This is a genomic window from Pradoshia sp. Z4_20 (assembly GCF_058216035.1).
In genome coordinates, this window is the sequence record NZ_JBZAJD010000001.1 from 173,015 (window position 1) to 230,685 (window position 57,671).

Sequence of the window (57,671 nt, forward strand, 5' to 3'; positions counted from 1 at the left end):
TTATTGGAGAAGGAACCAAATGTCGAATCTCCAAAACTAGTCATCAACCGTATTCGAAATCATATGCTAAAAATGGGCGATATGCTAGATATTGATGAAATTACTACTCATCTATCCATTGATTTGATTGGGATTGTAGTTGATGATGATGACGTAATTAAGGGTTCAAACCAGGGAGAGCCGATTGTGTTTGACCCGAATAATCGAGCATCTGTTGCCTATCGAGACGTTGCGAGACGTATTTTAGGTGAATCCATTCCGCTAAAACCACTTGAAGATGAGAAAACAGGAATGTTTAAGCGGATAAAAAAATTATTTGGTGTTAAGTAATAGTAAGTGAGGACCTCTAATCAAACTGATTAGAGGTCCTTTTTTTGTATGTCTGCATGGCATAGCTTGGACCGACTATACATATCTTTTAGAAAAGAGCTGTATAAGAGAGGTGAAAGGATGGGCAGCCAAAGTAGCTCAGAAGTTCGTAAGCGCATTGCCGAGAGAAGAAAAAATCGGGAAAGAATGATGAATGCCAGTAAGAGGAATGAAAGACCGACATGGCCGGAAATGGAAGATGAGAAAGAATGGGGTTCTGAAAATGTTTTCGTATATGAAGAAGGGGTGAGTGAGCATAAAAAGCCGCCTATTATAAACAAAGATTGGATCTTATTTCGTATCCTTGCTTCTGTTTGTTTGGTTTTGTGCATGGCCATTATTTATCGAACTTCTGCTCCATGGACCCAGACAGCGAAAACTACCCTTGACCAAGTCTATCAGAAGGAATTTCAATTTGCGTCAGTATCTAGCTGGTTTGAGGATACAGTCGGAAAGCCATTTGCTTTTTTGCCTGAGGAATCGGTGAATGAATCTAAAAATAATAATGCTGCTGATAATCGTTTTGCCACGCCGGCAACAGGCACCATTATGAAAAGCTTTGTGAAGGATGGACAGGGGGTCTTAATCAAAACATCCAATAATACATCGGTTGACACGATTAAAGAGGGGGTCGTTATCTACGCAGGTGAGAAGGAGACACACGGAAAAACAGTTATTGTCCAGCATCCGGATAAGAGTGAATCATGGTACGCTCACCTGCAGGAGATAAACGTCAATTTGTATGAACAAATTAAGAAAGGAACGAAGGTAGGAATAGTATCGCCGTCGGATGAGCCGGACAAGGGGGAGTTTTACTTTGCATTGAAAGCCAATGGAAAGTTTATTGATCCTAATGAGGTGATCTCGTTTGAATAAAATATGGCCTGTGCTTACGAAAATACGCATTCATCCATTAACCTGGTTGTTACTTGCTCTTGGTGTGTTGACAGCCAGGTTTACTGAATTGCTTTTAATGTTTGCAATCGTATTATGTCATGAGCTGGGTCATGCTATTGCTGCGCAGTTATTTGGCTGGAGGATAAAATCAGTTACACTTTTGCCTTTTGGCGGAGAGCTGGAGACAGATGAGCATGGAAACCGGCCATGGCATGAGGAATTAATTGTGTTGGCATCCGGTCCTTTGCAGCATGTTTGGATTTTGCTGCTGACTTATCTTTTTTACACAATTGGCTTTATATCAGATTATATCTATACCAGTTTAATTCTATATAATTTTATTGTTTTATTTATAAATTTAGCCCCTATCTGGCCCCTGGATGGAGGAAAAGCGTTGTTTGTTTTATTAAGCAAGCGGATGCCCTTCCTGCATGCGCACCGTCTAATTATTATCATTTCCGGTGTCAGTCTGTTTCTTGCTTTAATCGGATTGGTCGCTGTTAATCCGCTAAATATGAATTGGTGGATGGTTGTTGGCTTTCTGATCTTTTCTTTATGGAAGGAGTGGAAACACCGTCAATTTGTATTTTTACGCTTTTTGATGGAAAGACATTATGGACATAATAAGGATATTAGAGCGATATCACGGCTGGAAGCGGAAAAGGATATAAAGATTTATAAAATACTTGAGGATTTCCGTAGAGACAATAAGCATATTATAATCGTGAAAAACAAGGATGAAGAATTAGGGAAGCTGGATGAAGCGGAGGTTTTACATGCCTGTTTTACATCAAAATTGGCATATCGGCCTATTGGAGAACTTTTGTATCCTTATTGACGCTCCTCTCCTGACTCGTTAAAGTAAGATTAATGAGCCAACGAGAGGATTTTTTTAATGAAAAAAATAGTGCTTGATTTTCAAGGAACGGAACGACGTCTCGGTTTATTGCAAGATGATAAGCTGATGAGGATACATATTGAAAGAGAAGGGCAGGGCCCATTTGCCGGCAATGTTTACATTGGAATTGTTCGGGAAATTGTACCGGGTATGAACGCAGCTTTTGTGGATATTGGGTTTGATAAAAATGCCTATTTGCCATTTGAAGAAACGCCGAACTACCATTTAGACCCTGAGGCAAAAACATATGTAAAGCAAGGTGAAAAGCTGCTTGTACGCATTCTGCGGGACCCAGAAGGAACGAAAGGCGCTAAAATAAGTGCGTTAATTGAAGTTTCTTCGCCTGAAATTGTTTATATAAAGGGTGAACATTTTGTCCGTACTTCTAAAAAAGCAGATAGGAAGACTGTTCAGAAGTGGAAACATATAACAGCCAAGAATCTGCAAAAAGATGAAGGTGTGATTGTTCGTACATCATTCTTGGATGCGGATGAAGAATCCTTTATCTCGAAGCTTAGCGAGTTGCGTGAACGTTATGAGCAATTACAAAGAAAAGCGTCAAAAAGTAAAGCTCCAGCGCTTATAAGCGATCAAAATCGCATTCTGAATCTGATAGAAAGCTGGACAACAGGGACAACTGGGGACCTTTGGACTAATTCTGCAGAAGGAATGCAATTACTCCGTTCTGTACTACCTGAAACATGGGAAGCAAAGCTTCAAAAGGATAAAGTGGGTCTGTATGATTCCCACGGCGTTACTGAAGAATTGGAGAAAGCAGTCAAAAAGGTAGTCTGGCTTTCGAACGGATCGTATTTACTTTTTGGAAAAACAGAAGCCATGCATGTGATAGATGTAAATACGGGTAAGTTTACTGGAAAGCACGACATAAATAAAACAATTTTGGATACAAATATACTCGCCGCAACAGAAGTAGGAAGACAGATGATTCTGCGCAATTTATCCGGGATTATTGTAATTGACTTTATTAATATGAAATCCCCTGAGCATCGTCATCAAGTACAGGCAGCAATGGAAACAGCCTTAAAAGATGATCCGCTGCGTTCTGTGGTCATTGGGTTTACCGAACTAGGACTCATGCAAATAACACGAAAAAAAGAAGGTCCGGATTTATATGAAATTCTTCAAGAAGACTGCTTGGAATGCAGCGGAACAGGATTAATAAAAAGCCGTCAGAGCGCGATATATGAATTGGAACGTCAGTTAGAGGCATTAAAATACAGCTTGGATGATTCTGTATGGGTTGTGGTTGATTCATCCTTTTACACGTATATCAAGGACAATATTCATGCGGTGAAAATACATATCCTGTCAGGCACTAAAAATATATTTGTGACGGAGGGAAGAATGACAGGGGCCAATCGTTTTGAAATTCGAGCCCTCGGAAATAAGAAGGATCTTGAAGAGCGTTTGAAGCGTACAGAGGAAGGAATAAAAAGCAAGCCTATTATCCGTATGTTAGTAAATCATGATTGACAATGTTTGTCTGATTATGATAGTATTTTTATGTTAAGTTTGTAGCACCCATGCTACAACCGCACACGTCAGGTAATAAGTCCATTATGGCGCCTGCCGTCGGCGAGTCTTAGACAATTAAGGAGGTGCAGGTATGTACGCAATTATTGAAACTGGTGGAAAGCAAGTGAAAGTAGAAGAAGGTCAATCTATCTACGTTGAGAAAGTGAACGTTGAAGAAGGTGGCATCGTTACTTTCGATAAAGTTCTTTTTGTAGGTGGAGAAGATGTGAAAGTTGGAAGCCCTGTTGTTGAAGGCGCTACTGTAACAGGTAAAGTTGAAAAACACGGCAAACAAAAGAAAATCATCGTTTTCAAATACAAAGCGAAAAAGAACAACCGTAAAAAACAAGGTCACCGTCAGCCTTACACAAAAGTAACAATCGAAAAGATTAGCTTCTAAGGCGACGCGTATGATTAAAGTAAAGGTAGTGCGAGCTGATGAGCGAATTTCTTCGTTCAGTATATCAGGACACGCCGATTTTGCACAAAAAGGTCAGGATATCGTTTGTGCAGGGGTATCTGCAGTAGCTTTTGGCTCTGTAAATGCCGTGATGAGTTTAACTACTGTTGAACCCATCATTAAACAGGCAGGTAAAGATGGCGGTTTTCTTGAAGTCCATTTTCCGGAAACGGATAGCGATGACAAGGTACAATTGTTACTCGAAGGCATGCTTGTTTCCTTACAAACGATTGAACGTGACTATGGTAGATACATGAAAATTATTCTTAGCTAACAGGAGGTGGAATACATGTTAAGATTGGATCTTCAGTTCTTCGCTTCCAAAAAGGGAGTAGGTTCTACAAAGAACGGTCGTGACTCCATTTCTAAACGTCTTGGCGCTAAACGTGCTGATGGACAATTCGTAAGTGGTGGTTCTATCCTTTACCGTCAACGTGGTACAAAAATCTATCCAGGTTTGAACGTTGGCCGTGGTGGAGACGACACTCTTTTCGCTAAAATTGACGGAGTTGTTAAATTTGAGCGCTTGGGTCGTGACAAGAAACAAGTCAGCGTTTACCCAGTAGCACAAGAAGCATAATAAGTAACAGTCAAAAGAAGCTCTAACCTTGTTGGTTGGAGTTTTCTTTTTTAGATATGAGTTTTTTTGGTTAAAACCATTATACTTCCGTATGTACCCCAAGTTATTTACTGCTGGCGAATATATTCCTCTCCTGAAACTCCGCTAAATTTGTTATACTGTAATAGATGATTTGCGATTTTTCCAGGACCTCATTATTCCAATCCGACAGGAGAATGTATTAAGATGGAAACAAAATGGACGACTGTAGAATTACTGAGGCATGCACGTCATGATTGGTTAAACAAAATACAGCTGATTAAAGGAAATATGGCATTAGGTAAAATGGATAGAGTATCTGGTCTTGTAGATGAAATCATTATTGAAGCACAACAGGAAGCGAAAATCTCAAATATGAATATGCCGATGCTTTCCGAACTTTTATTGACAGGTAAGTGGCTTCATTACAAATTCCATATTACATATGAAATTATGGATGATATAAAAGGCTATCCGGAATTGGATGAATTGATAACCAATTGGATGAAGAAGTTTTTCAATGAAGTGAATAGGCAAATAGAAGCATTAGATATCCTGCATTTAACCATCCTGCTCAGCAAAACAGATGAGGATTCATTAAAGATTGGTTTTGATTTTCAGGGACCAGTAAACAATAAAGAAGAATTAATAAAAATGTTTCAGGTAAAAGAGCCTTTAAAAATATCGGGCATTACAGAGGATATTAATTCTTTTTATTTTGAAATAACGGTAAGATAACAATCAAAGAGTTGCAAAAGCAGAAAGTAGGTGTTACCACCCATGTTTGTGGATCAAGTCAAGATTTACGTTAAAGGTGGAGATGGCGGCAATGGAATGGTCGCTTTCCGAAGAGAAAAGTATGTACCTAAGGGCGGTCCGGCCGGTGGAGACGGAGGCCATGGAGCAAATGTTGTATTTGAAGTAGAAGAAGGACTTCGCACACTAATGGATTTCCGATATAAAAGGCATTTTAAAGCACCCAGAGGGGAACATGGAATGTCTAAAAATCAGCATGGTAAGAATTCAGCTGACATGATTGTCAAAGTTCCTCCGGGCACAGTTGTTTCAGATGCCAATACTGGTGAAATTATTGCAGATTTAACCGAACACGGCCAGCGTGCCATTATTGCGAAGGGCGGACGAGGCGGACGTGGTAATACTCGTTTTGCTACACCTGCAAACCCAGCTCCTGAACTATCTGAGAAGGGTGAACCAGGGGTTGAACGTGATATAATTATGGAATTGAAATTACTGGCAGATGTAGGCTTGGTTGGATTTCCGAGTGTAGGTAAATCCACATTGCTATCGTCTGTTTCAGCTGCCAAGCCAAAGATTGCTGAGTACCATTTCACTACGATTGTCCCTAATCTAGGTGTGGTTGAAACCGGAGATGGACGCAGCTTCGTCATGGCAGATTTACCTGGACTGATTGAAGGGGCTCATGAAGGTGTTGGGCTGGGTCATCAATTCCTGCGCCATATTGAGCGTACGCGTGTAATCGTCCATGTCATTGATATGTCCGGTCAGGAAGGCCGTGATCCTTATGAAGATTATGTGACAATTAATAAGGAACTTGAAGAGTATAATTTACGCCTAACGGAAAGGCCGCAAATTATCGCAGCAAGTAAAATGGATATGCCTGATTCTGAAGAGAATTTAAAGGCTTTTAAAGAACAGCTAGAAGATGATGTACCAGTCTTCCCGATTTCATCGGTTACTCATGAAGGCTTGCGTGAATTACTGTTTGCTGTTGCCGATAAAATTGAGGAAACTCCGGAATTCCCGCTTGAGCATGAAGAAGAGACAAGCGGTGTTCATCGTGTTCTCTATAAACATGAGGCAGAAAAAGCAGAATTCGTTATTACACGAGAATCGGACGGTACCTTTGTTGTTACTGGCGATAAGCTTGAAAAACTATTCAAGATGACAGACTTCAGCCGTGATGAATCTATTAAACGCTTTGCCCGCCAGCTTAGAGCAATGGGTGTGGATGAAGCTCTTAGACAGCGCGGAGCAGTTGACGGAGATATTGTTCGTTTAATGGAATATGAATTTGAATTTGTAGATTAAGCACAAAGTTTTAGGATGGTTCCAAAGAGGGTGAACTTGCTTGCATAATAAAGCTGATAAGAAATTTTATTTAGTCAGGGAAGATGTATTGCCTGAGGCGATGCAAAAAACTTTGCAGGCTAAAGAAATGATTGAAAGAGGAAAGGCTGTTTCTGTTTGGGAGGCTGTTAGAAGCGTCGATTTAAGCAGAAGTGCTTTTTATAAGTACAGAGATACAGTTTTTCCTTTTCATTCAGTGGTAAAAGAAAAAATTATTACGCTATTTTTCCATTTGGAAGACAGGTCAGGCACGCTTTCTGAATTACTCGGTATCGTTGCATCCTCGGGATGCAACGTGCTGACCATCCATCAAACCATTCCGATTCAGGGACGTGCAAATGTAACCTTATCGTTAAATACAGGTGAGATGCATATGGAAATGAACGAATTTATAAACCGTTTAAAAAGGCTTGAATTCGTGGATAAGGTTGAAATATTAGGCTCAGGAGCTTGAAAAATAAATACATAGATAGAGAAACAGAGAGGTTTAGAGCAGGGGGAGAACACTTTGGACATACGTATTGCCTATCTAGGGCCAAAAGCTACATTTTGTGATTTGGCAGCATCAAAATTATTTCCCTATGGACAAAGGCAGGCATTTATGACAATTCCTGAATGTATGGATGCTGTGGAAGCTAAGCTGGTTGATTATGCGGTTATTCCATTAGAAAATGCTTTGGAGGGATCAGTCAATATCACACTGGATTATTTGATTCATGAAGTCCCGATTCCGATAGTTGCAGAGTTTTCCGCCCCTATTCGCCAGCATTTAATGGTTCATCCTTCTCATGTCAATGAGTTAACCAGGATTGATCGGATTATTTCGCACAGTCATGCGATAGCCCAATGTCATAAATTCCTGCATGGAGATATGAAAGGCGTACGATGTGAAAGTATTACCTCCACTGCTGCAGCCGCTCACTATATTCAAGAGCATCCGGATGAGATGACAGCAGCGATTGCAAATGAAATGGCTGCTGAAGAATATGGACTTTCGATTGTAAAATGGGATATACACGACTATTCTCATAACCATACACGATTTGTTATTCTGGGCCATAAGCCGTTATCGGAAAAAATGATTCCTATTCAACAAAAAGGAGAAAAAACAACGATTATGGTATTGCTTCCAGCTGACCATGCCGGAGCTCTCCATCAAGTGTTATCAGCCTTTTCGTGGAGGAAGCTTAACCTTTCCAAAATCGAGTCCAGACCATTAAAAACAGGACTTGGCAACTATTTCTTCATTATCGATATCGAACAAAAGATGGATGATATTCTGTTGCCTGGTGCCATTGCCGAAATGGAAGCCTTGGGTTGCCAAGTCACGGTTATGGGCAGTTATTATAGTTATTAATCATCACTCAAGATTAAACGAAGGACCCCTGCTATATTCAGCAGGGGTCCTATTTATTCTTTTACATAATTAAAATTGCGCAGCATATCTTTTTATTCTTTCAAAAAACCTGCATTTCTTAATGCCTGTACTGCTTGCTCGAGCTCCGCTTCACTTGCAGCTTCAATGGTATGAAGATGTAAACCATTTGTTAACTGGGACAAGAGAGAGGCATTTGTATTTTTTAGATTGGCGATAAACTGCCGGACATCTTGTCTGGTGCTGACCATAATGGATGCTGTTAAGTCACCGTACATGGGATGTTCCACTTTTACATCCTTCACCGTAACACCGCAGTCCACTAAAAGCAGTAGTTCCTCTTCTGCTTGTTCAGGTGCATGGAAACTCGCAATAATCCTTGTTTTCCGTTCCAATTTTGGATCGATTTGATGTATATAAATGTACCCACTTGGCGTGGCTATGATTGGTTCATTCCGTGCTTTAAGCAAGGTAATATCTCCAACTATGATTTGGCGGCTGACTGAGCAAATAATAGAGAGCTCACTTCCTGTAATCGGTTCATGACGTTCTTTTAAAATGGATAGGATATATTTACGCCGTTCTTCTGTTGTATATTTTTTCTGGGTCATCACTTATGCCCTCCTTGCTTAGGTGTTATTTTAAAATACTGGTTGTCTTTATTGTAACATAGAGGGATTTCCTTCATAAACCAGAATAATTCCGCATAAATTTTCTTAAATCAATAGCAATCTGCCCAATCAATCATAGTATATATGGACATATGCGTAGGGAGGGATTATGCGTGAAAATACACATCGTCCAAAAGGGCGACACATTATGGAAGATTGCTAAGAAATATGGAGTGAATTTTGAAACATTAAAGAAAATGAATTCACAGCTCAGCAATCCGGATATGCTGATGCCTGGCATGAAAATTAAAATACCCGATAATACGTCTCCATCTGTAAAAAAAGGAGGCAATACAAAGATTAATTTTGGAACCGTAAAGGAAGTTCCTATTTCAGGTGGGAGTTCAAATGTGAAGGAAAGTATAAAAGCAGAGACCGAGACAGTTCCGAGTAAACCGAAAGAGATGCCGATTGTGTCACCACCACCAGCAGTGAAGGAGATGCCAATACAACCGATGGATATTAAAAAAGAAAAGCCTGTTAAAGAAATGCCTAAAATGCCGTATGTCGCCCCACAGGCCATTGTAAAACCTGTTGTACCAGAAATTGATATCAACAACTATTATTTAATGAATATGGCCAAAATGGAAATGCAAACACCTCCTCCTATGCCTATTATTAAGGAGGTACCTAAAGTTAAAGAGAAGCCAGTCATAAAAGAAAAGCCAATCATAAAAGAAAAGCCGAAGAAAATGGAAAAACCAATGCCGAAGCCACAGCCCATGCCAATGCCGAAACCGCAGCCAATGCCGCAGTATATGCCGGAATATTGTCCGCCTATGATTCCATATTATGATCCATGCTGCCCGCCAGTTATGATGCATCCATGCATGGCCTATCCAACGCCTTATTTTAATCAGTCATATATGACTGGACCGTCTTATCACCAACCGTCTTTCCACCAGCCTTACTGGGGTCATGGAGACGGAATGGAAGACAGTTCAAGCTTTCACTATGGGCACCACGAATCAAGCCATAAGATGGGAGGCCACCATGGGGATTATTATCCGCAGCAGCAAGGGTATCATCAAGGCGGAACGATGTCCCCGTATGGCCAATTCCCTGTACAGGGAACACAAGGCTACTATCAACATCCAGGATTTGGGCATCATGGATATGAATCTTCCCATTATGGGATGGAATCGTCAAGCCATATGATGGATCATCATTATCAACAGCAACAGCAACAACAGCAATATATTCCGTTTGATGGGTATATACCGAAAGGCTGCGGCTGTTCTGATACAGGAGCACAGGGGTCTTTTTATCAGCCAATGAATCAATATGACCAACAAGGTATGAGTCATTCAATGGGCAAGTATGGCCAACAAGGTATGAGTCAGCCAATGGGTCAGTATGACCAGCAAGGTATGAGTCAATCGATGGGTCAGTATGACCAGCAAGGTATGAGTCATTCAATGGGCCAGTATGACCAACAAGGTATGAGTCAGCCAATGGGTCAGTATGACCAACAAGGTATGGGTCAGCCAATGGGTCAGTATGACCAACAAGGTATGAGTCAGCCAATGGGTCAGTATGACCAACAAGGTATGAGTCATTCAATGGGCCAGTATGACCAACAAGGAATGGGTCAACAAATGGGTCAGTATGAACAGCAAGGCATGAGTCACCCTATGTATCAGCATGCTGCTCAACAACCGTTTTTTCAGGATTCCCAATTTCATCAAAGGTATGGGGGTCAGCAGTTTGAAACAGGATCTCCTTCCTACAATCCCGATGGCCAGCATGTGATACCGCATATCGAGCCGGCAGCATTTGATATGCCAAGGACACAGGAAGAAAGCAGTGAGCAAGAAGGTCAATCATGATGAGGGAGCAGGAGGGAGGCAGTCTAAAAGACTGCCTCCTTGCTTATTTAAGTCAACAAAATATCGTAGTTTATGAGATGAAAGCTATCAAACCAAGATTGATTAAGGTTAGTACAAATAAGGGTATATTTATCGCCAAACAATTTGTAAATCAAAAAAGATTACTCATGCAACTCGAATTTTTAAAAAAGCTGCGAAAAGCAGGGTTCAATGGAGCTTATGTGTTTTCCGATGAAATTAAACCGTTTGGATGCAAAGGTAAATCAATCGGTTTTATAGAATATTTAACGAAGCATCCAAGAAGCTTTACGTATGAAAATTATTCGGAGCGATTAGAAGGTTTGACATTGTTAAATAAGATGCATGAGGCCTCTGCTACGATCATCAATGATTTGACAGTGGAAAAACACACTTTTTCACAAGTGTCAAAATGGAGAGAACGATTAGGAGAATTTACATCTAATAGGAATATGCTCAACAGAGTTATTCCCGACTCGATGCTGACCGAGTATTTAAGAATGGGAGAATGGGCATTGGATAAGCTGGGTTCATACGAGCTTGAGGAAGTGGATGAAGATCCTGTTATCATTCACGGCGACCTGGCACATCACAATTTTTTTAGAAAAGATGATGGTGAGCTTCTCCTTATTGATTTTGATTTGATGGCTGAAGCACCGCCTATGATAGATTATTTACAGTATGCCAACAGATTGCTAATTTTTAATAATTGCTCATTGAAAGAGATTCTTACTTTTCCTCAGTTTAAAAAATATCGGGATAATCCTTTCTTTTTGATTGGGCTTAGTTTTCCAACAGATATTTATAGAGAATGGAATCGCATCTGCCGTGATCAATTATGGAGTTCCAACCGTCGTCTCGACTCCCTTTGGGATATTACCGTGGAAGATTTACCAAAGAGAATCTATTTTTTTAGAGAATTGAAGTCGAAGATAGGGCTTTTGTAAAAATTAATCGTGCAAAAATGTAAGGAATAGTGAAATAACCAATAGATAATTGAAAGATGAGCGTCGTGGATGTTCATCTTTTTTGTCATGAGCTTGGAAAGAAGCGATATCTGTCTGAAGGCTAAGGATACTTACTAATGAATATGAGCAGAAAAGACCGCAGTAATCAGCTGAAATCAGTATAATAAACCAAATGATTAGAATAGATAGAGGAGAACGAATCAATATGAATATACTTTCGATCGCTGATATACACGGTAACAGAAACATCTATAAACATATCATAGAAGTCATAAGAGAAAAAGATGTTGATGTGTTAATTCTCCCGGGTGACTTATATCCAAAACCATTTAGTGTCACTTTTGAGATGTTTAAAGCAATCCAGGAGGAATCTGCCCAAGAAATCTCGAGTCTTTTTAAACATTTGGATATTCCAATATATTATGTGTTAGGAAACGATGACTGGGTAGACTCGGAAATAAAGAGCGGCATAAATTTACACGGTAAAGTCGTTGAGCATATGGGTATTCACTTTACGGGCTTTGAATATATCAAGGAAACACCTTTTTTCACAAATCGAGAGCTTTCTGAGGATCAACTGAAAATAGCATTTCGTAAGCAAATAAACACCTTACAACTAAAAAGTAAAGAACCGTTGGTTATCGTGGCTCATACTCCGCTATTCGAGAAACAGGACAGAATAACAGGAGGGGAGCGAGTGGGAAGCCAGTCGTTACGCATGGAGATAGAGAACCTGAACCCCCTCATTTATTTAGGTGGTCATATTCATGAAGATTTTGGAGCGGACAAATTAGGTGACACCTATGTATTTAATTGCGCTTGCTCTCATGAAATAGATTTGTTAAGAGGTTATGTAATTAGAATAAAAGAAGGTCAAGTAACTTACGAAGATGTCATTCGGTAACATATAAACAAAGAGCGGACCGCTCTCTAGAAAACAATAGTCACAAAGATTTTGCTGCAGGACGTGGCGTTCTTAGTCCTTGGTCCTTAGTGCAGTCGTCTCAGCTTTTCGTGAGATCCAGCTTCGGCTCCTAGGCCCTCGAGTCATAAGTATAGCCACTTCGGGGAAGGGACGTCCCCTGCGTGCCTCTTACTTATGCTTGTCGCTCCTGAACAGTCGCCTCAGCTTTTCGTATTAATTTCAATTTTTTGGGGATACTGGTGGAGAGTTGATTTACATCTTAGTGAGGTGGGTTAGATGAATGGACGGTACTTTTTCCTGGTGGCTTGTTTGTTTTGTTTAATAGTCATTCCAGGTATGAATGATCACGTAGGTGTTGCGGTTAGAAACGATGCCGGTCAGGATAGTCCGGTCCTTGGAATTGCTCCAATCCAGCGAACAGTCATTCTTCAGCGAGTATATTTGGATGGAGAGATGAGTGAAGAAAAAATCGAGGAAACGATTATTTCCATGGATGATTTTTGGAGAAAATATGATAAGTGGCTATTGGTGGACCAAAACGATCAGCAGCTTGTATTCCAAACGTATGTTGATGATATTTCTCCCTTATTAAAGGGAAATGGGTATTTTGGGATTAAATCTGATGGAACGATTACTATTTTTAACGGCAAGCCTGCCAGGGATCAAATCATTCAATCTTTCTATCAAATTGATTTAAAGAAGCTGGAATCCACTGAAAAATCGGAATTGCAGAATGGTGTTAGGATCGTAAATAAAGAAAGATATCTTAAGTTCTTGGAAGTTTATAAATCTTATTCAACACCGACGTCTAAAACGCTTCAATAATTTATAAAAGAGCTGATCGTTTGCCTGCGACAGCTCTTTTGGCTGTTTTCTTAAAAATCAAAAAATCAAACATTTGTGCTGGTAGTGTATAATGGTTAAATGTAGTATGGTACAATGGTTTACAGTCGAATTAGAGGAGAGGTAAACGTTGTACGATTTTATAAAAGGTCGGATAGACTATGTCTGTCCTGAATATATAGTAGTCGAGAATAACGGGATTGGTTATTTAATTCATGCGCCAAATCCATTTGTATTTTCCGGAACGAAAGAGGAAAAGAAAATATACGTACATCACTATGTACGTGAAGACTTACAGGCACTGTACGGTTTTAGTTCAAGAGAAGAAAAGAAACTGTTTATAAAATTATTAAATGTCACAGGTATCGGGCCAAAAGGTGCGCTTGCTGTACTCGCGAGTGGAAGAGTCGATCAGGTTGTGGAAGCCATTGAATCTGAGGATGAGAAGTTTCTTGTTAAATTTCCGGGCATTGGAAAGAAAACCGCAAGACAAATGATCCTTGACCTAAAAGGGAAGCTTGAAGATGTTTCTCCAGATGCATTCCCTGATTTATTCCAAACAGCAGATGGAAAAGAATTGAGCTACTCCACCAAGAATATTGCATTGGAAGAAGCATTGCTTGCTTTGCAGGCACTTGGTTACTCCGAGAAAGAAGTTAAGAAATTGGTGCCGAAGCTTGAAAAAGAGGAGAAAACAACGGAAGAATATATAAAAGGTGCATTACAGCTTATGTTGAAATAGGAGGTGGACAACTTGGAAGAGCGAATCATGGACCTGCATGCACAAAATCAGGATGAGACGTTTGAATATAGTCTGAGACCCCATTCACTTGAACAATATATTGGGCAGGATAAAGTAAAAGAGAATTTACGTGTATTTATTGAAGCAGCCAAAATGAGAGAAGAGGCGCTTGACCATGTGCTGCTGTATGGCCCACCGGGACTTGGTAAAACGACATTGGCCACAATCATTGCGAATGAAATGGGAGTGGAAATTCGGACTACATCTGGACCTGCTATTGAACGCCCTGGCGATTTAGCTGCTATCTTAAGTTCTCTTCAGCCTGGTGAGGTTTTATTTATTGATGAAATCCATCGACTGCCAAAATCTGTTGAGGAGGTATTGTATCCAGCGATGGAGGATTTTTGCCTCGATATCGTAATCGGTAAAGGACCGGGAGCGCGTTCTGTTCGATTGGATTTGCCTCCTTTCACCCTTGTGGGAGCCACAACAAGAGCAGGTGCTTTATCAGCACCATTACGTGACCGTTTCGGTGTCATATCCAGGTTGGAGTATTATACTGAGTCACAGCTGCGGGAAATTGTGACACGTACAGCCCAGGTACTGGATACGGCTATTGAGGAATCAGCGGCGAGCGAAATTGCCCGCAGGTCCAGGGGCACGCCAAGGATTGCAAATAGATTGCTTAGAAGAGTGCGTGACTTTGCACAGGTACGTGGCGACGGAGATATTCAGTTTGGTTTAGCTGATTATGCTTTGGAATTAATGCAGGTTGATAAGGTTGGACTTGACCAGATTGATAGAAAGTTATTGCTTGGAATTATAGAGAAGTTTAAGGGCGGACCTGTAGGGCTGGATACGATTGCAGCTACAATTGGGGAAGAATCCGGAACGATAGAGGATGTGTATGAGCCCTATTTGATGCAGATTGGATTTATGCAGCGTACCCCTCGCGGCCGGATTGTGACTGAACATGTGTATCGCCATTTCAATTTGGAAGTGCCAAATTCATGAATCATTTACCAAAAACGATTATGATGATAGGTGTGGCCATTTTTGTGGTTGGTTTTTTAATGCAATTCATTAAAATTGGACGGCTTCCGGGTGATATTTTATTAAAAAAAGGAAATACTACATTTTATTTTCCTATTATGACGTCTATTATTGTCAGTATCTTATTATCAGTATTTTTTTATATCATCAGCCGTTTTAAATGAATTAAATGTTGTCGTCATAGATAGAGATGTAAATTCCGCCATTTGAGTGTGCTGCATGATTACTAGTTAAAGAAATGGAAGTGTCACCATGAAAGTAGATTTATTTGATTTTCATCTGCCTGAGGAATTAATTGCGCAAACTCCGCTTGAAAAACGCGAAGAAAGCAGATTGATGGTCCTTGATAAAGAGACAGGTGATGTGAATCATACGCAATTTAAGCATATTAAAGAATTCTTGAAACCTGGAGATTGCCTCGTTCTAAACGATACAAAGGTATTGCCGGCCAGGTTGCACGGCGAGAAGAAGGATACAGGTGCTCATATAGAGCTTCTTCTTTTGAAGCAAATTAAAGGGGACGTATGGGAAACGCTTGCCAAACCAGCGAAACGTATTCGCGTTGGAACAGAGGTTGTGTTTGGTGACGGCCAGCTTACAGCTGTTTGTGTAAAAGAGATGGAGCATGGCGGCAGGGAATTTGAATTTAAATATGACGGAATCTTTTATGAAGTATTAGAGGAACTTGGCGAAATGCCTTTGCCTCCGTATATTAAAGAGCGGTTATCGGACAAAGACCGCTATCAAACTGTATATGCACGGGAAGAAGGTTCAGCAGCTGCCCCTACAGCCGGACTGCATTTTACGGAAGAACTGCTTGCAGAGATTAAAGAAATGGGTGTACATTTAGCTTTTATCACGCTTCATGTTGGACTTGGAACCTTCCGACCTGTCTCATCCGATACAATTGAAGGGCATGATATGCATTCTGAGTTTTATCAAATGAATGCTGAAACAGCTCAGCTATTAAATCGGGTTAGAGCAGAGGGTGGTAATATATTCTCGGTGGGAACTACCTCCACACGTACTCTTGAAACGATTGCCCGCGATCACAATGGAAGCTTTGCTGAGGCAAGTGGATGGACTAATATTTTTATCTATCCTGGATTTGAATTTAAAGCTATTGATGGAATGATTACGAATTTCCATCTTCCTAAGTCCACGTTGATTATGTTGATTAGCGCTCTTGCTGGGCGTGAACATGTATTAAATGCATATAATACTGCCGTTCGTGAAAAATATAGATTTTTCAGCTTTGGCGACGCAATGTTTATTAAGTAAGATTTTTGAGAGGAGTATCACGATTGACAGCAATCCGTTATGAATTAATTAAAACATGTAAACAGACAGGAGCCCGACTGGGACGGGTTCATACACCTCATGGAACTTTTGAAACACCCGCGTTTATGCCTGTAGGAACTTTGGCTACAGTTAAAACGATGTCACCAGAAGAATTGAAACAAATGGGTGCCAATATTATATTAGGCAATACGTATCATTTGTGGCTGCGACCAGGTACAGAGGTCATTAAGGCTGCAGGTGGGTTACACAAATTTATGAACTGGGATCGTGCAATTTTAACTGATTCCGGCGGTTTCCAGGTTTTCAGTCTGAGTCAATTCAGAAAAATTGAAGAAGAGGGCGTGCATTTCCGTAACCATTTAAACGGTGATAAATTATTTTTATCTCCTGAAAAGGCTATGGAAATCCAAAATATTTTAGGATCTGACATTATGATGGCATTTGATGAATGCCCTCCATATCCAGCAACACATGAATATATGAAAAAATCCGTTGAGAGAACATCCAGATGGGCAGAGCGCTGTCTGAATGCGCATGAAAGACCAAATGATCAAGGGCTATTTGGAATCGTACAGGGTGGAGAATATGAAGATCTTCGCCGCCAAAGTGCCAGCGATTTAGTATCTTTGGATTTTCCGGGATATGCTATTGGCGGATTAAGTGTAGGGGAGCCGAAGGATGTCATGAATCGTGCTCTTGAATTCACTACTCCGTTATTGCCGTCCAATAAACCACGTTATTTAATGGGTGTTGGTTCTCCGGACTCCCTAATTGATGGAGCAATCCGTGGAGTTGATATGTTTGACTGCGTATTGCCAACGAGAATTGCCCGTAACGGTACACTGATGACTTCTGAAGGAAGACTAGTCGTTAAGAATGCCAAATATTCTATGGATTTTGGTCCATTGGATCCGAATTGTGACTGTCATGTTTGTAAAACATATTCAAGAGCGTATATTCGCCACCTTATTAGATGTGACGAAACATTCGGAATTCGCTTAACCTCTTATCATAATCTATATTTTCTGCTAAACTTAATGGAGCAAGTTCGACAAGCCATCAGGGAAGACCGGCTTGGAGACTTTAGGGAAGAATTTTTTGAGAATTATGGGTTCAATAAACCAAATGCAAAAAACTTCTAACCATTCTTACTAATGTAATGAAAGGAGTGAAAATAATATGGTATTATCCCAATTTTTGCTACCGATTTTGCTGTTGGTGTTTTTCTACTTTATCTTAATCCGTCCTCAGCAAAAGAGACAAAAAGCAACTGAACAAATGCAAGCTGCCTTACAAAGAGGAGATAAAGTCGTGACGATCGGCGGTCTTCACGGAACTGTTGATTCTATTAATGAAGGTACAGTAATTATCAAGAGTCCAGACGGTTCTCGTCTAACATTTGATAGAAGATCTGTTTCTCAAGTAGTTGAGAAAAAAGAAAGTCCAGTAACAACAACAAAAGAAGATTAATATGAAAAAACCTAGCCGAATGGCTAGGTTTTTTTAGTTTCGTGATCCGCCATTCATATTTACCCCCAGTACTCCACCCATCATAGCCGTGATAATAAAACAGCCATTATAGATTAGCTGCGTGGATGTAAATACGGTCTCAAGCCCCAGATATTGATAGAGGAAAACAATTAAAGTATAGATTAGGCCTGTACTGCCTCCGAGCAGCCATCCTTGTTTTTTCCCCTTTCCACCGGATATAAATCCCCCAATAAACAAAGTTAAAAAAGAGAGAGCCATGATGATATACGTTAGAGAAGATTCAGAAATGCTGGTGAATCTAAGTAGCAAAGAAAATAATAAGCTGAACAAAGCAGCCATAATAAAGATGGTTACAACTCCGTACAAAATGGCAGAACCTATGTTTTTTGTTTCGATTATGGTCAACCTCCTTATCTTCTATTGGATCTCTATAAATAATTTATTCTGTTTATTTTTATTTAGAATGTATTTTTGTACAACCAGTCAATCAAATGACTATTTTTTTCTATTTAACAGCAAACTAACAGATGTATTTGATTGGAGGGAATATAGGTTGCTTGAATATTTGGAAATTATAGGGCGTACTAGCCTTTTATATGTTATTATTTTGTTGGTTTTTCGGATCATGGGGAAACGGGAAATAGGAGAGCTAAGTCTTCTAGATTTAGTCGTTTTTATGATGATGGCGGATATAGCTGTTATAGCTATTGAAAATCCTGATGATAGTATGTGGAAAGCGATTTTGCCGATAGCAGTCATATCCATTATTCAAATTATACTTGCCTTTATATCACTTAAAGTGCCATTCATCCGCAAACTGATTGATGGAAAGCCATCTATTATTATACATAATGGAAAAATTGACAAAAATGCAATGAGAATGCTGCGTTATAATTTTGATGATTTGCTTATACAGTTACGCGATGAAGAAGTAGAAAAAATGAGTGATGTTGAATTTGCCATTTTTGAGCCTTCCGGGAAATTATCGATTTACAAGAAAAAATCAATTAAAAAAAATAAACAGCCAGGTCCAATCTTTGCTCTCATTCAAGATGGAGTGATACAAAAGCAAAATCTTAGAGAGATTGGAAAATCAGAGAGCTGGCTAATTCAGGAATTAGCTAAAAAAGGTTATACAGACGTAAAACAAATTCTGTTTTGCAGTTTAGAAGATGACGACCTATATATTAATAACAGTGAGTAGTTCATTGTTATGGAAATAATGCAATCTTGGATAATAGAGGGCCAATAATAGGAACTCTCCTGATTTCCTTTTTTCGTATTAAGCCTGTCAATAAACAACCGATTGCGAAAACAATTACGATAACGGCTATCGAAATAATCAAACGCTGAATCATAGGGATTCCGATTAACCATTGTTCATAGAGCATGTGTCCGATTAATCCGGAGATGGACATGACGACAAGAGCCATGATGTATTCATGCAAGTAAATGGTTAAGTGGATTTTCTTCATAACAGTAGCGAAATGTAAAAGAGTAACAAGCACAGTAGATACACAGATGGCAATAGCAGCTCCCATAATCCCGATATTCGGCTGTGTTACGAGTGTGAGGATTAAGATGATTTTTGTTATTGATCCAATTAGACTGTTAAACATAGCCGCTCTGGCCATATTAAGAGCCTGCAACGTAGCCTGAAGAGGACCTTGAAAAAAGAAGAGCAGAAAAAAGGGTGCCATAAATCGTACATATATGCTGGCATGGTCATTATGATACATGACCTGCATGACTGGTTCAGCAAGTACATATAGAGTGACCACGGCTAGGGAGCCACTTAAAAAAGCAAATCGGAGCGACTGCTGCAGCCGGTGAATCACTTGTTTGATATTTCCTTTATAATAGGCTTCACTGACAGCAGGGACTAATGATGTACCCAGTGAATGGGTGATAAAGGAAGGAAGCATAAGTAATGGTACGGCATACCCTGCCAGTTCACCATATTGTGCAGTAGCGACGCCAGTCGCAACCCCTGCTGCCAAAAGACTCCTTGCCACAACAATCGGTTCAAAAAACCAAGTAATAGATCCGATCATCCTGCTTCCTGTAGTAGGAATGGCAATGGATAAAAGCTCCTTTAATGTATCTTTACCAGATGAAACATAGTTGAAAAATTGTTTTCTCATTCTGAAACTCTTTTTAAATTTAAACATCAACATTAAATATAGCAAAGAGGCAATTTCTCCAATGACTGAGGCTACCATGGCACCGGCAGCTGCATATTCAATTCCATAGGGCAAAAAGGCTTTCGTCAATGCGGCTATCATTGAAATACGTACAATTTGTTCAATAATATTTGAAATCGCATAGGGCTTCATATTTTGTTTCCCTTGAAAGTATCCGCGCAAGACAGCTGAAACAGCCGTTATTGGTACAATTGGTGCAATCGCCAATAAAGGCAGTAAAGTTCTGGAGTCTGTGAATACATGAGTTGATAAGTATGGAGCAAACATAAATAGTAATGGGGTGAAAATTAGAGAAAGACTTCCGGTCACACATAAGGACACAACCAGTATTTTCTTTGTTTTATGATGATCCCCTTTTGCTGCTGCCTCTGCCACAAATTTTGAGATTGCAATGGGCATTCCAAGCTGAACGATTGCAATCACTAGATATAATGATGGCAATGCCATCATATATAGACCGACGCCCTCTTCACCGATAAAGCGGGCAATCACAATTCGATTAATAAATCCTAAGATCTTCGTAATGAATCCTGCAATCAATAAGATAACAGTTCCCCTTATAAACTTGGACATTCAATTCCCCTCCTTCTCAAACAAGCAGCAATCATATACAATTATCTATATGCATGCAAATGGACTAACCATGACAAGCTTCACAGAAAAAGTGAATATCTATGAAAAATGAGGGTTGGAGGACGATTAAATTGGACAGACAGCATCCGTATGAGAAATTTCGTTCAGAAATGTTACCAGCTTTAAAAAGTAAACAAGAAGAATTTCAATTGTTAGGTTATCCGGAGGTTCAGGGAAACGATATTTGGATGTATTTAACGAATAAAAAATGGAAGAAACCTAATCCTGAAATAAGGGCATATGAAATTTTTCAAGATATTATGAGTGTCAAAGTGGCACATTATATGAATTATGCGACAATAGAGGCATTAAAAGAAGGTGAGGCTATGAAGAAAAATATGGCTTCAGGGCTTGAAGAATTCAAAGATTTATTTTCATGATTTTATAGAAATATAAGCGGTATATATCCATGCATTAATTTCCAATTCATATGAAATCAAATTGACACTTTGTATTCTATCTTTCATAATAAGAACGGTAAAATCAAATTTTAAAAGATTGAAACAACTGGAATAAAACATAGGAACCGAGTAAATCGGATAATCACGTTTTATTAAAGTAGCGTCCTTCCATGCTGCTTCAATCGGGATATTATGATTAGGGGGCTATTTACATAATGGTTAAGAGAAGTAGAATCCTGGCTTTCTTCCTTATTGTAATCGTATTAGGAGTTACCTTTGTTGGTACAACATCTAATATCATGCAAAACATTAAGCTGGGCCTTGATTTACAGGGCGGGTTTGAAGTTCTTTATAAAGTGGAGCCAGCAAAAGATGGACAAAAAATTGATGAAAAAGCAATGGCGGCTACTGCAAGCGCATTGGACCGAAGAATTAATGTTCTCGGTGTCAGTGAACCGAGCATTCAAGTTGAAGGCAATAATCGGATCCGTGTACAGCTAGCAGGCGTAGATGATCAGGAGAAAGCAAGGGAACTTCTATCAACGCAAGCCAATCTAACTTTCCGTGATGTGAACGATAAAGTAAGAATGGATGGCGGGGATTTAAAAGAAGGAGGAGCCAGCCAATCTTTTGATAGCCAAACCAATCAACCTATTGTACAGGTCCAATTAAAAGATGCAGATAAATTTGGACAAGTTACAAGGGATATTTTAGCCATGGCGCCAGAGAATCAACTAGCTATTTGGCTGGATTTTGAAGAAGGAAAAGATTCCTATAAAGAAGAAATCACAAAAGAAGATCCTAAATTTATTTCAGCACCAAACGTGAATCAAGTGATCAATTCAGATACAGCCGTTATTTCAGGTGACTTTACTGTAGAAGAGGCTAAAGACCTCGCTGAAATTTTAAATGCAGGTGCCCTGCCGGTTAAACTGAATGAGATCTATTCAACATCTGTAGGTGCTAAATTCGGTGAAGAAGCATTAAATAAAACGCTATTAGCTGGAATTGTTGGGATCCTGGCTATCTTTATCTTTATGGTTGCTTATTACCGATTCCCAGGCGCGATTGCAGTTGTCTCATTGTCTGCCTATATTTATTTAATCATTCTCGTATTTGATTGGATGAATGCTGTTCTTACATTGCCAGGTATAGCAGCCCTCATACTTGGGGTGGGGATGGCGGTCGATGCGAACATTATTACAAATGAACGGATCCGGGACGAAATTCGTAAAGGACGTTCCATTAAGGCAGCCTATAAAGAGGGGAATAAGCACTCCTTGTCTACAATAATGGATGCCAATATTACCACTTTACTTGCAGCAGCTGTTCTGTTTTATTTTGGAACCAGTTCAGTCAAAGGCTTTGCGACCAGTTTGATTGTCAGTATATTAGTCAGCTTTATAACGGCTGTGTATGGTACAAGATTGATTATGTCCTTATGGGTGAACAGTAACTTCCTTAACAATCGCCCAGGCTGGTTTGGGGTTAAGAAAAGCGACATTCATGATTTAAACGAATTTAAAAAGGATAAATATTTACCTACGAAGTTTGATAAATGGGATTTCATTAAGCCTGCAAAGAAATTCTTTATCTTTTCTATTATATTAACCATAATTGGAGTAGGATCCTTATTTGTAAATGGTTTAAATACAGGTATCGATTTTTCCAGTGGGTCCAGAATTCAAATCAATGCTGATAAAGAACTATCAGTAGATGAAATCCAAAAAGATCTTACTGAAAACGAAATTGATTCGCAAGATATCGTTATGGCAGGTGAGGGTAACAAGTCGGCTGTTGTGCGGACGAAAGATGTCTTTTCAAAAGATGAAATTGCAGAGCTAAACAATTACTTTGATTCCAAGTATGGGCATAATCCGAATATAAGTACGGTATCCCCGACAATAGGTAAGGAGTTAGCCAAAAATGCGCTGATTGCGGTAGCGATTGCTTCAATTGGTATTGTTATTTATGCGACCCTACGCTTTGAGTGGAGAATGGCTCTACCTTCTATATTGGCGCTCCTGCACGATGCGTTTATGATAATAACGATATTTAGTATTTTTAGAATCGAAGTGGATTTAACCTTTATAGCCGCTGTATTAACCATCATTGGGTATTCGATCAATGATACAATCGTTACGTTTGACCGTATTCGTGAGAATATGCAAATGAAAAAACGCATTAAGACTCAGGAAGAAATTAATGAGATTATCAATATCAGTGTTCGCCAAACAATGGTCAGGTCTATCAATACTGTTCTAACTGTGTTAGTTACTGTGTTGGCGATGATGTTCCTTGGAAGCGAATCAATCTTTAATTTTAACCTTGCTCTATTAATCGGTTTGGTAACTGGTATGTATTCTTCTATTCTGCTTGCAGCCCCTATTTATGGAATCCTAAAAGGCAAAGAGCTGAAGAAGAAAGGTGTTATCAAAACATATAAAGAAAAGCGCGTAAACAACGATCAACCACAAGTTTAATGATGTTTCATACAAAACAGCCCGGTTCTTTTTCTTGAGAAGCGGGCTGTTTTTATGGTAGCTTACACCAGTTCACAAAAAGACTTTATGTGTTATAACTGATTATTTTGTGTGCTTTTTTTGCTGTGTATGCAAGATCTAGTAAAGGTAAACAATAGACTAACAAACATGGAGTACGTTTTTTCTTTGTAAGATAAGGGGATTAAGACTATATACATGATTTATTAAAATTTTTCATAATACTTTATAAAGGAGTAGGAATATGAAAAAACTTCAGTGGTACGTGATTCTTGGGATAGTATTTGCTCTTATCGTTGCTATTTTTGCTGTTGTTAATGTGGATAAGGTGGATGTTAATTATGTATTTGGAACGGCTCATTGGCCCTTGATTTTGGTTATTTTAGGATCTGTTGCCATGGGTGGAATCATTGTTGGTTCTGTAATGGCAGTCCGTATTATCTCTCTGACTAAGCAGATAAAAGAACTAACAAATGAACGGATCGCTTATAATGAATTGGCTGACAATGATCTTAACACTCACCCAAAATCATAAATATTTAGAATCACTCATTGAACCTTTGATAGATATTTTTTATAATAGATAGGTCAGGGGTGACAATATGTTACAATCAAAAACACGTTGGCTTTTAAAAAAAGCTGATGAAACCATTATAAATCTATTCATGCAAGAACTTGAACAGCCTCGTATTGTGGCTACATTATTGGTCAACAGAGGAATAAAGACCGTAGAAGAAGCGCGGTCTTTTTTGTATGCAGCCCAGCAGGATTTCTATGATCCGTTTTTACTATCAGGTATGGAAGAAGCTGTGAGACGGATTGTGAAAGCTGTAAAAAACAACGAAAAGATTACTATATTCGGAGACTATGATGCCGATGGGGTCAGCAGTACGACCATCTTAATGCTCACGCTTAAAATAATGGGAGCAGAACATGTGTCATGGTATATTCCAAATCGCTTTACAGAAGGCTATGGCCCAAATGAAGAGGCTTTTCGATTCATAAAAGAACAGGGAACTACGTTACTTATCACAGTAGACTGTGGCATTTCGGCCATTCATGAGGCTCAAGTGGCGAAAGAATTGGGAATGGATTATATTGTGACGGACCATCATGAACCGGGTCCTGAGTTACCGCAGGCATTAGCTATCCTTCATCCCAAAAAGCCGGGTGAAACTTATCCGTTTTCAGAGTTGGCAGGTGCAGGTGTGGCAATGAAATTGGCCCATGCTTTACTTGGTGAGTTGCCTGATGAGTTGATTGGCATTGCTGCAATTGGAACAGTAGCTGACTTGGTTCCTCTTCATGATGAAAATAGATTAATTACGATTAAAGGGATTCAGGCATTAAAGAAATCAACGAGACCGGGAATCCTTGCCCTTTGTCAAAAAGCAGGTATTCAGCGCGATTCCTTAAATGAGGATTCCATTGGATTTGGATTGGCACCGAGAATAAATGCTGTAGGAAGATTGGAATCGGCAGATCCAGCTGTAGAGCTTTTACTTACAGAAAGTCAGGAAGAAGCTGATTCGATAGCCGACGAAATAGATTTATTGAATAAAGAGCGGCAATCAATCGTAAAAGAAATGACCCAGGAAGCGATTGAGGAAGTGGAGAATAACTATCCACCTGAAACCAATCCGGTCCTAATTATTGCCCGTGAAGGATGGAATACTGGTGTAGTAGGGATTGTAGCCAGTAAGCTTGTAGAAAAGTATTATCGTCCGACGATCGTATTAAGTATTGATCGTGAGAAAGGAACAGCAAAGGGATCTGCACGCAGTATTCCAGGATTTGATCTTTTTCAAAACTTATCTTTAAACAGAGAACTGCTGCCTCATTTTGGGGGCCATCCTATGGCTGCTGGTATGACATTGAAAATAGAAGATGTTGAGGAATTGAGACAACGATTGATCAATCAGGCTAATGAAATTCTAACAGAAGAAGATTTCCAGCCTGTTACTGAGATAGATAGCTTAGTTGCGATTGATGAAATTTCATTAACGCTTATTCAGCAAATGTCCCAGCTTGCACCGTACGGGATGCAAAACCCAAAACCGAGGATTTTGATTGAGGATGCCTCAATAACAACTTCCAGGAAAATTGGGGCAGATAAAACTCATCTTAAACTTCAGCTCGAACAAAATGACGCTGGGTTAGATAGCATTGGGTTTGGATTAGGAGAGTTCCTTGATCATTTATCTCCGCAGGCCAAGGTATCTGTAATTGGGGAATTGGCGATAAATGAATGGAATAATATAAAAAAGCCCCAATTGTTTTTACAGGATCTTTCTGTACCAGGGTGGCAGTTATTTGATTGTCGCAGCGATAAGGGGAAAATACATGTTCAGACAGTGCCGTCTCCACGCAAAATCATCTTATTTCAGGAAGAGAGTAGGGTGTGGCTGACGGAATTTACTAAAGAGAATGATCAAATTATCCATATTACCTCTTTAGAAGCAGCTCAACAGGAAACTTTAGACGGCTATCATGTAGTTTTAGCAGATTTACCTTCACAAAAAGATATATTTGAAGCACTTTTTATTGGAAAATTGCCTAAAAGAGTGTATGTTTACTTTCGTACCACTCAAAATGATTATTTCTCAGCGTTTCCAACAAGAGACCAATTTAAATGGTATTATGCCTTGTTGGCAAAAAAAGGACCTATTTCATATAAAGAACTGCGTTCCATGCTGAATATTCATAAAGGCTGGTCAAAAGAAAATATTGATTTTATGACAAAGGTGTTTTTTGAGCTCGAGTTTGTTACAATAAATAACGGACTCATTGATTTGGTAAGGACCAGTATGAAACGGGATCTCCAAGAATCTAAAACCTATCAAGAAAGACAAGCAAGAATGGCGTTGGAACAAGAGCTTCTATACGCTTCATTCAATCAGCTTTATGAATACCTTGGCAAGTTGATTCGATCCCACATGGAAAACAAGGAGGAAACTGAGCAATGGATTTAAAACAATATATAGCGATCGTAGAAGATTGGCCTAAGCCAGGGATTAAATTTAAAGATATTACCCCACTTATGGATAACGGGAAGGCATATAAATATGCAACAGATCAAATTGTAAAGTTTGCTAAAGAGAAAGAAATTGATATTATTGTAGGACCGGAAGCACGTGGATTCATTATCGGCTGCCCTGTAGCTTATGCAATGGAAGTTGGCTTTGCGCCAGTGCGTAAAGAAGGCAAGCTGCCTAGAGAAACCTTTAAAGTTGAATACGGTTTGGAATACGGTAAAGATGTGTTAACCATTCATAAAGATGCAATCAAACCAGGTCAGAGAGTATTGATTACTGATGACCTATTGGCTACAGGCGGAACAATGGAAGCGACTATTAAATTGGTTGAAGAGCTTGGCGGAGTTGTAGCAGGATTAGCTTTTTTAGTTGAGTTAACGTACCTTGAGGGCAGGAAAAAACTTGCCGGCTATGATATACTCACATTAATGGAATATTAAGCATATAGTAATGGCGTTCTAATTATTAGAGCGCTTTTTATATTATCAAATTGCGAATAATAGCGAAACAACAGATTAAATCTTGTTCGTTACTTTACAAGAAAACTTTTTTTGATGATAATAGAAACAATCCTCTTTTTAACGATTAACCTATATGGTTTAACATAGATAACGATAAGCAAAAAACGTGGAAATACGGAGTAAAAGGTGATTTCATGGCAAATGAGCAAATTTATACCGCTGAGCAGGTCTTTGATAAAGCAAGAAACTATATGAATGATAAAGATGTGGCATTCTTAGAAAAAGCGTATGAATTCGCCAAAGAAGCTCACAAGGAGCAATATCGTAAATCCGGTGAGCCGTATATTATCCATCCAATTCAAGTTGCTGCCATCCTGGCGGGCTTAGAGATGGATACATTTACAGTAGCGGGCGGATTTTTGCATGACGTTGTAGAAGATACTTCCGTAACACTGGAAGACATTAAGGAAACCTTTAACGAAGAAGTAGCCCTTTTGGTTGACGGTGTAACAAAGCTGGGAAAAATTAAATATAAGTCAAAGGAAGAGCAGCAAGCTGAGAATCACCGTAAAATGTTTATCGCAATGGCTAAGGATATTCGTGTAATCATGATTAAATTAGCTGACAGGCTGCATAATATGCGTACTCTGAAGCATTTACCTGTTGAAAAACAGCGTAGGATTGCGAATGAAACGCTCGAAATATTTGCACCGCTTGCGCATAGACTCGGTATTTCAACGATTAAATGGGAACTTGAAGATACAGCTCTCCGCTATTTAAATCCTCAGCAATATTATCGAATTGTAAATTTGATGAAAAAGAAGAGGGCGGAGCGAGAAGAGTATCTATCAGATGTCACCGACCGAATGAAGGAAAAGCTGAAGGAAGTTTCTATTCAGGCTGATATATTTGGACGACCAAAGCATATATACAGTATCTATCGGAAAATGGCTCTTCAAAATAAACAGTTTGAAGAGATTTATGATTTAACGGCAGTCCGTATTATTGTAAATAGTATTAAAGATTGCTATGCAGTTCTTGGTATCATTCATACATGCTGGAAGCCAATGCCTGGTCGTTTCAAGGATTATATAGCTATGCCGAAAGCAAATATGTATCAATCTCTTCATACGACCATTATTGGTCCAAAGGGTGAACCTTTGGAAGTACAGATTCGTACGACAGAAATGCACCGAACAGCTGAATTCGGGATTGCGGCACACTGGGCTTATAAAGAAGGCAAAGATCTAACATCGACACAACGAATGGATAAAAAGCTGGATTGGTTCAGAGAGATTGTTGAATTCCAGGATGCCTCTACCAATGCAGAGGAATTTATGGAATCTCTCAAACTGGATTTATTTGCGGATATGGTATTTGTTTTTTCACCAAAAGGTGATGTGTATGAGCTGCCAAAAGGATCTGTACCGATTGATTTTGCCTACCGCGTCCACTCAGAAATCGGCAATAAAACGATTGGCGCTAAAGTAAACGGCAAAATGGTTACGCTTGATTATGTGCTGAAAACCGGCGATATTATTGAAATATTAACATCTAAACATTCCTATGGCCCAAGTCAGGATTGGCTGAAGCTGGCAAAAACTTCACAAGCGCGAAATAAAATACGACAATTCTTTAAAAAGCAACGCAGAGAAGAAAATATAGAAAAAGGCAAAGAATTAGTTGATAAAGAAGTCAAGGCAATGGAATATGATGTGAAAGAAGTTTGTACTACTGAGAACCTGAGGAAAGTCGCTGAAAAATTCAATTTTGCCAATGAAGATGATATGTATGCAGCAGTGGGCTACAACGGAATAACAGCTGCTCAAATTGCGACAAGGTTAACAGATAAGCTTCGTAAAAAGAGAGAAAAAGATCAGGAAGTAAGCTTGCTTGATGCAGTCTCTGAGTTGCGTATGATTCCGAAAACGAAGAAGAAGGATTCCGGGGTCCGTGTAAAAGGGATTGACAATATGTTAATCAGATTATCACGCTGCTGTAATCCTGTTCCTGGTGATGAAATAGTTGGGTACATTACAAAAGGACGCGGTGTTTCGGTCCATCGGGCAGACTGTGTCAATGTATTGGATGAAGAAAGTAAAGAACGGATTATCCCGGTAGAATGGGAAAGCAGTCAGAGCGTTCGAAAAGAATACAATGTTGATATCGAAATAAATGGATTTGACCGGAACGGCTTGTTAAATGAAGTGCTTCAAGCTGTTAGTGAAACGAAGACCAATATCACGGCTGTATCAGGTCGTACAGACAGGAACAAAAGTGCGACAATTACCATGTCTATATCAATTTATAATGTAAGTCATTTGCATAAAGTAGTTGAACGGATTAAGCAAATTTCCGATATTTATTCTGTCAGAAGAATTATGAGTTAGGGGTAAAAAAATGAAAGTGGTATTGCAACGTTCAAAGGCAGCATCAGTGCGTGTCGATGGTGAAACAATCGGCGCCATTACCTCCGGGTTTGTGTTATTAGTTGGAATTACTCATGAGGATACGGAAGAGGATTGCCGTTACCTTGCTGATAAAATCGTTCATCTGCGCATATTTGAAGACGAGAATATGAAGATGAACCATTCCTTGCTTGATGTGGGCGGTGAAATTTTATCGATTTCCCAATTTACCTTATATGGTGATTGCCGCAAGGGAAGGCGCCCAAACTTTATGGCAGCAGCCAAGCCCGATGAAGCTGAAAAATTGTATGATATGTTTAATGAAATGCTGAGAGAAAAAGGGTTGAAAGTGGAAACAGGCAGATTCGGGGCGATGATGGATGTCGAGCTCATTAACGACGGACCTGTGACGCTTATTCTCGAAAGCAAAAACTAAAAGTTAAGCAGCGCAGTAGCTTTCTTTAATACCGTACACCTCCATATATCTGAGTTATTTCAGACATATGGAGGTGTTTTTTTTTTGTAAATCAATAATTAGTGATCTAGCTGAATTTATATTTCAGGATTGAAATCAGCTAAACTGAGCGATTTAGCCGATACAGAGAAAAACAGGCCGAACTGAGCGATAATCCAGCCAGAGCAGAAAAGAAAGGAACCGAACTAAGTCATACAGCCGGTACATGGGGAAAATCCGCCGAACTGGGCGATAATCCAGCCGATTCTACCAATAATCCAGCCAAACACACCAATAATTCAACCAGCCAATACCTCTAAGTAATTTACATTCTCCACCCAAAGAATTATCCATAAAAACTCCCTTTATGCTATCAATTAAAAGCATAAAGGGAGGATCCAAGTTATTAAGAATAAATCTGTTGATCTTTACAACGTGTTTCATAAATCATAGCTTTTCGGGACGCTAAATTTCTAAATCAGAAAAGTAGGCAGCTAATCCATTTGCAAGACCATCTGTGATGGTCTCCTGATAGTATTCTGTTTGGATAAGAGCTTCCTCAGCAGGATTATTTATATAGCCTAATTCCAATAAAACAGCCGGCCGAAGATTTTCTCGTAAAACGTGCAGGTTGTTCTGCTTTACTCCCTGGTCATTTAACGGTGTCTCGTTTTGCAATAAATATTTTTGAATAGTTAAGGCTAGTTGCTTTTGATAGGAATGATAATAATATGTTTTAATACCACTTTTATCTCCATTCTGATTACTATCATAATGGAAACTGATAAAGGCATCGGCTCTATTCATATTTGCAAGATTGGCCCTTGCATGTAACGCTACATACCGATCGCTGGAACGAGTCATGACCACGTTCGCTCCGGCTGTTCGTAACTTCTCGTATGCCAGTTTAACGGTCTGAAGCGTTAGACTTTTTTCTAAAGTGCCAGCTGGTCCGGATGCTCCGCCGTCAGTGCCTCCATGTCCGGCATCAAGGATAATCGTTTTCCCCATTAATGACTCATTCCTTTGAAGACTTGAATTCCGTTCACTCTCTGATTTTGTATACCAACTTGGGATCCATCCTTCTTTTTTAGATGGAAGTTCAATTTTAAGCATGTTTCTAATTTTTTTGAGAACGGTATATTCCTCATCTTTTTTTACTGTTCCAATGATTGAAGCATCTGGTTTATCCGATGCTCGTACATTTAGTACGGAAGCTGTTATACGGATTCTCTTTGAGGGTTTTTGTAATTGATGTCGATGTATGTAGTTGCTGTGGATCCAGCCTATATGGTCCTCATAGGTGAAAGAAATCCAGCTATCCTGTTTCTCTATTATGTGAATTACTGTTCCGATAGGAAGATTGCCGAGTACCTTAAACTCTGTGCCTGGGCCTTTTCGAACACGTAGACCGTCTGCAGTAACAATACCGGAATCGGAGGTAAGATCCGCTTCTTTATAGCCTGTAACGAGCCAGCTGGCTACCCATCCTGTTTTTTTGTCACTGAGCTTTAGTTTAATCCAATCTTCATCTATTTCCAGGACATCATAAACACTCCCCGCCTGGATTTCATCGATGATGGATGCCTTTATATTTGCCTCCTCCCGGACATAAATAGATGGCTCATTAACCACAATTTTATCGATCGTTGCATGTGCGGTTGGTATAGAATTTTTCATCGGCGCAAGCAGTAGGGTTACACATAGAAAAACCAAAATTTTTTTTAGCAAGATAATAATCGCTCCTTCTTTAAAAATCAGGGCCAGGCGTTTGTTAAAGAAAAAATATTTTTTATGAAAGATACTTTACACAGTCGGGAATACTGATTAAGACAATCTGTAGTTTAAATAAATAAGGGGTGTTCATGATATGAGATACAGTGAAAAGGGATTAATCACACAAAATGCCGGTAAACAAATATTCGGAGTGGATTTTCATGATTTTTTGGTTAAAGAACAGAATAATTCCATGGTGGAGCTTGCTTCGGAATTTGGCCTGTCCGTCAGAGACGTGAAACAACTAAAAAAGAAACTTGGACGTTCTTAAGGGTTGACAACTAGGAAGTTACTTCGTAATATTAATTAAATAAAAATACATATTATATTCCAATGATGGTGAAGAGTAATATAGATCACACATGATCAGAGAAGAAGTGTCTTAGGCTGCAAACACTTCTGCATGTGCCCATATGAACGAACACACCGTAGGTTTCGCCCTGAAAAAACGTTAGTTTCTAGTAGGGGATGAACGTTAAACAGGCGTTAACTGTAAAAGTGGGAGCTTTTTATGCTCCAACTAGGGTGGCACCGCGGGTAACAACTCCCGTCCCTTGCATATGCATGGGACTGGGAGTTGTTTTTATTTTACCTAAAATTACCAAGCCATGCCAATTGGAAATGGTTATAGATTGCATTTTAAGGAGGAATTTTGATATGGCCGTTCAAATACCAAGGGGAACCCAGGATATCCTTCCTGGTCAATCAGAAAAGTGGCAGTATATCGAAAACGTAGCAAAAGAAATTTGCTCAGTGTATCAGTATCAAGAAATACGTACACCAATTTTTGAAAGTACCGAGTTATTTGAAAAAGGTGTGGGAGATACAACAGACATTGTACAAAAAGAAATGTATACATTTACGGATAAGGGAAACCGCAGTTTAACTTTGCGTCCGGAAGGTACGGCAGCGGTAGTTCGTTCCTTTGTGGGAAATAAAATGTATGGGAATGCTATTCAACCTGTTAAGTTGTTCTATATTGGGCCTATGTTCCGATACGAGCGTCCACAGGCAGGGCGTTTCAGACAATTTGTACAGTTTGGTGTGGAAGCTTTAGGGAGTTCCGATCCGGCAATTGATGCAGAAGTAATTTCATTAGCCATGAATATATATATAAAGTTAGGGTTAAAGAATCTGAAGCTAGTGATCAACAGTCTTGGAGACAAGGAAAGCCGTGCAAAACACAGAGAAGCTTTGATTGCGCACTTTAAGCCCCGGATTGAGGAATTTTGTCCAAATTGTAAAAATCGCTTAGAACGTAACCCATTACGAATACTAGATTGCAAAGAGGACCGTAATCATGAATTAATGTCTGGCGCACCGTCCATTATCGATTACTTAAATGAAGAGTCTACCGAGTATTTTAACAAAGTAAAAGCGTACTTGGATGCGATCGGAATTGCTTATGTTGTGGATCCAGGCTTGGTTCGCGGACTTGATTATTACAATCATACAGCTTTTGAAATCATGCTCGATTCTGAAGGATTTGGGGCAATTACTACTCTTTGTGGAGGCGGCCGTTATAACGGACTTGTTCAAGAGGTGGGCGGTCCTGAAACCCCTGGGATTGGATTTGCTTTAAGTATTGAAAGATTGCTATCTGCACTTGAAGTCGAAAATATTGAGCTTCCGATTGAAAAAAGTGTAGATTGTTTTATTGTTTCACTTGGCGACGAAGCAAAGGATTACTCTGTGAAACTGGTAGATGAGTTGCGCAGCAACGGAATTTCAGCTGAAAAGGATTATTCCGATCGCAAAGCAAAAGGCCAATTTAAGGCGGCGGATCGTGTAAATGCCAAATTCGTGGCTGTACTTGGAGAAGATGAGCTGAAAGAAAATAAAATTTCTTTAAAAGATATGCAAACCGGTGAGCAACAGCAAGTGGGGCTCGCTGAGTTAGTAACAGAATTAAAAACTAAACTGGGAAGATAATAGGAGGAATTACAGTGTACGGAAGAACATATTTTTGCGGAGAAGTACCGGTAACAGCAATCGGAGAAGAAATCACTGTCAAAGGGTGGGTCCAAAAAAGACGTGACCTTGGCGGGTTAATTTTTATCGATTTAAGAGACCGTACAGGCATTGTCCAAGTTGTATTTAACCCAGATTTATCACCTGAAGCCCTAGGTCTAGCTGAAAAAATCAGAAGTGAATATGTATTAAGCGTACGGGGAAAAGTGGTAGCGCGTGAAGAGGGAACGATAAACAAAAACCTTAAAACAGGTAGTATTGAAGTTCAGGCAGAAGAGGTAATCATTATCAATGAATCCAAAACACCTCCATTTGCGATTACAGATAACGAAGAAGTATCTGAGGACCTTCGTTTATCTTACCGATATTTAGATCTTCGTCGTCCGGTTATGTTCGAAACGTTTAAAATGAGACATAAAGCGACTAAAGCAATCCGTGACTTCTTAGATGGAGAAGGCTTCCTTGATATTGAAACACCTATTTTAACTAAGAGCACTCCAGAAGGCGCGCGTGATTACTTAGTACCAAGCCGTGTGCATGAAGGTGAATTTTATGCATTGCCGCAATCGCCTCAAATCTTCAAGCAATTATTGATGGTTTCTGGAATTGAACGCTATTATCAAGTGGCACGTTGTTTCCGTGATGAGGACTTACGTGCAGACCGTCAGCCTGAGTTTACACAAATCGATATTGAAACTAGCTTTATGAGCCAAGAGGATATTCAGGATTTGACTGAACGCATGATGGCTAAAGTGATGAAGGAAGTCAAAGGAATCGAGCTTTCTTTACCACTACCGAGAATGACGTATGATGAAGCGATGAGCCGATATGGTATTGATAAACCTGATACTCGTTTTGCGATGGAATTAATTGACGTTAGCAATATCGTTAAAGATTCAGGCTTTAAAGTCTTCACAGGTGCAGTGGAATCCGGCGGACAGGTTAAGGCATTGAATGTAAAAGGTGCTGCTTCTAATTACTCCAGAAAAGATATTGATGCATTGGGTGAATTTGCTGCCCGCTACGGTGCAAAAGGGCTTGCATGGATGAAGATGGAGGAAGAAGGTCTAAAAGGACCAATCGCAAAATTCTTCCAGGATGAAGACGGAAAAGGTTTAATCGAGGTTACTGGTGCTGAAGCTGGAGACTTGCTGCTCTTTGTTGCTGATAAGAAATCCGTAGTCGCAGACGCATTGGGTAATTTACGAAATAAATTAGGAAAAGAATTAAACCTAATTGATGAAAGTAAATTTAATTTCTTATGGGTAACTGACTGGCCGCTTCTTGAATATAAAGAAGAAGATGGAAGATATTATGCAGCTCATCACCCATTCACAATGCCTGTTAGAGAACAAATTTCTTTGCTTGACGAAAACCCTGGTGAAGTAAAAGCAATTGCTTACGACCTTGTGTTAAATGGTTATGAATTGGGTGGAGGAAGCTTACGTATCTTTGAACGTGCTATTCAGGAAAAAATGTTTGAGGTCCTCGGATTCACACCAGAAGAGGCTAACGAGCAATTTGGTTTCTTAATGGAAGCCTTTGAATATGGTACTCCACCACATGGTGGAATTGCCTTGGGATTGGATCGTTTAGTCATGTTACTTTCCGGCCGTTCAAACTTACGTGATACGATTGCATTTCCTAAGACTGCAAGCGCGAGCTGCCTGTTGACAGATGCACCGAGTGAAGTATCTGAAAGCCAGCTTAAAGAGCTTAGTCTAAAGGTCTCAAAAATGGAATCGGGCTTGAAAAAGTAACCTGCTTTTGATATGATTAAATCAATTAATAGACGTCCTGAAGTGTACGTTATGCATCCTTTTTGTTTTGACCGAACATTTCTTTTAACGGGAGTCCGGAGTTTACCGCTTGCGCAAATGCCTTTTTCGTGAAGGACTTGCAACAAAGTGGAACAGGACACCCACCTGCCGAGGGCGGGCCAAAGCACTAGGCATCAAACGGCACAATTTGGGGCGTCTATACTTATGAAGAATTGTTATAACTCATTGCAGCTGCTGCAATGAGTTTTTTATTTTTATCGATGAAAAATATATCCTTTCATTCCTAGTAGGAAAGTATGGTATCATAAATCGAAACGACGGAACAGCTAATGAAGAAAAGGTACATAATTTTAGAACGATACAATACTGCAGTGGCTGTTAATCAATGGTTTATCTCAATTGTCTAAGCGAAAGAATAGCAAGTAAAGGGATTGGTAGATAATCGTGGCCTGCTGCTGAATCAGCTGAAACTGTATTTTACATCGATAAATGCTTTCGTTTAAAATACAATCAAAGAGTTAAGCGCGTATAGATGAACAGAAATGTTTAGGAAAATAAAAATAGGTAATTACATTTACTAACAAAATGAAATTGGAGTGGAGCTATTCATGTTGCATCAATTCTCACGTAATGAATTGGCTGTCGGGAAAGATGGCTTGGAAATATTAAAAAATACAACTGTGGCGATTCTAGGTATTGGCGGAGTGGGTTCTTTTGCCGTGGAAGCTTTAGCGCGATCCGGGGTGGGCACGTTAATCTTGGTAGATAAGGACGATATAGATATAACAAATGTGAATAGACAAATTCATGCGTTATTATCCACTGTTGGAGAGCAAAAAGTAGATGCTATGAAAAAGCGTATTTTTGACATCAATCCAGATTGCGAAGTAATTGCTTTAAAAATGTTCTATACAGAGGAAACATATCAGGATTTCTTCGCCTATAAACCGGATTATGTAATCGATGCCTCCGATACGATTATTTACAAAATTCACTTGATGAAAGAATGTTTGATAAGGAATATTCCTATCATCTCAAGCATGGGCGCAGCCAATAAGATGGATCCAACCCGCTTTCAAATCGCGGATATATCTAAAACACATACAGATCCATTAGCTAAAGTGATCCGTACAAAATTAAAGAAAGAAGGCATTCGAAAAGGGATTCCAGTCATTTTCTCCGATGAGAGCCCAATTGTGCCTTTTGATGAAGTGACAAAAGTGGTGGGCAACCAGGATGCAGATATTCGTAAGGCTAAATTCCCGCCTTCATCTAATGCGTTTGTACCATCTACGGCAGGATTGATTGCAGCAAGCTGGGTAGTAAGAGAAGCATTGAAGGAAATTAAAATCAAACGAGTGAATGATTAACGTTATGGGTGAATTGTTACCTGCATGTAAAAAAGATTGGCTAATAGAAGCCAATCTTTTTTACTGCTTATTTTTAAACTGTTCCAGTCTTTCATATATAGCAGCTAATCGTTTCTCCTCGCCGGATTCAATCGGATCATAGTATTTTGTTCCCTTTAAGTTGCCTGGGAGATAATCTTGTTTGACCCAGCCACCGAAAGTGCCGATAGGGTAGTCATGCGGGTATTTATAACCAACATGCCCGAGGTCTTTTGAGCCTGAATAATGGGCATCACGTAAATGCTTAGGGATATCCCCGACTTTGCCGCTTCGAATATCCGAAATGGCTTGATCCAATGCCTTATAAGCAGAATTTGATTTGGAGGATAGACACATTTCCACAACAGCCACTGAAAGCGGGATACGCGCCTCGGGAAGACCGAGACGTTCACTGGCGGTAACAGCTGCCAACACATTATTTCCGACGGAGGGATTTGCCAGTCCGATATCTTCATAAGCAATCACTAAAAGTCTCCGATTGACTGCAACCAGATCACCAACCTCAAGAAGGTGAGCTAAATAATATAAAGAAGCATGAACGTCGCTTCCTCTTATGCTTTTTTGCAGGGCGGATAACAGGTTATAGAAGTTTGAGCCTTTTTTATCTCCATAAACTCCTACATTCCCGCCTAAATCGTCAATGACTTCATCTTCTATGATATACGTATCCTCATCCCTGGTTGATGAGAAAACTGCTGATTCCAGCAGCGTTAACGATTTTCTTGCATCTCCATTTGAGTGAAGGGCAATTTTTTTTATTTGTTCCTCGGTGATTTGGATATCCATTTTTCCCAGACCATTTTTTTCATCAGAAAGGGCTCTTTGGAGCAGTGTGATGGTTTCTTCGACAGATAAGCGGGTAAGCTGCTTGATTTGGCCGCAGCGGCTCCGAATAGCTGGATTGACATCATGGAATGGGTTTTCCGTTGTGGCACCGATTAAAATGATATCGCCTCGTTCTACATGTGGCAGAAGATAATCCTGCTGAGCTTTATTGAATCGGTGAATCTCATCAAGAAAGAGGATAACCTGCCCGGTCAGACGTGTTTCATCAACAACTGCTTCGATATCCTTCTTCCCGGCTGTAGTTGCATTTAAAGCAATGAACGGTATTTTGGTGGTTCCCGCAATTGCATAAGCAATGGATGTTTTTCCAATGCCAGGTTCACCATATAATAACATAGAAGGGACATGCCCGTTTTTAATCATTTTATATAAACTGGTTTGTTTGCCGATGATTTCGTTCTGGCCAATAATTTCATCTAAGTTCTTAGGTCGCATTCGAAATGCGAGTGGTTCAGTATTCAACTAACTAACCTCCACAAATAAGCTTCAGGATGCTTTCATTATATCGATAAACGCTTCACATTCCTATATTTTCGTTTTTGCGTAAGAGCTGCGAATTTTATCCTTTCATGAGATTTCCTGTAGTCGAAACTGGTTTTTTTTACTATGATTAAATAGAAAATAAAAAATTAAGAAGAATGGTACTGAGTCATTGAAAATAGGCAATGATTTAATGTATGGTATACTTTTGTAGACTAAATGTAAGGCTGAGGTGCTAAGTAATGAAAATATCTACCAAAGGAAGATACGGACTTACCATTATGATTGATTTAGCTAAGAAACATGGAGAAGGTCCTACTTCCCTAAAATCGATAGCACAATCAAATAATTTGTCCGAACACTATTTGGAACAATTGGTTACCCCCTTGCGTAATGCAGGACTTGTTAAAAGTGTAAGGGGTGCCTATGGCGGCTATAAACTAACGAAAGATCCACATGAAATTACAGCAGGTGATGTGATCAAGGTGCTTGAAGGCCCAATTACACCGGTTGAAGGCATTGAGGACGAAGAACCTGTTAAACGGCAATTGTGGATTAAAATCAGAGATGCTGTAAAGGATGTTTTGGATAATACAACTTTGGAAGACTTGGCATCCTATGAAGAAGAGGACGACTCCACTCAATCATATATGTTCTACATTTAATATAAAGTAATTTTGTTTAGGCAAAGGAGGTATAGGCCATGGAACGGGTTTATATGGATCATGCAGCGACAACGCCTATGCATCCAGAAGTTATTGATGTGATGACGGAGGTTATGAAGAAGACTTACGGAAATCCATCAAGCATTCACCAATTCGGCAGAGAATCGAGAAAGCTAATTGATGATGCAAGAAGAGTGCTGGCTGAAAGTATTGGTGCACAAATAGATGAAATTATATTCACGAGCGGTGGTACAGAAGCAGATAATGCCGCAATCTATAGCAGTGTACAAGCTATGAAGAATAAAGGCAAACATATTATTACGTCAGAAATTGAACATCATGCCGTATTGCATACATGCCAGGCTCTTGAAAAAGAGGGATACGAGGTTACGTATTTGCCTGTCAATGAAGAAGGACAGGTAACTGTGAGTGCTGTTCAGGAAGCATTACGAGATGATACAGTTTTAGTGACAATCATGTTCGGAAATAATGAAGTGGGCACTATTCAGCCTATTCAGGAAATTGGCAGGCTTTTGGCTGACCATCAGGCATTGTTCCACACAGATGCGGTACAGGCATACGGAATCATTCCTATATCGGTTCATGAGTTAGCTGTGGATTTCTTAAGTGTGTCTGCACATAAAATTAATGGTCCGAAAGGTATTGGCTTCTTATATGCGCGAAAAGGCGTACCATTTAAGCCATTGCTACTTGGCGGTGAGCAGGAAAGAAAACGCCGGGCAGGAACTGAAAACGTGCCTGGGGCAGCAGGCTTTGCAAAGGCGGCTGAGCTGATGTCTAACACACGTGAGGAGAAAGCGAAGCAGTATAGAGCCTTTAAAGAAATAATGCTCCATGTATTTGACGAAGCCGGTATTAATTATTCCATCAATGGAAAGCTGGATGATTCACTGCCGCATGTATTGAATATTAGTTTTCCAGGAACGAGTGTTGAGGCTTTCTTAGTCAATATGGATTTGGCAGGGGTGGCTGTTTCAAGCGGTTCTGCCTGTACAGCTGGATCGATTGAACCATCGCATGTTCTTGTCTCGATGTTTGGAAAAGATTCAGAGCGGACAAAGAATTCAATTCGCTTCAGCTTTGGGCAGGGCAATACGGAACAAGAAGTAGAAAAAGCAGCGAAGATTGCTGTAAATGTGATAAATCGATTAGTGAAGTAAATAGGTATGAGGTGAAGTGTATAATGAAATCCCCGGCGGAAACTAGAGTTGTTGTCGGAATGTCCGGTGGAGTGGATTCTTCTGTTGCAGCTTATCTTTTAAAAGAGCAGGGCTATGACGTTGTAGGAATTTTCATGAAAAACTGGGACGATACAGATGAAAATGGTGTTTGTACAGCTACGGAGGACTATGAAGATGTCATCCGTGTCTGCAATCATATTGGAATTCCCTACTATGCAGTCAATTTTGAAAAACAGTATTGGGATAAAGTGTTTTCTTATTTCCTTGAGGAATATAAAGCGGGACGTACACCAAATCCCGATGTGATGTGTAATAAAGAAATTAAATTTAAGGCATTTCTTGAGCATGCCATGGATCTAGGTGCAGATTATTTGGCCACAGGCCATTATGCGCGTGTGGCTTACCAAGACGGAGAATATAAAATGCTTAGAGGGTTGGATAATAATAAGGATCAAACTTATTTTCTAAACCAATTAACTCAGGAGCAATTAAGCAAGGTTATGTTCCCGATTGGTGAGTATGATAAGCCAAAAATTAGAGAAATTGCCTTGGAGGCTGGCCTGCCAACGGCTACTAAAAAAGATTCTACAGGCATTTGTTTTATCGGGGAGCGTAACTTTAAGGAATTTCTTGGGCAATATTTGCCGGCTAAACCTGGTGAGATGAGAACGATGAGTGGTGAACTGAAGGGTAAGCATGACGGCCTTATGTATTATACATTGGGACAGCGTCATGGACTTGGAATTGGCGGAAGCGGTGAACCGTGGTTTGCGGTTGGGAAAGATTTAGAAAACAATGTTCTATTAGTAGAGCAAGGTTTTCACCATGACAGCCTCTATTCTGATTCTATTATCGCTGACAAAATGAACTGGATTTCCGAAAGGAAACCAGGTGATACTTTTGAGTGTACAGCTAAATTCAGATATCGCCAGGCAGATAATAAGGTAACAGTGAAAGTATTGGATGACAATCAGGCAGAAGTAATTTTTGCTGAGCCAATCAGAGCGGTGACTCCTGGGCAAGCTGCAGTATTTTATGATGGTGAAGTCTGCTTGGGTGGAGGTACCATCGATAAAGTTTATAAAAAAGGTTTAAAACTTGATTATGTTGGGTAAATAAAATAGCCAATTGAATGTGGATAGTCTGTTTCGTAGAGAAACAGGCTATTTACGTTCTGTAAAATATAAATATGCAGGTGATGAAGATGGATGTGAAGAAGTACGATTATTCACTTTCCAAGAAAGAGGTATTAGAAGTATTTGAAACTGATGCAGAAAGGGGGATAACGGAAAAAGAAGCCGAAGCGAGATTAAAAGACTATGGAAAAAATGAATTCGGAGTGGAGCAAAAAAATTCATTGTTAAAAATGATTGCTTTACAAATACATAACACACTTAATTACATATTGATGGTTGCCGCTTTATTCTCATTTATAGTGGGTGAAGTGAGTGACGGTTTAATTATTACATTTGTGATTATTATCAACACCATTATTGGTGTAGTCCAAGAGAAAAAGGCAGAAAATGCATTGGACGAACTAAAAAAGTTAGCAGCACCGAAAGCCTTGGTAAAAAGAGAAGGAAATGTCAGGGAAATAGATGCATCCTTGCTCGTACCTGGTGACTGCGTCTTACTTGAAGCCGGAAGGACAGTACCGGCTGATATTCGTATCATTCAATCCCATTCCTTGAAAATTGAAGAGTCTGCTTTAACGGGGGAGAGCCTTCCAGTAGATAAGGACGAGAATTGGAATTTGGAAAATCCTGATCAGCCACTTGGTGATTATCTTAATATGGCATTCATGTCTACTCAAGTTACAAATGGCCGAGGGATTGGAATTGTGGCTGCAACCGGGTTGAATACAGAGGTTGGGAAAATAGCTGAAATGCTTCACAGCACTGAATCCAGCAAAACTCCTTTGCAGAAAAATCTTGATCAGCTTGGGAAAAAATTAAGTTATTGTGCCATTATCGTTTGTGTCGTTATGTTCATTGTAGGATTAATGCAGGGACGGAATCCTGGAGAAATGTTTATGATTTCCACAAGTCTTGCTGTTTCGGCTATACCTGAGAGTTTATCGACAATGGTCATAATTGTTTTAACGCTAGGGGTAAGGCGCCTCATTAAGCAAAAGGCAATTATACGAAGAATTCCGGCAGTTGAAACTTTGGGTTCGGTTAGCATGATTTGTTCAGATAAAACAGGAACACTGACTTTGAACAAAATGAGTGTCGTTGAGCGTTATGTTAATTTAAAAGTTATAGAGGAAGATGTACCATATTCTGCGGATGACCAAAGGTTGATTAATCAATTGGCATTATGCTCGGATGCCACTTATGAACCGGAAGAAACCGGCGACCCGACAGAAGTGGCTTTTGTTAAAGCAGCACATGTGAATGGTTACACAAAGTCTGATTTAGATAAAGAATTTCCGCGTGTAGCCGAAATTCCGTTCGATTCAACGAGAAAAAGGATGACTACCATACATAAAGATGGCGATGGATACATTGTACTGACAAAAGGTGCAGTAGATATCCTGCTAGAGAGAATAACCACTATTCAACTAGATAGCGAAATAGTAAAAATGACGCCGGAATACATAACTGAAATTAATCAAGCTGTGATGCAGATGTCCAACCGCGCTCTTCGTGTAATGGCTTTGGCGGGAAAAAGAGTTTCGGCCGAAGCGATTTCTGAACTGAATGAAGAAGAAATAGAGAATGGTTTGACGTTTTTTGGAATGGTAGGCTTGATGGATCCGCCTCGACCGGAGGCAAAACTTCAAATTGAAAGAGCTCATCGTTCAGGAATTGAAGTAACGATGATTACAGGTGATCATCCGCAAACAGCGATTGCGATTGCGCACCGTTTAGGGATAACGGAATCCGATAAAGTTATCACGGGTGCCGAATTGAATCAAATGACACCTGAAGAATTGAAGGAAGCAGCAGTCGATACTCGTGTATTCGCCCGGGTATCACCGGAGCATAAAGTCCAAATCGTTCAGGCCTTCAAAGAAAATGGGCATATTGTTTCAATGACCGGTGATGGTGTTAATGATGCTCCTTCCTTAAAAACAGCTGATATTGGGGTTGCTATGGGACAAACTGGGACAGATGTTGCCAAGGGTGCCTCTGATATGGTTTTAATGGATGATAATTTCACCACGATTATAAAAGCGGTTGAAGAGGGTAGAAATATTTTTGCTAATATACGAAAATCTGTGCTTTTCCTTGTTACAAGTAACTTTGGTGAAGTTCTAGTGCTCTTTTTTGCCATCTTGCTTGGCTGGCCGACACCGTTACTGACCGTCCATATTTTATGGCTGAATTTAGTTGGTGATTCTATTCCAGCCTTTGCGCTTGGTGTAGATAAGAATAAGGATGTTATGCTGGATAAACCAAGGCCTAAAAAAGAAGGGATTTTCACGAGGGATTCAGTCATCTTCCTGATTTTAAATGGTTTGTTGATTGGTGTAGCTTCTCTCCTAGCCTTCCTAATTGGGTTGAAATGGGCTGCTGGAATTGATTCCATATTCGATTTACAATTTAATCAGCTTACAGACCATGAACTGAGAGTCGGACAAACGGTTGCCTTTATGGCACTAACCTTTATTAGCTACATGCAAGTATATAATGTCAGACATTTACGTAAACCAATCTGGAAAACAGATGTGTTTAGCAATAAATATTTAAATTGGTCTGTCATAGGTGTCATCTTGTTACAATTGGCAGTTGTTTATATCGAACCTTTTGCCAAATTACTCAAGATTGAACCGATAGGCTTAAGGGAATGGATCCTAATCTTCTTCTGTACAATTGGAACCATTGTCGTAAATGAAATTGTTAAGGGCTTCTTAAGATACTATGAAAAAAGAAAGGCTATGGATTAAGCTCCATAGCCTTCTATATTTCTTCGCTGATTCGATTAGCAATCAGGCGATATCCCTTGTCATTTAAATGGAGGCTATCACTGAAATAGTCTTTTTTTGTTTTATCCTGAAACAAATCATCTGTTGGTACGAAGGTGATAGATGAGTAGTTACTGACCGTTTCTTTTAGATCGTGATTCCAGTCATCTAGAATTTCGTCAAGGCGGTCGTCATTAGGAAATGGATTATATAATCCAACAACAATAAAGGGGACATCATGGTCAACCAGGCGAATGCTTTTCAAAATGTCATCTACATTATCAAGATAATCTTTTTTCCCTTTCTTTATAGCGGCTTGATTGATGGTTTGAAAATCACCGCCCAAACTTGTACGCAAATCATTAGTGCCTATAAATAAGATAATATAGTCAGCTTCATTCACTTTCTCACTTATTGTAGGATTCGCTAATTGTTTGATAACTCCCTCTGACTCCTGACCCGGAATTCCATAATTATTGATTTTATAATTTTTATTTGAGGATTCGCTTTCTGAAATTTTTTCAAGCTGACCGACATAGCCTTCCTCATGGCGATCGCCCACCCCATAGGTTAAGGAATCACCTAAAGCCATAATAACATGTTCCTGATTGGCTTTTATCTTTTCATCTAAAAAGAAGGTATATCCGATATAAATCAGTCCGATTGTTAGTAAAAGTCCGGTGGCATATTGTAGTTTCTTCATATCTCTCACTCCCATAAATATACTTCTACCCAAAAACCAATTAATTTTAACAAAAAGTGTAATATTTTTATGCTGTGTGATTAAGAGAGTAATCTAGGCATATTTAGGAAGGTAAACTGGTGGGATTTTCTATAACTTATAATGGATGGCGCACTGCTAGTCCAGATGCTTGTCTCTAGGACAACGGACTATCACTTTGTGGTATACTATTTCCATTCAGTTAGGAATGTAGGAGTGAATAGTATGGATAAAAATAAATTAGGTATTCAATATATGGAACAAGGAAAATGGGAGGATGCTGCAAAAGTATTTACCGAGATGATTGAAGAAAATCCAAATGACCCAGTAGGGTTTATCAATTTCGGCAATGTATTGGCATCGATGAACGACAATCAACGTGCGATTAAATTTTTTGAAAGAGCTATTGAACTGGATCCGGAAGCTGCGACTGCCTATTATGGATTGGGCAGCATTTATTATGAGCTCGATGATTTAGTGAAGGCGAAGGATCAGTTTGAGCTGGCTATCAAAAAAGGAATTGAAACAGCAGATGTGATGTTTATGCTGGGATTATGTCTGCTTCATTTAGACCAGCCGAAGCTGGCATTACCTTATTTCCAAAGAAGTGTTGAATTAAATCCGTCGGATGCAGAAGCTCAGTTCCATTATGGACTGGCTTTGGCAGGTGCTGAAATGTATGATATGGCGATTGATGCATGGAATAAGACGCTTGAAATTGATGAGTCACATGCAGATGCGTATTTTAACCTGGGTGTGGCCTACGGTGGGATTAAGGGAGATGCAGATAAAGCAATCGCTTATTTTGAAAAAGCGGTTGAAATCCAGCCTGATCACATCCTTGCTTTGAATGGGTTAAAACAAATGAAAGAACTGTTATAAACGGGAGGTGCTTCTTGTGGAACAAGAGTCGTTCGTCTTCTCCGACAATGACAAACCTTTCATTAAAGGAACACATTTGGTTACCATTTTTCATAATGAACAAAATTTATACTCGGTTGTACGAATCAGAGTGAAAGAAACGAATTTGAATTACGATGAAAAAGAAGCTGTTATTACCGGGTATTTCCCCCCTATTCATGAGGAAGAAATATACACGTTTTATGGGAAAATGAAAGAACATCCCCGTTTTGGGATTCAATTTCATGTAGAGACCTTCCAGCGTGAAGTTCCTGAATCAAAGGAGGGTGTGATTGCTTATTTATCCGGATCTCTTTTTAAAGGGATTGGGAAAAAGATTGCAGAATCGATTGTCGAAAAACTTGGCGAAAAGGCAATCTCCAAAATTTTAGCGAATCCATCATTGCTCGATCAAATTCCTAAGCTAAGCGGTGAAAAGGCAAAGCAATTGTATGATACTCTGGCAGCCAATCAGGGCCTGGAGCAAATCATGATTAATTTATCCAGCCTGGGGTTTGGACCTCAGCTGTCGATGAAAATTTATCAGGCTTATAAAGAGGACACGATTTCCATCATTGAGCAAAATCCATACCAGCTAGTCGAAACGATTGAGGGAATTGGATTTACTCGCGCAGATGAAATCGGACTGCAGCTCGGCATTGGAGGAAGCCATCCATCCAGGATTAAGGCAGCGATTCTCTATACACTTGACAGATCTTGTGTACAGGACGGGCATTCGTATACCGAGGCTGAGGAACTGTTGATCAGCGTAAAAACTCTCTTGGAACAAAATCAAAATGTGACCATCACTTTTGAGCAAATTACGGAATCACTTATCCAACTCGGTGAAGAGGGAAAAATCATTGGAGAAGAGAAAAGGTTTTATATGCCGTCCCTCTACTTTTCTGAAAAAGGGATTGTAACGAATATTAAACGGATTATGTCTCAGGACTCATATGCCGATCAATTTCCTGAATCTGAATTTTTATTGGAGCTAGGCAAACTAGAAGAGCGAATTGGGATGGAGTACGCTGAGGAGCAAAAGGATGCAATCTTTAAAGCCTTACATTCTCCGATGCTGATCCTGACAGGAGGTCCTGGTACCGGTAAAACAACCGTTATTAAAGGAATCGTTGAATTATACTCAGAATTACATGGGTTGTCCCTTAATCCAAAGGATTATAATAATGAAAATCCATTTCCATTTGTTTTAGCAGCTCCAACAGGACGCGCGGCAAAAAGGATGAAGGAATCCACAGGGCTTCCCGCCGTAACTATCCACCGTTTATTGGGCTGGAATGGGTCGGATGTTCAGCGTGATGAAGATAATCCAATCAGCGGAAGGCTTTTAATTGTAGATGAGATGTCTATGGTAGACATTTGGCTGGCCAATCAGCTTTTTAAAGCATTGCCGAATGATATGCAAGTCATCCTCGTTGGTGATGAGGATCAGTTGCCTTCAGTTGGACCAGGTCAGGTATTGAAGGATTTACTTGCCTCTTCCGTTATTCCTGTAACCCGTCTGGAATCGATATTCAGACAGGAAGATGGTTCTTCCATTATTCAGCTCGCGCATGCGATAAAAAACGGACAGCTGCCGCCAGATATTCGGAAACCGCAGGGCGATCGTTCATTTTTCTCTTGTTCCACTAATCAAGTAGCAGATGTGATTAGGCAGGTTGTAACCAATGCCCGCCAAAAAGGGTTCCCAGCCCGTGATATTCAGGTTTTGGCTCCAATGTACAGAGGGAGTGCCGGAATTGATTCCCTCAATGTCCTCCTGCAGGGCATTCTTAATGATAATCGCGATAAGAAGAAAAGGGAATTGACTTTTGGGGATGTGGTTTATCGGGTTGGAGATAAGGTTCTCCAATTAGTGAATCAGCCTGAAAATGGGATTTACAATGGTGATATGGGTGAAATTATTGCGATTATCTATGCAAAGGAAAATGAAGATAAGCAGGATCAGATTTTTGTTTCATTTGATGGCATTGAAGCGAAGTATACACGCCAGGAGCTCAATCAAATAACTCATGCTTATTGTTGTTCCATTCATAAATCCCAGGGAAGTGAATTCCCAATCGTCATATTGCCAGTTGTTAAGAGCTATCACCGCATGCTAAGGAGGAACTTAATTTACACGGCTATAACAAGGAGCAAACAGTTCCTGATTGTATGCGGTGAAGAGGAAGCCTTACGATACGGCGTCGGTCGCAGTGGTGAGGAGGAACGGCGAACAACTCTACTTGAAAAACTGCAGGAAGGGTTCCGTGATAAGGAACTTATCTCCAAACCTGAAAATCCAGTTACTGAAAATGAAAGTTCCAATGAAGACGGCTTGACGTATGAGCAAAAAATATTCCAAACAGATCCAATGATTGGGATGGAAAACATTACGCCTTATGATTTTATGATACGCGGTTAAAATACAAATGTCGGTCTTTAAGCTGAATGAATTCTGCATACAATGGACAAACTGGCAATTACAGAGATATTTTTTTATGAGGTGATTGCTATGAAATGTCCGAATTGCTCCAGCAAAGATATCGGCAAGATTGGCGTGAATCAATATTATTGCTGGAATTGTTTTGTGGAATTATCTATCCAAAAAGGAATTATGCATGTCCATCAGGTGGAAGAGGATGGAGTGTTAAGTTCTTTAGATGATTTGTTTAGCGAAGAAGACCGACAGATGAGTCTTTGATTCGTACTTCCTAAATTATGAGGTGAGTTGCTATGAATAAAATGGTTTCGTCGTTAATAACCTTAGGAGCGGGAATGGCGATCTATCGGAGTATGTCCAATAATGGAATGCTATCCGGCCGTAATATGAGAAAGATTAAACGAACAATCATGAAGTCATTTTGATTGGAAGTTAAGGGTTTAAAAGGTAGATTCTCTGCCTTTTAAACCTTTTTTAGTGTATGCCTGCAGAATCCCCATACATATTTTCTTTTAACATAAAGAAAATAGTACAGAGGTGGGATTTTTGAACATACAGATAAAGTGGTTTTATCGACTTGGATTTCTATTATTATTATTTATCGTATTATTTGTGTTTTACTTGCTCAGACCAATATGGTTTCCTGTTATACAGGTTTTTCTAACTGCATTATCACCATTTATTGGAGCCGCTCTTATTAGTTACCTCCTTCATCCCCTGGTGGAAAAAGTTCATCAGAAAGGTTTGCATAGAGGTTTGGCAATCGGTTTGATTTATCTGGTGTTTTTTGGGGCAGTCGGCTATGGATTGTATAAAGGAATTCCAGTATTCATTAACCAAATGATTGATGTTGCAGAAAGAGCACCAGAAATGGCAGAGTTATATCGAGGTTACATAGCTCGTTTTCATTCACAAACCTCAAGCTGGCCGTTTGGTCTGCATGATCGTTTGGAGCAAATCATCAGCTCTATAGAAATGAAACTGAGTTCTTCTATAACTGTATTAATAGAAGCGCTAAGTGGGCTGTCGGATTTTTTCATCTTTGTGTTACTCATCCCTCTCATATCCTTTTATTTACTGAAGGATGCTGAAAAGATTATTGATTTTGGTTTAAGATTATTTCCTAAAAAAAGCAGAGACACAACGAAAAAGTTCTTGAAGGATATCGACCATTCTTTGGGCGGATATCTTCGCGGACAGCTCTTGGTCTGTACGATTGTGGGATCCTTTGCCGCTATACTTTTCTGGTTATTTGGTATGAAGTATCCTTTATTGCTGAGCCTTTTTATTGGGGTAACGAATATTATTCCCTATTTCGGACCTCTGATTGGAGCGGTTCCGGCATTGCTCGTAGCGATCACTATGTCAACGGGCATGGTCATCAAGGTGGCCATTATCATTATTGTGATTCAATTTCTGGAGGGGAATGTCCTTTCACCAATTATCATGGGGAAAACGTTAAAGCTGCACCCGCTTATTATCATTTTTGCTTTGCTTGTCGGTGGTGAGATTAGCGGAATACTAGGCCTGATTCTTGCTGTCCCTATTTTAGCCTTTTTGAAGGTTGCTATTACTCATAGTAAAATATTAAGGAATAACCCTTAAACAATTCCTGAAACATTGACAAAGAAAACACTTATGACTATAATCCAACTTATAACGGAATATATTGAAATATGTTGATGGACCGAGTATGTTTAAGCCCTTCCGAATGTAAATCCTATTTACATGAAAGAGAGAAGTCTCCATGGCTGAAAGAGACTTTGGAAGAAGAGAGACAGAAAGCTAGTCCGGAGTGCGGGCAAAAACCCGCCGTTTAAACCGCGTTAAGGTTTCTGAGGTGACGAAACTTTTTAGATGTTTCGTAATCAGGGTGGTACCGCGAGTCAAGCTCTCGTCCCTGTTTTTAGGGATGAGGGCTTTTTTGTGTATAAAAAAGGAGGATTCAATCTTATGAAGTACATGACTGGGGCAGAAATTCGCCAAATGTTTTTAGATTTCTTTCAGGAAAAAGGTCACAGAATTGAACCGAGTGCATCGTTAGTACCGGTGGAAGATCCGACACTGTTATGGATTAATTCCGGAGTTGCAACATTAAAAAAATATTTTGATGGACGAGTTATTCCTGAAAATCCAAGGATTACGAATGCCCAAAAATCGATTAGAACAAACGATATTGAAAATGTTGGAAAAACAGCTCGACACCATACTTTCTTTGAAATGCTGGGTAACTTCTCTATTGGAGAATATTTCAGAGAGGAAGCAATCAAATGGGGCTGGGAGCTATTAACAGATGAACGCTGGTTTGCTATGCCAAAAGACAAGCTTTATATCACATACTATCCAGCAGATACTGATACCCTTAAGGTATGGAAAAGCTTAGGCGTACCGGATAGTCACTTAATTCCGCTTGAGGACAATTTCTGGGAAATTGGTGAAGGCCCATCCGGACCTGATACTGAAATTTTCTTTGACCGCGGTACAAAATTTGATCCTGAAGATATCGGCATTCGTTTAATTGAAGAAGATATCGAAAATGATCGTTATATTGAGATCTGGAATATCGTATTGTCTCAATTTAATGCAAATCCAGAAATACCGCGCAGTGAGTATCCTGAATTACCGAAGAAAAATATTGATACAGGGATGGGATTAGAGCGGATGGCATCCATTTTCCAAAATGGTGACACGAACTTTGATACGGATTTATTCCTGCCGATTATCCATAAAACTGAAGAAATTTCAGGTCAACAATATAGAACAAGTGCGGATAAAGATGTAGCATTTCGTGTTATTGCTGACCATATCCGTACGGTTGCGTTTGCAATAGGTGATGGAGCACTTCCTTCCAATGAAGGACGCGGATATGTTTTACGCAGATTGCTGCGCAGAGCTGTTCGTTTTGCTAAGAAAATTGGTATCAATAAGCCATTTATGTATGAATTGGTTCCAGTTGTGGCGGATATCATGGTAGATTATTATCCAGAAGTTAAACAGAAACAGGACTTCATAGCGAAGGTTGTTCGTAATGAAGAGGAGCGTTTTCATGAAACTCTTCATGACGGGTTAGCTATACTTGCGGAAGTTATTGAGGCTGAGAAGAAAAGGGGCAGCGATATAGTAAACGGATTTGATGTATTCCGTCTCTATGATACCTATGGATTCCCAGTTGAATTAACAGAAGAGTATGCTGAAGATGAAGGCATGAAAATCGACCGTAAAGGTTTCGAAAGAGAGATGGAAGCTCAGCGGACACGTGCACGTGCTGCTCGCCAGGATGTAGACTCCATGCAAGTACAAAGCGGTATTTTAGGTGACATAAAAGTACAAAGTAAATTTGTTGGATATGAAACCCTTAAATGCCCGGCAACAGTGGAAGTAATCATTAAAAATGGAGAAAAAGCGGACGATGCCATGGCGGGAGAAGAAGTTCAAATCATTTTTGACCAAACACCTTTCTATGCTGAAAGCGGCGGACAAATTGCGGACAAAGGATTCTTTGAATCTGAAGACCTACGAGTATTCGTGAAGGATGTTCAAAAAGCTCCAAATGGCCAAAACCTGCATACAGTTATCGTAGAATATGGATTACTGAAGGAAGGTGCGTATGGGAAAGCGGTTGTAGATGAAGCAAATCGCCGTAAAATCATTAAAAACCATACGGCAACTCATTTACTGCATCAAGCATTAAAGGATGTACTGGGCACGCATGTCAACCAAGCGGGTTCTTTAGTAAGACCGGACCGACTTCGTTTTGACTTTTCTCATTTTGGACAAGTTACAGAAGAAGAGCTAGAACAGGTTGAGCAAATCGTGAATGATAAAATTTGGAAGAGTATTGATGTAACGATTGAAAATAAACAGATTGAAGAAGCAAAAGCAATGGGGGCAATGGCTCTATTCGGTGAAAAATATGGCGATATCGTACGTGTTGTCCAAGTGGGAGATTATAGCCTTGAGCTCTGCGGTGGCTGCCACGTTCCTAATACTTCTGCTATCGGGCTGTTCAAAATTGTCTCTGAAGGTGGAATAGGGGCTGGTACCAGAAGGATTGAAGCAGTAACGGGCGAATCTGCGTATCTTCAATTAAAAGAACAAATTGGTGTTCTTCGCCAAGCAGCAGCTAAAGTTAAAGCTAATCCAAAAGATTTGCCTGTTAAAATTGATTCCCTATTAGGCGAATTAAAAGACGCACAAAAAGAAAATGAATCATTAGCAGCCAAGCTTTCCAATATCGAGGCAGGAAATATTCAATCCAAAGCTGAAACAATTAATGGTGTAACGGTTTTATCAGCGAAGGTAGAGGCTCAGGATATGAATAATTTAAGAAATATGGCTGATGACTTAAAGCAAAAGCTAGGGTCCTCCATCATTGTCCTTGGAAGTGCGCAAGGAGAAAAAGTAAACTTAATTGCTGCAGTTACAAAAGATTTAATAGACCAAGGATACCATGCCGGTAAAATCATTAAAGAGGTAGCGGCACGCTGCGGTGGTGGCGGAGGTGGACGTCCTGATATGGCTCAGGCCGGCGGTAAGAACCCTGCTGATTTAGAAGCAGCACTTGAACTGGTAAAAGATTTGGTTAACAAATAAAAACGGGGCAAAGGATTTGCCCCCCTTCTTTTTGAATCTAATCATTTTGGCATGGATAGTATTGACTAGCCAAAACTATCATTCGAATTTTATTATTAGGTTTAAGTAGTGTACAATAAGAGGAACAATGGAAATATAGCTTTTTGAATGAAAGCGGGGTGCGTTGGAATGAGTTCATTTGATAAAACAATGAAATTTAATTTCCCGGAGGATTCTTTTGAGCATGACGTTAGCCATGTTTTAATGGAAGTCTATAATGCTCTAAATGAAAAAGGTTACAATCCTATTAACCAGATTGTAGGTTATCTTTTGTCAGGAGACCCTGCTTATATTCCGCGTCATAATGATGCACGAAATCTTATTAGAAAGCTTGAAAGAGATGAGATTATAGAAGTTCTGGTCAAATCTTATTTAGAGCAGCAACGAGAGGGATAATATGCGAATTGTAGGTCTTGATGTGGGTAGTAAAACTGTGGGAGTCGCCATCAGTGATGAAATGGGCTGGACTGCTCAAGGTTTGGAAACCATAGCAATTGACGAAGAAAAAAATCAGCTTGGCCTGAAACGTTTAGATGAAATCCTTAAACCTTATAAAGTCGATAAATTTGTCGTAGGTTTGCCGAAAAATATGAATGGAACTGTAGGTCCGCGAGGCGAGGCAAGTCAGTATTATGCTTCAAAGCTTGAAAAACGATATAAGGTTCCGGTCGTTTTGTGGGATGAACGTTTAACCACAATGGCCGCAGAACGGGTTTTATTAGATGCAGATGTAAGCCGTAAAAAACGCAAAAAAGTTATAGATAAAATGGCCGCTGTCTTAATTCTGCAAGGATATTTAGATAGTGGCGGCAAATAATTTAGAGGTGATCAGACATGGAAGAAAATATGATAACAATTGTTGATGAAGATGGTAACGAGCAGTTACACGAAATATTACTTACGTTCGAATTGGATGATTATGATAAGCAATACGTTGTATTTGCACCAGTAGGAAACGAAGGCGAAGAAGATGAAGACCTCATCCATGTAGCTTCTTATATTCCTGATGAAACAGGTGAAGTCGGAACATTAAATGATATAGAAGATGATGAAGAATGGGCTCTAGTTGAAGAAGTCATTAATACATTCTTCGACGAAGAAGAATAAACTGAAAATATAGCTCTCCCGGTTTTATCGGGGGAGTTTTTTTATGTGTAGATTTAAGTATTGTGGAATAATGATGAAATGGTTTTACAAGGAATGGTGAAAGGATGATTATTCAAGAGATTTTAGGTAAATTCTCCGAAAAATAGAGCATGTTATAAAAAAGTAATGGTCAATTCATGAAATTTATTATATAATCAAGCGGTTTAAGAAAAAGTTTTATGATAATCATTGACAGATTCCGCTAATGTTTGCAATAAATAAAGAGGGCTTGTAATAAAATGCCTTAGGGGGGCATCACTTTTGGATAATGATAAAAATTGGAAGAAAGAGCAAATGAAAATAAAGCTACTTGAAAGACAGAGTGAAGCTAGAGTGGTACGGAAAATTGTTACTGTTTCGTTAGTTGCTGTCATCCTTGTCATGACGCTTGTTGGACTTGGTGGGTATTTGTATATCTCCTCCGCATTAAAACCTGTTGACCCAGATAATAAAGATGCAATCAAGGTGGAAATCCCTCGTGGTTCAGGAATTAGTTTGATTTCTCAAACATTAGAGGATAATGGAGTCGTTAAAAACGCGAAAGTATTTAAATACTATGTCAAGTTTAAAAATGAATCTGGTTTCCAGGCTGGAACCTATAATTTATCACCATCTATGACAATTCAGGAAATCATCGATCAAATCAAAAATGGAATTGTAGCTGAGACCTATCGAATTACTATTCCGGAAGGAAGAGATCTGGAACAAATTTCAGAAATTATTGCCAAGAAAACAGGCAAAAAGTCAAAAGATGTCTTAGCCGTTATAAATAAAAATGGATTTATTAAAGAAATGATGAATAAGTATCCTGATTTATTAACGGATGATATTCTTGCCGAGAATGTCAGATATCCATTGGAAGGATATTTATATCCAGCAACGTATTCATTTTATGAGGAAGATCCAACAATAGAGTCAATTGTTAGCGATATGGTAAAAAAAACCAATGAAATCTTAGCGAAGTATAAGGATGAAATGTCCAAGGATAAATGGACACCGCATACACTATTAACAATGGCATCCTTAATTGAAGAAGAAGCAACTGAGAAGGTGGATAGGGATAAAATATCTGCTGTGTTTAAAAACAGGATGGAGAAGGATATGCGATTGCAAACTGATCCAACTGTTCTGTACGCATTGGGAGAGCATAAAGATCGGGTGACATACAAAGACTTAGAAGTCGACTCACCATATAATCTTTATCGACATAAGGGGTTAACCCCTGGACCAATTGCCAATGCAGGTGAAACCTCTATTCAGGCGGCATTAAACCCTGCAGATATTGATGACCTATATTTCCTTGCTACTAAATCGGGAGAAGTCATCTTTAATAAAACATTAGAAGAACATAATAAAGATAAGGCAAAACATATAACGAATAATTAAGCATTTGGAGGGGAACTATGGAAGAGAAGAAACGTTTCGCTTCTTTCCCCTAAATATGCTAAAATATTCGAAGTGCATAAAAATAGTGTATGTATTTAAAGAAAGCCACCTGGCTTTCTCATTTTTTTGAATTAAGCAAAGTACAGGGTTTGGAGGAATAAGGATGAATAAGAATCTTGATCACTATTTACAGACTCTTGTACCTTCCCGAAATGATTTATTAAGTGAAATGGAAGAGTATGCAAGGGAAAATGGTGTTCCGATTATGGAATTAACCGGTATGGAGTCTATGTTACAGATTCTAAAAATCCAAAAGCCGCGAAAAATTTTAGAAATTGGAACAGCAATTGGTTATTCTGCTTTACGAATGGCGTATACGCTGCCAGAAGCTTCAATACTGACAATTGAAAGAGATGAGGAACGTATTGAAAAAGCTCATCATTTTATTGAAAGAGCGGACATGAAGAGTAGAATAAAGATTATAAAAGGTGACGCCCTTGAGACAGAATCAGCTGTCTCTCCAGAAGGACCTTTTGATTGTATATTTATCGACGCAGCTAAAGGACAATATAAACGTTTCTTTGAAATATATGAAAAGTCTTTGGCAGAGGGAGGAATTATCCTTTCCGATAATGTTCTCTTTAAAGGCTTGGTGGCTCTTGAACAGGAAGAGATTGAATCTAAACGAACAAAAAATTTAGTTAATAAAATAAAAGGCTATAATGAATGGCTCATGAATAAGGAAAACTTTGATACTGTCATTATCCCTGTCGGGGATGGTTTGGCTATCAGTATTAAACGAGGTGAAAAGGCATGAAAACCCCTGAGCTATTACTAACACCTACTAAGGTTGAAGATATCATCCCATTAATTGATGCAGGTGCAGATGCATTTGTTATAGGGGAACAACGTTATGGACTGAGACTGGCTGGAGAATTTAACAGAGAGGCTGTTAAAGAAGCAATCCAGCTAGCCCATTCAAAAGGAAAGAAAGTATATGTGGCTATGAATGCCATCTTCCATAATGAGAAAGTGGACGAGCTGTCCGATTATTTGCGTTTCTTAGATGCCAATCAAGCTGATGCTGTCATCTTTGGAGATCCAGCTGTTTTGATGGCTGCTCGTGAAGCAGCTCCGAACCTGCCACTGCATTGGAATACAGAAACAACAGCGACCAACTGGTTCACGTGTAATTACTGGGGAACAAAAGGAGCTAAGCGTGCAGTCCTTGCCCGGGAAATTAATATGGACGCTATCATTGAAATTAAAGAACATGCCAAAGTCGAGATTGAAGTACAGGTGCATGGAATGACAGCCATGTTTCAGTCAAAACGGACGCTTATCGGGAATTACTTTAATTACCAAGGCCGCAATATGAAAGTGGATAGCCTGGAGGATCAAAAAAGCTTATTCCTGCACGATCCTGAGCGTAACGCTAAATACCCAATCTTTGAAGATGAAAACGGCACTCATATTATGAGTCCGAATGATATTTGCATTATTGATGAATTGGCAGAAATGCTCGATGCTGGGGTAGACTCCTTTAAAATTGATGGAATCTTAAAGGATTCTGACTATCTTATTGAAGTAACCAAATTGTATCGCGAGGCAATTGATTTATATGCAGAGAATCCGGATCTATACGAAGATAAGAAGGAAGAACTGCTGCAGAAAGCTGAAGAAATTCAACCGGCAAACAGATCGCTGGATACAGGCTTCTTTTTCAAGGAGACTGTTTATTAACAGGGAATGGAGGATGACCGAATGTCCGTGTCAGAAAATAAAATTTCCGAGATTATTGACGGAAAACGCGTTATTGTAAAAAAACCGGAATTACTGGCTCCTGCCGGTAACCTGGAAAAATTAAAAATCGCTGTCCGTTATGGTGCCGACGCAGTATTTATTGGCGGTCAGGAATATGGATTGCGCTCCAATGCCGGAAATTTTTCATTGGCAGAAATGAAAGAAGGCGTGGAGTTTGCTAAACAATACGGCGCTAAAATATATGTGACCACTAATATTTTTGCTCATAATGAGAACATCGATGGACTTCCGGAGTATTTAAAAGGGATTGAAGAAGCTGGAGTAACAGGTATTATAGTAGCTGACCCGTTAATAATTGAGACCTGTAAAAAGGCTGCTCCAAAGCTGGAAATCCACTTAAGTACACAGCAATCCTTATCAAACTGGAAAGCTGTACAGTTTTGGAAAGAAGAAGGGCT

56 protein-coding genes, 1 other RNA gene and 2 other annotated features (2 of these 59 running past the window's edge) are annotated in these 57,671 nt (G+C 39.5%); of the genes, 51 read left to right on the forward strand and 6 right to left on the reverse strand.

The genetic code is table 11. The features are described from left to right. From minD to pheA, 11 genes are all read left to right on the forward strand, one after another. Positions 1-330: the final stretch of a septum site-determining protein MinD gene (minD, locus tag AC4BHP_RS00770; RefSeq protein WP_066105532.1), read on the forward strand. It extends 474 nt beyond the left edge of the window; the window shows 330 of its 804 coding nt (coding positions 475-804); its start codon lies beyond the left edge, outside the window; the stop codon is at positions 328-330. 120 nt (positions 331-450) lie between these two features. Next, positions 451-1,245, forward strand: coding sequence for a M23 family metallopeptidase (locus tag AC4BHP_RS00775; protein WP_181162035.1), 795 nt, complete (start codon positions 451-453; stop codon positions 1,243-1,245). Next, positions 1,238-2,104 (forward strand): M50 family metallopeptidase, encoded by an 867-nt coding sequence (locus AC4BHP_RS00780; RefSeq protein WP_066105525.1) that lies wholly within the window; start codon positions 1,238-1,240, stop codon positions 2,102-2,104. The genes AC4BHP_RS00775 and AC4BHP_RS00780 overlap by 8 nt, the downstream gene beginning before the upstream one ends. Before the next feature lie 57 nt (positions 2,105-2,161). Then, entirely contained in the window at positions 2,162-3,658 is a 1,497-nt protein-coding gene (locus AC4BHP_RS00785) for a ribonuclease E/G (RefSeq protein WP_490551088.1), read from the forward strand. 47 nt (positions 3,659-3,705) lie between these two features. After that, positions 3,706-3,778, forward strand: a sequence feature (ribosomal protein L21 leader region). A gap of 13 nt (positions 3,779-3,791) precedes the next feature. Continuing rightward, a complete protein-coding gene (rplU, locus tag AC4BHP_RS00790) occupies positions 3,792-4,100 on the forward strand; it encodes a 50S ribosomal protein L21 (protein ID WP_066105519.1) in 309 nt (102 codons plus the stop codon). Between the two features lie 10 nt (positions 4,101-4,110). Continuing rightward, positions 4,111-4,434 (forward strand): ribosomal-processing cysteine protease Prp, encoded by a 324-nt coding sequence (locus AC4BHP_RS00795; RefSeq protein WP_066105516.1) that lies wholly within the window; start codon positions 4,111-4,113, stop codon positions 4,432-4,434. 15 nt (positions 4,435-4,449) lie between these two features. Beyond that, positions 4,450-4,740: a 50S ribosomal protein L27 gene (rpmA, locus tag AC4BHP_RS00800; protein WP_066105513.1), complete on the forward strand. Its 291-nt coding sequence runs from the start codon at positions 4,450-4,452 to the stop codon at positions 4,738-4,740. Positions 4,741-4,965: 225 nt separating this feature from the next. Continuing rightward, positions 4,966-5,496 (forward strand): Spo0B domain-containing protein, encoded by a 531-nt coding sequence (locus AC4BHP_RS00805; RefSeq protein WP_066105512.1) that lies wholly within the window; start codon positions 4,966-4,968, stop codon positions 5,494-5,496. A gap of 42 nt (positions 5,497-5,538) precedes the next feature. Next, on the forward strand, positions 5,539-6,828 hold the full coding sequence (obgE, locus tag AC4BHP_RS00810; protein ID WP_139892617.1) for a GTPase ObgE: 1,290 nt from the start codon (positions 5,539-5,541) through the stop codon (positions 6,826-6,828). Positions 6,829-6,868: 40 nt separating this feature from the next. After that, positions 6,869-7,321, forward strand: coding sequence for an ACT domain-containing protein (locus AC4BHP_RS00815; protein ID WP_066105503.1), 453 nt, complete (start codon positions 6,869-6,871; stop codon positions 7,319-7,321). A 60-nt stretch (positions 7,322-7,381) separates the two neighbouring features. Further along, on the forward strand, positions 7,382-8,224 hold the full coding sequence (gene pheA / locus AC4BHP_RS00820; RefSeq protein WP_066105689.1) for a prephenate dehydratase: 843 nt from the start codon (positions 7,382-7,384) through the stop codon (positions 8,222-8,224). A 92-nt stretch (positions 8,225-8,316) separates the two neighbouring features. Here the strand turns inward: pheA and AC4BHP_RS00825 are convergent, their stop codons facing one another. Further along, on the reverse strand, positions 8,317-8,856 hold the full coding sequence (locus AC4BHP_RS00825) for a transcription repressor NadR (protein WP_139063840.1): 540 nt from the start codon (positions 8,854-8,856) through the stop codon (positions 8,317-8,319). Positions 8,857-9,026: 170 nt separating this feature from the next. On the opposite strand from AC4BHP_RS00825, the gene safA reads away from it, so the two are divergent. From safA to yajC, 10 genes are all read left to right on the forward strand, one after another. Then, on the forward strand, positions 9,027-10,742 hold the full coding sequence (gene safA, locus AC4BHP_RS00830; RefSeq protein ID WP_490551089.1) for a SafA/ExsA family spore coat assembly protein: 1,716 nt from the start codon (positions 9,027-9,029) through the stop codon (positions 10,740-10,742). After that, positions 10,739-11,707, forward strand: a complete 969-nt coding sequence (locus AC4BHP_RS00835) for a phosphotransferase (protein WP_139892615.1) — start codon at positions 10,739-10,741, stop codon at positions 11,705-11,707. Before safA ends, AC4BHP_RS00835 begins: the two co-directional genes overlap by 4 nt. Positions 11,708-11,933: 226 nt before the next feature. Further along, positions 11,934-12,632: a metallophosphoesterase family protein gene (locus AC4BHP_RS00840; protein WP_180350009.1), complete on the forward strand. Its 699-nt coding sequence runs from the start codon at positions 11,934-11,936 to the stop codon at positions 12,630-12,632. 297 nt (positions 12,633-12,929) lie between these two features. Then, complete coding sequence (locus AC4BHP_RS00845; RefSeq protein ID WP_066105486.1) at positions 12,930-13,478, forward strand: intercompartmental signaling factor BofC; 549 nt, start codon at positions 12,930-12,932, stop codon at positions 13,476-13,478. A gap of 148 nt (positions 13,479-13,626) precedes the next feature. Then, positions 13,627-14,238 (forward strand): Holliday junction branch migration protein RuvA, encoded by a 612-nt coding sequence (gene ruvA, locus AC4BHP_RS00850; RefSeq protein ID WP_490551090.1) that lies wholly within the window; start codon positions 13,627-13,629, stop codon positions 14,236-14,238. A gap of 12 nt (positions 14,239-14,250) precedes the next feature. Beyond that, on the forward strand, positions 14,251-15,252 hold the full coding sequence (ruvB, locus tag AC4BHP_RS00855; protein ID WP_066105481.1) for a Holliday junction branch migration DNA helicase RuvB: 1,002 nt from the start codon (positions 14,251-14,253) through the stop codon (positions 15,250-15,252). Next, complete coding sequence (locus AC4BHP_RS00860) at positions 15,249-15,455, forward strand: DUF2905 domain-containing protein (protein WP_066105478.1); 207 nt, start codon at positions 15,249-15,251, stop codon at positions 15,453-15,455. Before ruvB ends, AC4BHP_RS00860 begins: the two co-directional genes overlap by 4 nt. Before the next feature lie 88 nt (positions 15,456-15,543). Further along, positions 15,544-16,572, forward strand: coding sequence for a tRNA preQ1(34) S-adenosylmethionine ribosyltransferase-isomerase QueA (queA, locus tag AC4BHP_RS00865; RefSeq protein WP_066105476.1), 1,029 nt, complete (start codon positions 15,544-15,546; stop codon positions 16,570-16,572). A 23-nt stretch (positions 16,573-16,595) separates the two neighbouring features. Then, positions 16,596-17,735 (forward strand): tRNA guanosine(34) transglycosylase Tgt, encoded by a 1,140-nt coding sequence (gene tgt, locus AC4BHP_RS00870; protein ID WP_139892612.1) that lies wholly within the window; start codon positions 16,596-16,598, stop codon positions 17,733-17,735. Positions 17,736-17,772: 37 nt separating this feature from the next. After that, positions 17,773-18,063 carry a preprotein translocase subunit YajC gene (yajC, locus tag AC4BHP_RS00875; protein ID WP_066105468.1) on the forward strand — a complete coding sequence of 97 codons (291 nt, stop codon included), beginning with the start codon at positions 17,773-17,775 and terminating at the stop codon, positions 18,061-18,063. A 33-nt stretch (positions 18,064-18,096) separates the two neighbouring features. Here yajC and AC4BHP_RS00880 read toward each other — a convergent pair whose 3' ends face one another. Further along, positions 18,097-18,489 carry a TIGR04086 family membrane protein gene (locus tag AC4BHP_RS00880; protein ID WP_306821561.1) on the reverse strand — a complete coding sequence of 131 codons (393 nt, stop codon included), beginning with the start codon at positions 18,487-18,489 and terminating at the stop codon, positions 18,097-18,099. Positions 18,490-18,637: 148 nt separating this feature from the next. Between AC4BHP_RS00880 and AC4BHP_RS00885 the strand changes: the two genes are divergently transcribed. Then, a complete protein-coding gene (locus AC4BHP_RS00885; protein ID WP_066105465.1) occupies positions 18,638-19,288 on the forward strand; it encodes a DUF421 domain-containing protein in 651 nt (216 codons plus the stop codon). Positions 19,289-19,295: 7 nt separating this feature from the next. Here the strand turns inward: AC4BHP_RS00885 and spoVB are convergent, their stop codons facing one another. Then, the gene (spoVB, locus tag AC4BHP_RS00890; RefSeq protein ID WP_066105462.1) at positions 19,296-20,861 is read right to left on the reverse strand and encodes a stage V sporulation protein B; all 1,566 of its coding nucleotides are present in this window, start codon (positions 20,859-20,861) and stop codon (positions 19,296-19,298) included. 131 nt (positions 20,862-20,992) lie between these two features. Between spoVB and AC4BHP_RS00895 the strand changes: the two genes are divergently transcribed. The 7 genes from AC4BHP_RS00895 (at position 20,993) to dtd (ending at position 30,163) form a co-directional block, all read left to right on the forward strand. Beyond that, positions 20,993-21,301: a post-transcriptional regulator gene (locus AC4BHP_RS00895; protein WP_139063839.1), complete on the forward strand. Its 309-nt coding sequence runs from the start codon at positions 20,993-20,995 to the stop codon at positions 21,299-21,301. 236 nt (positions 21,302-21,537) lie between these two features. Beyond that, on the forward strand, positions 21,538-23,805 hold the full coding sequence (gene secDF / locus AC4BHP_RS00900) for a protein translocase subunit SecDF (protein ID WP_066105457.1): 2,268 nt from the start codon (positions 21,538-21,540) through the stop codon (positions 23,803-23,805). Between the two features lie 262 nt (positions 23,806-24,067). Beyond that, positions 24,068-24,358: a LapA family protein gene (locus AC4BHP_RS00905; RefSeq protein ID WP_066105454.1), complete on the forward strand. Its 291-nt coding sequence runs from the start codon at positions 24,068-24,070 to the stop codon at positions 24,356-24,358. Between the two features lie 67 nt (positions 24,359-24,425). Further along, positions 24,426-26,795, forward strand: a complete 2,370-nt coding sequence (gene recJ / locus AC4BHP_RS00910; RefSeq protein WP_490551091.1) for a single-stranded-DNA-specific exonuclease RecJ — start codon at positions 24,426-24,428, stop codon at positions 26,793-26,795. Continuing rightward, the gene (locus tag AC4BHP_RS00915; protein WP_066105448.1) at positions 26,786-27,298 is read left to right on the forward strand and encodes an adenine phosphoribosyltransferase; all 513 of its coding nucleotides are present in this window, start codon (positions 26,786-26,788) and stop codon (positions 27,296-27,298) included. The genes recJ and AC4BHP_RS00915 overlap by 10 nt, the downstream gene beginning before the upstream one ends. A 215-nt stretch (positions 27,299-27,513) precedes the next feature. Then, on the forward strand, positions 27,514-29,709 hold the full coding sequence (locus AC4BHP_RS00920) for a RelA/SpoT family protein (RefSeq protein WP_066105445.1): 2,196 nt from the start codon (positions 27,514-27,516) through the stop codon (positions 29,707-29,709). A gap of 10 nt (positions 29,710-29,719) precedes the next feature. After that, entirely contained in the window at positions 29,720-30,163 is a 444-nt protein-coding gene (gene dtd, locus AC4BHP_RS00925) for a D-aminoacyl-tRNA deacylase (protein WP_066105443.1), read from the forward strand. 483 nt (positions 30,164-30,646) lie between these two features. On the opposite strand, the gene AC4BHP_RS00930 is transcribed toward dtd, so the two are convergent. After that, positions 30,647-31,912: an N-acetylmuramoyl-L-alanine amidase family protein gene (locus AC4BHP_RS00930; RefSeq protein WP_490551092.1), complete on the reverse strand. Its 1,266-nt coding sequence runs from the start codon at positions 31,910-31,912 to the stop codon at positions 30,647-30,649. A gap of 139 nt (positions 31,913-32,051) precedes the next feature. On the opposite strand from AC4BHP_RS00930, the gene AC4BHP_RS00935 reads away from it, so the two are divergent. From AC4BHP_RS00935 to AC4BHP_RS00955, 5 genes are all read left to right on the forward strand, one after another. Continuing rightward, a complete protein-coding gene (locus tag AC4BHP_RS00935; RefSeq protein WP_175354278.1) occupies positions 32,052-32,228 on the forward strand; it encodes a hypothetical protein in 177 nt (58 codons plus the stop codon). Positions 32,229-32,281: 53 nt separating this feature from the next. Continuing rightward, positions 32,282-32,515 (forward strand) — a binding site (T-box leader). 99 nt (positions 32,516-32,614) lie between these two features. Next, positions 32,615-33,889 (forward strand): histidine--tRNA ligase, encoded by a 1,275-nt coding sequence (hisS, locus tag AC4BHP_RS00940; protein WP_490551094.1) that lies wholly within the window; start codon positions 32,615-32,617, stop codon positions 33,887-33,889. 14 nt (positions 33,890-33,903) lie between these two features. Further along, complete coding sequence (aspS, locus tag AC4BHP_RS00945; RefSeq protein WP_139892609.1) at positions 33,904-35,688, forward strand: aspartate--tRNA ligase; 1,785 nt, start codon at positions 33,904-33,906, stop codon at positions 35,686-35,688. A 31-nt stretch (positions 35,689-35,719) separates the two neighbouring features. Beyond that, a non-coding RNA gene (ssrS, locus tag AC4BHP_RS00950) (6S RNA) lies at positions 35,720-35,907 on the forward strand. A 410-nt stretch (positions 35,908-36,317) separates the two neighbouring features. After that, the gene (locus AC4BHP_RS00955) at positions 36,318-37,079 is read left to right on the forward strand and encodes a tRNA threonylcarbamoyladenosine dehydratase (RefSeq protein ID WP_066105431.1); all 762 of its coding nucleotides are present in this window, start codon (positions 36,318-36,320) and stop codon (positions 37,077-37,079) included. Between the two features lie 60 nt (positions 37,080-37,139). Here the strand turns inward: AC4BHP_RS00955 and AC4BHP_RS00960 are convergent, their stop codons facing one another. Next, the gene (locus AC4BHP_RS00960) at positions 37,140-38,426 is read right to left on the reverse strand and encodes a replication-associated recombination protein A (RefSeq protein WP_066105428.1); all 1,287 of its coding nucleotides are present in this window, start codon (positions 38,424-38,426) and stop codon (positions 37,140-37,142) included. Positions 38,427-38,686: 260 nt separating this feature from the next. Between AC4BHP_RS00960 and cymR the strand changes: the two genes are divergently transcribed. From cymR to AC4BHP_RS00980, 4 genes are all read left to right on the forward strand, one after another. Further along, entirely contained in the window at positions 38,687-39,109 is a 423-nt protein-coding gene (cymR, locus tag AC4BHP_RS00965; protein ID WP_066105425.1) for a cysteine metabolism transcriptional regulator CymR, read from the forward strand. A 38-nt stretch (positions 39,110-39,147) separates the two neighbouring features. Further along, positions 39,148-40,290 carry a cysteine desulfurase family protein gene (locus AC4BHP_RS00970; RefSeq protein ID WP_066105423.1) on the forward strand — a complete coding sequence of 381 codons (1,143 nt, stop codon included), beginning with the start codon at positions 39,148-39,150 and terminating at the stop codon, positions 40,288-40,290. A 20-nt stretch (positions 40,291-40,310) separates the two neighbouring features. Continuing rightward, on the forward strand, positions 40,311-41,426 hold the full coding sequence (gene mnmA, locus AC4BHP_RS00975; protein ID WP_066105682.1) for a tRNA 2-thiouridine(34) synthase MnmA: 1,116 nt from the start codon (positions 40,311-40,313) through the stop codon (positions 41,424-41,426). Between the two features lie 89 nt (positions 41,427-41,515). Further along, positions 41,516-44,203 carry a cation-translocating P-type ATPase gene (locus tag AC4BHP_RS00980; RefSeq protein ID WP_066105420.1) on the forward strand — a complete coding sequence of 896 codons (2,688 nt, stop codon included), beginning with the start codon at positions 41,516-41,518 and terminating at the stop codon, positions 44,201-44,203. Positions 44,204-44,216: 13 nt separating this feature from the next. Here the strand turns inward: AC4BHP_RS00980 and AC4BHP_RS00985 are convergent, their stop codons facing one another. Continuing rightward, positions 44,217-44,924, reverse strand: a complete 708-nt coding sequence (locus tag AC4BHP_RS00985) for a GDSL-type esterase/lipase family protein (RefSeq protein WP_490551096.1) — start codon at positions 44,922-44,924, stop codon at positions 44,217-44,219. A gap of 243 nt (positions 44,925-45,167) precedes the next feature. On the opposite strand from AC4BHP_RS00985, the gene AC4BHP_RS00990 reads away from it, so the two are divergent. The 13 genes from AC4BHP_RS00990 to AC4BHP_RS01050 form a co-directional block, all read left to right on the forward strand. Then, complete coding sequence (locus AC4BHP_RS00990; protein ID WP_066105415.1) at positions 45,168-45,824, forward strand: tetratricopeptide repeat protein; 657 nt, start codon at positions 45,168-45,170, stop codon at positions 45,822-45,824. 16 nt (positions 45,825-45,840) lie between these two features. Then, the gene (gene recD2 / locus AC4BHP_RS00995; protein WP_490551097.1) at positions 45,841-48,267 is read left to right on the forward strand and encodes an SF1B family DNA helicase RecD2; all 2,427 of its coding nucleotides are present in this window, start codon (positions 45,841-45,843) and stop codon (positions 48,265-48,267) included. A gap of 90 nt (positions 48,268-48,357) precedes the next feature. Next, entirely contained in the window at positions 48,358-48,546 is a 189-nt protein-coding gene (locus tag AC4BHP_RS01000; protein ID WP_066105409.1) for a YrzR-like zinc ribbon domain, read from the forward strand. Positions 48,547-48,578: 32 nt separating this feature from the next. Further along, a complete protein-coding gene (locus AC4BHP_RS01005; RefSeq protein WP_077248072.1) occupies positions 48,579-48,710 on the forward strand; it encodes a YrzQ family protein in 132 nt (43 codons plus the stop codon). Between the two features lie 112 nt (positions 48,711-48,822). Beyond that, the gene (locus AC4BHP_RS01010; protein ID WP_306821560.1) at positions 48,823-49,890 is read left to right on the forward strand and encodes an AI-2E family transporter; all 1,068 of its coding nucleotides are present in this window, start codon (positions 48,823-48,825) and stop codon (positions 49,888-49,890) included. A gap of 348 nt (positions 49,891-50,238) precedes the next feature. After that, positions 50,239-52,878 (forward strand): alanine--tRNA ligase, encoded by a 2,640-nt coding sequence (alaS, locus tag AC4BHP_RS01015; RefSeq protein ID WP_490551102.1) that lies wholly within the window; start codon positions 50,239-50,241, stop codon positions 52,876-52,878. Between the two features lie 168 nt (positions 52,879-53,046). Continuing rightward, entirely contained in the window at positions 53,047-53,313 is a 267-nt protein-coding gene (locus AC4BHP_RS01020) for an IreB family regulatory phosphoprotein (RefSeq protein ID WP_066105399.1), read from the forward strand. A 1-nt stretch (position 53,314) separates the two neighbouring features. After that, on the forward strand, positions 53,315-53,734 hold the full coding sequence (gene ruvX, locus AC4BHP_RS01025) for a Holliday junction resolvase RuvX (RefSeq protein ID WP_066105397.1): 420 nt from the start codon (positions 53,315-53,317) through the stop codon (positions 53,732-53,734). Positions 53,735-53,751: 17 nt separating this feature from the next. Further along, entirely contained in the window at positions 53,752-54,024 is a 273-nt protein-coding gene (locus AC4BHP_RS01030) for a DUF1292 domain-containing protein (RefSeq protein WP_066105394.1), read from the forward strand. A gap of 300 nt (positions 54,025-54,324) precedes the next feature. Then, positions 54,325-55,449, forward strand: a complete 1,125-nt coding sequence (gene mltG, locus AC4BHP_RS01035) for an endolytic transglycosylase MltG (protein WP_225983611.1) — start codon at positions 54,325-54,327, stop codon at positions 55,447-55,449. Positions 55,450-55,612: 163 nt separating this feature from the next. Then, positions 55,613-56,266, forward strand: coding sequence for an O-methyltransferase (locus tag AC4BHP_RS01040; RefSeq protein ID WP_066105391.1), 654 nt, complete (start codon positions 55,613-55,615; stop codon positions 56,264-56,266). Further along, positions 56,263-57,192, forward strand: a complete 930-nt coding sequence (locus AC4BHP_RS01045; protein WP_066105387.1) for a peptidase U32 family protein — start codon at positions 56,263-56,265, stop codon at positions 57,190-57,192. The genes AC4BHP_RS01040 and AC4BHP_RS01045 overlap by 4 nt, the downstream gene beginning before the upstream one ends. Positions 57,193-57,213: 21 nt before the next feature. Continuing rightward, on the forward strand, positions 57,214-57,671 hold the start of the coding sequence (locus AC4BHP_RS01050) for a peptidase U32 family protein (RefSeq protein ID WP_066105385.1). 814 nt of this gene lie beyond the right edge of the window; only the first 458 of its 1,272 coding nucleotides appear in the window; it begins with the start codon at positions 57,214-57,216; its stop codon lies off the right edge, out of view.

Coding starts and splice junctions, on each gene's coding strand:
- AC4BHP_RS00775 (WP_181162035.1), top strand. CDS start 451: ATGGGCAGCCAAAGTAGCTCAGAAGTTCGTAAGCGCATTGCCGAGAGA.
- AC4BHP_RS00785 (WP_490551088.1), top strand. CDS start 2,162: ATGAAAAAAATAGTGCTTGATTTTCAAGGAACGGAACGACGTCTCGGT.
- rplU (WP_066105519.1), top strand. CDS start 3,792: ATGTACGCAATTATTGAAACTGGTGGAAAGCAAGTGAAAGTAGAAGAA.
- AC4BHP_RS00795 (WP_066105516.1), top strand. CDS start 4,111: ATGATTAAAGTAAAGGTAGTGCGAGCTGATGAGCGAATTTCTTCGTTC.
- rpmA (WP_066105513.1), top strand. CDS start 4,450: ATGTTAAGATTGGATCTTCAGTTCTTCGCTTCCAAAAAGGGAGTAGGT.
- AC4BHP_RS00805 (WP_066105512.1), top strand. CDS start 4,966: ATGGAAACAAAATGGACGACTGTAGAATTACTGAGGCATGCACGTCAT.
- obgE (WP_139892617.1), top strand. CDS start 5,539: ATGTTTGTGGATCAAGTCAAGATTTACGTTAAAGGTGGAGATGGCGGC.
- AC4BHP_RS00835 (WP_139892615.1), top strand. CDS start 10,739: ATGATGAGGGAGCAGGAGGGAGGCAGTCTAAAAGACTGCCTCCTTGCT.
- AC4BHP_RS00840 (WP_180350009.1), top strand. CDS start 11,934: ATGAATATACTTTCGATCGCTGATATACACGGTAACAGAAACATCTAT.
- AC4BHP_RS00845 (WP_066105486.1), top strand. CDS start 12,930: ATGAATGGACGGTACTTTTTCCTGGTGGCTTGTTTGTTTTGTTTAATA.
- AC4BHP_RS00860 (WP_066105478.1), top strand. CDS start 15,249: ATGAATCATTTACCAAAAACGATTATGATGATAGGTGTGGCCATTTTT.
- queA (WP_066105476.1), top strand. CDS start 15,544: ATGAAAGTAGATTTATTTGATTTTCATCTGCCTGAGGAATTAATTGCG.
- yajC (WP_066105468.1), top strand. CDS start 17,773: ATGGTATTATCCCAATTTTTGCTACCGATTTTGCTGTTGGTGTTTTTC.
- spoVB (WP_066105462.1), bottom strand. CDS start 20,861: ATGTCCAAGTTTATAAGGGGAACTGTTATCTTATTGATTGCAGGATTC.
- secDF (WP_066105457.1), top strand. CDS start 21,538: ATGGTTAAGAGAAGTAGAATCCTGGCTTTCTTCCTTATTGTAATCGTA.
- AC4BHP_RS00905 (WP_066105454.1), top strand. CDS start 24,068: ATGAAAAAACTTCAGTGGTACGTGATTCTTGGGATAGTATTTGCTCTT.
- recJ (WP_490551091.1), top strand. CDS start 24,426: ATGTTACAATCAAAAACACGTTGGCTTTTAAAAAAAGCTGATGAAACC.
- AC4BHP_RS00915 (WP_066105448.1), top strand. CDS start 26,786: ATGGATTTAAAACAATATATAGCGATCGTAGAAGATTGGCCTAAGCCA.
- AC4BHP_RS00920 (WP_066105445.1), top strand. CDS start 27,514: ATGGCAAATGAGCAAATTTATACCGCTGAGCAGGTCTTTGATAAAGCA.
- dtd (WP_066105443.1), top strand. CDS start 29,720: ATGAAAGTGGTATTGCAACGTTCAAAGGCAGCATCAGTGCGTGTCGAT.
- AC4BHP_RS00935 (WP_175354278.1), top strand. CDS start 32,052: ATGAGATACAGTGAAAAGGGATTAATCACACAAAATGCCGGTAAACAA.
- hisS (WP_490551094.1), top strand. CDS start 32,615: ATGGCCGTTCAAATACCAAGGGGAACCCAGGATATCCTTCCTGGTCAA.
- AC4BHP_RS00955 (WP_066105431.1), top strand. CDS start 36,318: ATGTTGCATCAATTCTCACGTAATGAATTGGCTGTCGGGAAAGATGGC.
- cymR (WP_066105425.1), top strand. CDS start 38,687: ATGAAAATATCTACCAAAGGAAGATACGGACTTACCATTATGATTGAT.
- AC4BHP_RS00970 (WP_066105423.1), top strand. CDS start 39,148: ATGGAACGGGTTTATATGGATCATGCAGCGACAACGCCTATGCATCCA.
- AC4BHP_RS00980 (WP_066105420.1), top strand. CDS start 41,516: ATGGATGTGAAGAAGTACGATTATTCACTTTCCAAGAAAGAGGTATTA.
- AC4BHP_RS00985 (WP_490551096.1), bottom strand. CDS start 44,924: ATGAAGAAACTACAATATGCCACCGGACTTTTACTAACAATCGGACTG.
- AC4BHP_RS00990 (WP_066105415.1), top strand. CDS start 45,168: ATGGATAAAAATAAATTAGGTATTCAATATATGGAACAAGGAAAATGG.
- AC4BHP_RS01000 (WP_066105409.1), top strand. CDS start 48,358: ATGAAATGTCCGAATTGCTCCAGCAAAGATATCGGCAAGATTGGCGTG.
- AC4BHP_RS01005 (WP_077248072.1), top strand. CDS start 48,579: ATGAATAAAATGGTTTCGTCGTTAATAACCTTAGGAGCGGGAATGGCG.
- alaS (WP_490551102.1), top strand. CDS start 50,239: ATGAAGTACATGACTGGGGCAGAAATTCGCCAAATGTTTTTAGATTTC.
- AC4BHP_RS01020 (WP_066105399.1), top strand. CDS start 53,047: ATGAGTTCATTTGATAAAACAATGAAATTTAATTTCCCGGAGGATTCT.
- ruvX (WP_066105397.1), top strand. CDS start 53,315: ATGCGAATTGTAGGTCTTGATGTGGGTAGTAAAACTGTGGGAGTCGCC.
- AC4BHP_RS01030 (WP_066105394.1), top strand. CDS start 53,752: ATGGAAGAAAATATGATAACAATTGTTGATGAAGATGGTAACGAGCAG.
- AC4BHP_RS01040 (WP_066105391.1), top strand. CDS start 55,613: ATGAATAAGAATCTTGATCACTATTTACAGACTCTTGTACCTTCCCGA.
- AC4BHP_RS01045 (WP_066105387.1), top strand. CDS start 56,263: ATGAAAACCCCTGAGCTATTACTAACACCTACTAAGGTTGAAGATATC.